At 40.4% G+C, this 57,671-nt stretch carries 49 protein-coding genes, 2 tRNA genes and 2 pseudogenes (2 of these 53 only partly in view); 23 read left to right on the top strand and 30 right to left on the bottom strand.

Annotated elements, in window-relative coordinates:
• Both Q7674_RS06400 and Q7674_RS06405 read right to left on the bottom strand, forming a co-directional pair.
• Nucleotides 1–303: the 5' portion of a hypothetical protein gene (locus tag Q7674_RS06400; RefSeq protein ID WP_237156751.1), read on the bottom strand. The gene continues 33 nt to the left of window position 1, outside the view; only the first 303 of its 336 coding nucleotides appear in the window; it begins with the start codon at nt 301–303; its stop codon lies beyond the left edge, outside the window.
• A 233-nt stretch (nt 304–536) separates the two neighbouring features.
• On the bottom strand, nt 537–743 hold the full coding sequence (locus Q7674_RS06405; RefSeq protein ID WP_008989755.1) for a DUF3283 family protein: 207 nt from the start codon (nt 741–743) through the stop codon (nt 537–539).
• Between the two features lie 299 nt (nt 744–1,042).
• Here Q7674_RS06405 and deoD point away from each other — a divergent pair, with 299 nt between their 5' ends.
• Nucleotides 1,043–1,753 carry a purine-nucleoside phosphorylase gene (gene deoD, locus Q7674_RS06410; protein WP_045064258.1) on the top strand — a complete coding sequence of 237 codons (711 nt, stop codon included), beginning with the start codon at nt 1,043–1,045 and terminating at the stop codon, nt 1,751–1,753.
• 303 nt (nt 1,754–2,056) lie between these two features.
• Complete coding sequence (locus Q7674_RS06415; RefSeq protein ID WP_305422117.1) at nt 2,057–3,547, top strand: lactate dehydrogenase; 1,491 nt, start codon at nt 2,057–2,059, stop codon at nt 3,545–3,547.
• Between the two features lie 80 nt (nt 3,548–3,627).
• Here the strand turns inward: Q7674_RS06415 and Q7674_RS06420 are convergent, their stop codons facing one another.
• On the bottom strand, nt 3,628–3,975 hold the full coding sequence (locus tag Q7674_RS06420; RefSeq protein WP_008989758.1) for a RidA family protein: 348 nt from the start codon (nt 3,973–3,975) through the stop codon (nt 3,628–3,630).
• A gap of 123 nt (nt 3,976–4,098) precedes the next feature.
• On the bottom strand, nt 4,099–5,379 hold the full coding sequence (locus tag Q7674_RS06425; RefSeq protein WP_045064261.1) for an NAD(P)/FAD-dependent oxidoreductase: 1,281 nt from the start codon (nt 5,377–5,379) through the stop codon (nt 4,099–4,101).
• A 185-nt stretch (nt 5,380–5,564) separates the two neighbouring features.
• Between Q7674_RS06425 and Q7674_RS06430 the strand changes: the two genes are divergently transcribed.
• Complete coding sequence (locus tag Q7674_RS06430) at nt 5,565–6,599, top strand: ABC transporter substrate-binding protein (RefSeq protein WP_045064263.1); 1,035 nt, start codon at nt 5,565–5,567, stop codon at nt 6,597–6,599.
• 51 nt (nt 6,600–6,650) lie between these two features.
• Here the strand turns inward: Q7674_RS06430 and Q7674_RS06435 are convergent, their stop codons facing one another.
• Both Q7674_RS06435 and Q7674_RS06440 read right to left on the bottom strand, forming a co-directional pair.
• Nucleotides 6,651–7,685: a formimidoylglutamase gene (locus Q7674_RS06435; protein ID WP_045064264.1), complete on the bottom strand. Its 1,035-nt coding sequence runs from the start codon at nt 7,683–7,685 to the stop codon at nt 6,651–6,653.
• Between the two features lie 34 nt (nt 7,686–7,719).
• On the bottom strand, nt 7,720–8,451 hold the full coding sequence (locus tag Q7674_RS06440) for an IclR family transcriptional regulator (protein WP_394340990.1): 732 nt from the start codon (nt 8,449–8,451) through the stop codon (nt 7,720–7,722).
• A gap of 413 nt (nt 8,452–8,864) precedes the next feature.
• Here Q7674_RS06440 and Q7674_RS06445 point away from each other — a divergent pair, with 413 nt between their 5' ends.
• On the top strand, nt 8,865–9,587 hold the full coding sequence (locus Q7674_RS06445) for a YebC/PmpR family DNA-binding transcriptional regulator (RefSeq protein WP_008988730.1): 723 nt from the start codon (nt 8,865–8,867) through the stop codon (nt 9,585–9,587).
• Between the two features lie 74 nt (nt 9,588–9,661).
• Here Q7674_RS06445 and Q7674_RS06450 read toward each other — a convergent pair whose 3' ends face one another.
• The 6 genes from Q7674_RS06450 to Q7674_RS06475 form a co-directional block, all read right to left on the bottom strand.
• Nucleotides 9,662–10,813 (bottom strand): ABC transporter permease, encoded by a 1,152-nt coding sequence (locus Q7674_RS06450; protein ID WP_305422121.1) that lies wholly within the window; start codon nt 10,811–10,813, stop codon nt 9,662–9,664.
• On the bottom strand, nt 10,814–11,983 hold the full coding sequence (locus Q7674_RS06455; RefSeq protein ID WP_045064269.1) for an ABC transporter permease: 1,170 nt from the start codon (nt 11,981–11,983) through the stop codon (nt 10,814–10,816).
• A 1-nt stretch (nt 11,984) separates the two neighbouring features.
• Complete coding sequence (locus Q7674_RS06460; RefSeq protein ID WP_045064271.1) at nt 11,985–12,962, bottom strand: HlyD family secretion protein; 978 nt, start codon at nt 12,960–12,962, stop codon at nt 11,985–11,987.
• A gap of 4 nt (nt 12,963–12,966) precedes the next feature.
• Entirely contained in the window at nt 12,967–14,403 is a 1,437-nt protein-coding gene (locus Q7674_RS06465) for a TolC family protein (protein ID WP_045064273.1), read from the bottom strand.
• A 270-nt stretch (nt 14,404–14,673) separates the two neighbouring features.
• Nucleotides 14,674–15,135 carry a TetR/AcrR family transcriptional regulator gene (locus Q7674_RS06470; RefSeq protein WP_008988725.1) on the bottom strand — a complete coding sequence of 154 codons (462 nt, stop codon included), beginning with the start codon at nt 15,133–15,135 and terminating at the stop codon, nt 14,674–14,676.
• A gap of 209 nt (nt 15,136–15,344) precedes the next feature.
• On the bottom strand, nt 15,345–16,046 hold the full coding sequence (locus tag Q7674_RS06475) for a L,D-transpeptidase family protein (RefSeq protein ID WP_045064274.1): 702 nt from the start codon (nt 16,044–16,046) through the stop codon (nt 15,345–15,347).
• A gap of 258 nt (nt 16,047–16,304) precedes the next feature.
• On the opposite strand from Q7674_RS06475, the gene Q7674_RS06480 reads away from it, so the two are divergent.
• From Q7674_RS06480 to Q7674_RS06490, 3 genes and pseudogenes are all read left to right on the top strand, one after another.
• On the top strand, nt 16,305–17,552 hold the full coding sequence (locus tag Q7674_RS06480) for a leucine-rich repeat-containing protein kinase family protein (protein WP_045064276.1): 1,248 nt from the start codon (nt 16,305–16,307) through the stop codon (nt 17,550–17,552).
• A 372-nt stretch (nt 17,553–17,924) separates the two neighbouring features.
• Nucleotides 17,925–19,545: pseudogene (locus Q7674_RS06485) on the top strand (AMP-binding protein).
• 383 nt (nt 19,546–19,928) lie between these two features.
• Complete coding sequence (locus Q7674_RS06490; protein ID WP_080562918.1) at nt 19,929–20,033, top strand: 30S ribosomal protein THX; 105 nt, start codon at nt 19,929–19,931, stop codon at nt 20,031–20,033.
• Nucleotides 20,034–20,357: 324 nt separating this feature from the next.
• Here the strand turns inward: Q7674_RS06490 and Q7674_RS06495 are convergent, their stop codons facing one another.
• Nucleotides 20,358–21,020 (bottom strand): pyridoxamine 5'-phosphate oxidase family protein, encoded by a 663-nt coding sequence (locus tag Q7674_RS06495; protein WP_045064279.1) that lies wholly within the window; start codon nt 21,018–21,020, stop codon nt 20,358–20,360.
• 90 nt (nt 21,021–21,110) lie between these two features.
• On the opposite strand from Q7674_RS06495, the gene pdxR reads away from it, so the two are divergent.
• Complete coding sequence (pdxR, locus tag Q7674_RS06500; protein WP_045064281.1) at nt 21,111–22,571, top strand: MocR-like pyridoxine biosynthesis transcription factor PdxR; 1,461 nt, start codon at nt 21,111–21,113, stop codon at nt 22,569–22,571.
• Nucleotides 22,568–22,891 (top strand): cupin domain-containing protein, encoded by a 324-nt coding sequence (locus Q7674_RS06505; RefSeq protein WP_045064282.1) that lies wholly within the window; start codon nt 22,568–22,570, stop codon nt 22,889–22,891. The genes pdxR and Q7674_RS06505 overlap by 4 nt, the downstream gene beginning before the upstream one ends.
• Before the next feature lie 3 nt (nt 22,892–22,894).
• Here the strand turns inward: Q7674_RS06505 and Q7674_RS06510 are convergent, their stop codons facing one another.
• The 9 genes from Q7674_RS06510 to Q7674_RS06550 form a co-directional block, all read right to left on the bottom strand.
• Nucleotides 22,895–23,464, bottom strand: coding sequence for a type II secretion system protein (locus tag Q7674_RS06510; RefSeq protein ID WP_045064284.1), 570 nt, complete (start codon nt 23,462–23,464; stop codon nt 22,895–22,897).
• A gap of 195 nt (nt 23,465–23,659) precedes the next feature.
• A tRNA-Asp gene (locus tag Q7674_RS06515) sits at nt 23,660–23,736 on the bottom strand.
• A gap of 40 nt (nt 23,737–23,776) precedes the next feature.
• Nucleotides 23,777–23,867 (bottom strand) — tRNA-Ser (locus tag Q7674_RS06520).
• Between the two features lie 137 nt (nt 23,868–24,004).
• On the bottom strand, nt 24,005–24,661 hold the full coding sequence (locus Q7674_RS06525) for a hypothetical protein (protein WP_045064285.1): 657 nt from the start codon (nt 24,659–24,661) through the stop codon (nt 24,005–24,007).
• Between the two features lie 18 nt (nt 24,662–24,679).
• The gene (locus tag Q7674_RS06530) at nt 24,680–25,858 is read right to left on the bottom strand and encodes a toxic anion resistance protein (protein ID WP_045064287.1); all 1,179 of its coding nucleotides are present in this window, start codon (nt 25,856–25,858) and stop codon (nt 24,680–24,682) included.
• 10 nt (nt 25,859–25,868) lie between these two features.
• Entirely contained in the window at nt 25,869–26,669 is an 801-nt protein-coding gene (locus Q7674_RS06535; protein WP_045064289.1) for a hypothetical protein, read from the bottom strand.
• Nucleotides 26,670–26,680: 11 nt separating this feature from the next.
• A complete protein-coding gene (locus Q7674_RS06540; RefSeq protein WP_045064291.1) occupies nt 26,681–28,207 on the bottom strand; it encodes a phosphate ABC transporter substrate-binding/OmpA family protein in 1,527 nt (508 codons plus the stop codon).
• 17 nt (nt 28,208–28,224) lie between these two features.
• Nucleotides 28,225–28,998: a vWA domain-containing protein gene (locus Q7674_RS06545; RefSeq protein ID WP_305422128.1), complete on the bottom strand. Its 774-nt coding sequence runs from the start codon at nt 28,996–28,998 to the stop codon at nt 28,225–28,227.
• A 9-nt stretch (nt 28,999–29,007) separates the two neighbouring features.
• The gene (locus tag Q7674_RS06550) at nt 29,008–30,723 is read right to left on the bottom strand and encodes an ABC transporter substrate-binding protein (RefSeq protein WP_107229623.1); all 1,716 of its coding nucleotides are present in this window, start codon (nt 30,721–30,723) and stop codon (nt 29,008–29,010) included.
• A 421-nt stretch (nt 30,724–31,144) separates the two neighbouring features.
• Between Q7674_RS06550 and Q7674_RS06555 the strand changes: the two genes are divergently transcribed.
• From Q7674_RS06555 to Q7674_RS06570, 4 genes are all read left to right on the top strand, one after another.
• A complete protein-coding gene (locus tag Q7674_RS06555) occupies nt 31,145–31,708 on the top strand; it encodes an outer membrane protein (RefSeq protein WP_237155823.1) in 564 nt (187 codons plus the stop codon).
• A 468-nt stretch (nt 31,709–32,176) separates the two neighbouring features.
• Entirely contained in the window at nt 32,177–33,127 is a 951-nt protein-coding gene (gene tal / locus Q7674_RS06560; RefSeq protein ID WP_008988710.1) for a transaldolase, read from the top strand.
• An 81-nt stretch (nt 33,128–33,208) separates the two neighbouring features.
• Nucleotides 33,209–35,203, top strand: coding sequence for a transketolase (gene tkt, locus Q7674_RS06565; protein WP_023935390.1), 1,995 nt, complete (start codon nt 33,209–33,211; stop codon nt 35,201–35,203).
• Between the two features lie 607 nt (nt 35,204–35,810).
• Entirely contained in the window at nt 35,811–36,125 is a 315-nt protein-coding gene (locus tag Q7674_RS06570) for a hypothetical protein (protein ID WP_023935392.1), read from the top strand.
• Between the two features lie 97 nt (nt 36,126–36,222).
• Here Q7674_RS06570 and ribD read toward each other — a convergent pair whose 3' ends face one another.
• On the bottom strand, nt 36,223–36,663 hold the full coding sequence (gene ribD, locus Q7674_RS06575; protein ID WP_045064297.1) for a bifunctional diaminohydroxyphosphoribosylaminopyrimidine deaminase/5-amino-6-(5-phosphoribosylamino)uracil reductase RibD: 441 nt from the start codon (nt 36,661–36,663) through the stop codon (nt 36,223–36,225).
• A gap of 192 nt (nt 36,664–36,855) precedes the next feature.
• On the opposite strand from ribD, the gene Q7674_RS06580 reads away from it, so the two are divergent.
• From Q7674_RS06580 to Q7674_RS06590, 3 genes are all read left to right on the top strand, one after another.
• Complete coding sequence (locus Q7674_RS06580; protein ID WP_045064299.1) at nt 36,856–37,161, top strand: hypothetical protein; 306 nt, start codon at nt 36,856–36,858, stop codon at nt 37,159–37,161.
• A 351-nt stretch (nt 37,162–37,512) separates the two neighbouring features.
• Nucleotides 37,513–38,838, top strand: a complete 1,326-nt coding sequence (locus tag Q7674_RS06585) for a peptidoglycan DD-metalloendopeptidase family protein (protein ID WP_045064300.1) — start codon at nt 37,513–37,515, stop codon at nt 38,836–38,838.
• A 300-nt stretch (nt 38,839–39,138) separates the two neighbouring features.
• Nucleotides 39,139–40,191 (top strand): succinylglutamate desuccinylase/aspartoacylase family protein, encoded by a 1,053-nt coding sequence (locus Q7674_RS06590; protein ID WP_008988704.1) that lies wholly within the window; start codon nt 39,139–39,141, stop codon nt 40,189–40,191.
• A 148-nt stretch (nt 40,192–40,339) separates the two neighbouring features.
• Here the strand turns inward: Q7674_RS06590 and mrcB are convergent, their stop codons facing one another.
• Entirely contained in the window at nt 40,340–42,688 is a 2,349-nt protein-coding gene (gene mrcB / locus Q7674_RS06595; protein ID WP_305422132.1) for a penicillin-binding protein 1B, read from the bottom strand.
• Between the two features lie 356 nt (nt 42,689–43,044).
• Here mrcB and Q7674_RS06600 point away from each other — a divergent pair, with 356 nt between their 5' ends.
• Nucleotides 43,045–43,491, top strand: coding sequence for a hypothetical protein (locus Q7674_RS06600; protein WP_045064302.1), 447 nt, complete (start codon nt 43,045–43,047; stop codon nt 43,489–43,491).
• 86 nt (nt 43,492–43,577) lie between these two features.
• On the opposite strand, the gene Q7674_RS06605 is transcribed toward Q7674_RS06600, so the two are convergent.
• Nucleotides 43,578–43,739 carry a hypothetical protein gene (locus Q7674_RS06605; RefSeq protein WP_023935405.1) on the bottom strand — a complete coding sequence of 54 codons (162 nt, stop codon included), beginning with the start codon at nt 43,737–43,739 and terminating at the stop codon, nt 43,578–43,580.
• Nucleotides 43,740–43,967: 228 nt separating this feature from the next.
• A complete protein-coding gene (hdfR, locus tag Q7674_RS06610; RefSeq protein WP_008988701.1) occupies nt 43,968–44,828 on the bottom strand; it encodes an HTH-type transcriptional regulator HdfR in 861 nt (286 codons plus the stop codon).
• Between the two features lie 219 nt (nt 44,829–45,047).
• On the opposite strand from hdfR, the gene Q7674_RS06615 reads away from it, so the two are divergent.
• From Q7674_RS06615 to Q7674_RS06630, 4 genes and pseudogenes are all read left to right on the top strand, one after another.
• On the top strand, nt 45,048–45,404 hold the full coding sequence (locus Q7674_RS06615) for a MaoP family protein (RefSeq protein WP_045064303.1): 357 nt from the start codon (nt 45,048–45,050) through the stop codon (nt 45,402–45,404).
• 120 nt (nt 45,405–45,524) lie between these two features.
• Nucleotides 45,525–46,550 (top strand): glutathione synthase, encoded by a 1,026-nt coding sequence (gene gshB / locus Q7674_RS06620; RefSeq protein ID WP_008988699.1) that lies wholly within the window; start codon nt 45,525–45,527, stop codon nt 46,548–46,550.
• Nucleotides 46,537–48,516, top strand: coding sequence for a flavohemoglobin expression-modulating QEGLA motif protein (locus Q7674_RS06625; RefSeq protein ID WP_305422135.1), 1,980 nt, complete (start codon nt 46,537–46,539; stop codon nt 48,514–48,516). The genes gshB and Q7674_RS06625 overlap by 14 nt, the downstream gene beginning before the upstream one ends.
• 107 nt (nt 48,517–48,623) lie before the next feature.
• A pseudogene (locus Q7674_RS06630) lies at nt 48,624–49,650 on the top strand (IS110 family RNA-guided transposase).
• A 248-nt stretch (nt 49,651–49,898) separates the two neighbouring features.
• On the opposite strand, the gene Q7674_RS06635 reads toward Q7674_RS06630, so the two are convergent.
• From Q7674_RS06635 to Q7674_RS06650, 4 genes are all read right to left on the bottom strand, one after another.
• On the bottom strand, nt 49,899–51,185 hold the full coding sequence (locus Q7674_RS06635) for an MFS transporter (RefSeq protein ID WP_305422137.1): 1,287 nt from the start codon (nt 51,183–51,185) through the stop codon (nt 49,899–49,901).
• Nucleotides 51,186–51,679: 494 nt separating this feature from the next.
• On the bottom strand, nt 51,680–53,068 hold the full coding sequence (locus Q7674_RS06640; protein WP_305422577.1) for an IS4 family transposase: 1,389 nt from the start codon (nt 53,066–53,068) through the stop codon (nt 51,680–51,682).
• Between the two features lie 138 nt (nt 53,069–53,206).
• Complete coding sequence (locus Q7674_RS06645) at nt 53,207–53,677, bottom strand: outer membrane lipoprotein (RefSeq protein WP_008988696.1); 471 nt, start codon at nt 53,675–53,677, stop codon at nt 53,207–53,209.
• Between the two features lie 193 nt (nt 53,678–53,870).
• Nucleotides 53,871–54,782 (bottom strand): DUF808 domain-containing protein, encoded by a 912-nt coding sequence (locus tag Q7674_RS06650; protein ID WP_045066084.1) that lies wholly within the window; start codon nt 54,780–54,782, stop codon nt 53,871–53,873.
• Between the two features lie 795 nt (nt 54,783–55,577).
• On the opposite strand from Q7674_RS06650, the gene speA reads away from it, so the two are divergent.
• On the top strand, nt 55,578–57,497 hold the full coding sequence (speA, locus tag Q7674_RS06655; protein WP_045066082.1) for a biosynthetic arginine decarboxylase: 1,920 nt from the start codon (nt 55,578–55,580) through the stop codon (nt 57,495–57,497).
• Between the two features lie 95 nt (nt 57,498–57,592).
• Nucleotides 57,593–57,671, top strand: partial view of an agmatinase gene (gene speB, locus Q7674_RS06660; protein ID WP_305422140.1) — the beginning only. It continues 854 nt past the right edge of the window; 79 of the gene's 933 nt are visible here — the first part of the coding sequence; the start codon lies at nt 57,593–57,595; its stop codon lies off the right edge, out of view.

Consider the following 57,671-nt stretch of genomic DNA (forward strand, 5'->3'; position numbering starts at 1 on the left):
TTCTAAATATGCATACCAACAACCCGTAGCGATTATAGCCGTCCATACAAGACGTGATAACCACTGAGAACGTTGAATATGACGAGAAGGATCTGGCTCACCACAATGAGGGCAAAAATGTGCACGGCGTGACACAACACCTTCACACGCAGGACAATCCGTTAAACGCTTTGAACGTGCAGTTGTGCCAGCTTTAGCTGATGATTTTGTAGTTTTTAGCGTGTGTGGACGCTGATCCGCACGCATGGGGATCATTACATCACTATTATCATCATCTAGTGCTGAAAATTCAGTTGTTTTCACTTTATTCACCATTCAGTCAATCTCTGCGCCCAATAATACTAAATTAAAGACTGAACAGCATACCTATTGGCATAATCTTTACTTAAGTTTCATTTAACACACGAAGATTTATCGTCACATAACGCGATTTATTGTAATTATATCAATCACTCACCAAAGTAAACTGTGACGTTCACTCTATAGATGTTGATATCCACAAGCATCGCTTTCAACCTCTAAAAAAATAAAAGTAATTAATTTACGCCCATTTGCATCTTATATTTTGATAATGATTTCTCACAAAAATCTCGTTCATCATCATCTTCAATATTATTTATAAGCTCAGCAAAAGCTTCATAACCTACTTTACCATTCTTCACTTTCCATACGGTATAAGCAGCTTGCTTATCTAATTCAATGCGTGTTCTTTCACCATCAGATAGTAATGTAAGGTTATGCATATAAGTTTCTCATAGTAATAATCTGCACTAATTTTACCCAAAAAAGTCTCTGTTCAGAATAACCTCATGCATCTTATCTATGCCTGTATTAGAGCATGACTTGAACTAGTTATTTATCCATCACAAAAACAACACAGCCATCTCCTTTTCAACAGATTTAGTTAACAGCATGGCTTTTTATCAAAAACAGCCTAAATTATGTGATATATATCACTAGTTAGCGCTTTGTGGTTTCATAAACTGAATCTATCAAAGCACAACAATAATGTTGATTAACTATTTTTATCTAGGAGCTCTTTATGGCTACTCCACATATTAACGCTGAGTTTGGTGATTTTGCAGAAACGGTACTTATGCCAGGCGATCCGCTACGTGCTCAGTTTATTGCGGAAACTTACCTAGATGATGTAAAGCGTGTGTGTGATGTTCGCAGCATGTATGGCTTTACAGGTACTTACAAAGGCAAACGTATTTCAGTGATGGGTCATGGTATGGGTATCCCATCATGTTCTATTTATGTGCACGAACTCATCAAAGATTTTGGCGTTAAAAACATTATCCGTATTGGTAGCTGTGGCGCTGTTCACGATGATGTAAAACTAATGGATGTGATCATCGGTATGGGCGCATCGACGGATTCAAAAGTAAACCGTATCCGTTTTGCTAACCACGATTTTGCAGCTATTGCAGATTACCATCTACTAGAAACCGCCGTTAACCAAGCTCGTGCACAACAAGTGCCAGTACGTGTCGGTAATGTTTTCTCTGCAGATTTATTCTACAGCCCAGAAAGCGATCTATTCGATAAGATGGAAAAGCTTGGCATTCTTGGTGTTGATATGGAAGCGGCGGGTATTTACGGCGTAGCAGCAGAGCTAGGCGCAAAAGCCCTAACCATTCTAACAGTTTCTGATCACATCAAACGTGGTGAAAAATTAAGCGCAGAAGATCGTCAAAAATCATTCAACGAAATGATGAACATCGCGCTAGAAACTGCCATCAGCCTTTAATTTTCCCATAAGCGGGAAACATGCCTCCCAGACGGTTTTCCGCTTATTTTTCCAAATTTAATAACGAAAACTAAAGGGATGTTAGTTTAATGAATACGTTTAATTAATATAAAACCAGCTCGATAATGTAAAATGTGGCGTCTTACACAATCATAGGTAACATATTCTTGAAACGTATTGTTCTCTGACAATGCTGAGTAAAATTTTACTCAGCCCCTTCTCACAAATCCTGTAACCGTTTAGTAATAATTCTAAAAATATCATTATACTGCATCCAAAGATCGCGCAAAGATAAGGTTAGATATGTCTACATTTCTTACAACGCAAAATCCCATCGAGCAGTTACCATTAGCTTTTAATGGCTACCAGTTTAATCACTGTAAGACACTGAGTTGTAAGAACTTTGGTTCACATAATCCCAACGACTACGTGCTCCAAAATAATAACCGTAATCGCCCGACTCTCGTATGTCGAGAATGTGGTGCTTTCCCACCATTATTAAATAACCAAGATGTGGTTGAAGAAACACTACGCTATCAAAGGCTTCAAAGTAGTGATTTACCTCGATGTACCAATAGTGAATGTGATAATAAACACTACCCTGCGCTAACACATCGTCACCTTTATCATGCGTTTGGGTTCAGTGGTGATAGACAACGTTACCGCTGTAAAGCCTGTGAGCAAACATTTGTTGATCGTTGGTCTGGTGCTAATAACAAACTTGCCATGCAACAAAAACTACTGGGGCTATTATTTACCGATTACCCTGTGCGTGATATTTGTCGACGCCTAGAGATCAATCCAAAAACCTTTTACGATCAACTCAATCATATTGCTGCTCGATGCCGTCGCCAGCTCGCCCTTTTTGATGAACGATTATTTAAACATCAACATCATGTTGAGCTTGCATCTAATATTAAGGACCTTCAACCTCAAAGCCACAATGGCGTAATGTGGGTTGCAAGTGCAGAGTCACAATCAGGCTATGTTGTCGCACAGCATATTAATTACCACGCCAATGATATTGCGTTATCTCATCTCTATCATGATGCCTATCAAGATTCAGCCCGTTTCATGTCGGCACCAAAGCACGATGAAACAGTATCTGATCCCTTTATTCCTAAAGGTATATTGGCAAAAGTTGATGCGACTTATCGTAAGATTTTCTCTCGCTCTAACATGGAGAATCCATTATCAGACGGCGCTAAAATTAATTATCCAACGAAGGGAACATTGATCTACCCACAGTACACGGTATACAGCCATTATCTCTACTTGAAAGAGATGTTCCAGAATAACGAGTACCTCGCTATCTTTATGCCACAAGAAACCTTGTTGCGCTCGGCATGCATCTCTGTGTTTATTGACCATATCAAGCAAAAACGTATTGATCCTCTCTACGTGATAGAAGACGAGCAATGGCAGCATGGTGACGATGCAAGTAAAGTCGATATTGTGTTATTAGGATGGTGGCAAGATCGTTGGGCATTCACTCATCTAGAAAATGCCAGTAAAGGAATCTGCCATTTAGGTGGTGAAACCAATGATGATAAGAAGTGGCTTAAACATGCCACCTATCGAGCAGTATCAAGTTACCAACATCGTTTTCAAGAGCAATTTAGCCAACTGATCAATGAGCCGCGACGAAAATTGCGACCAGCAGGACTGTTACCGCTATTAGATATTTATCGCGCTTGGCATAATTTGTGTCGCCAAGATAAGTTCTCATTAACACCAGCTCAACGATTAGGCTTGGCTTCATCCCCTATGACATTAGAACAACTGCTAAGTTAACAAAATAAAAAAGGCTTAATATCGCCACTCACTAGAGCTGATATTAAGCCTTTATATCAATAGTATTTTGCTATTAAAAATTACTTTTCAGCAGCAACCACTGAGATTTCTACTAATAGAGCATCGCGTGCCATACTTGCTTCAACACAAGCACGAGCAGGCGCATGACCTTGTGGTACCCAGTTATCCCATACCGCATTCATTTCAGCGAACATGCTCATATCTTTAATATAAATCGTTGCTGAAAGCATGTGTTCTTTATCACTCCCCGCTTGAAGTAATAACGCTTCTACTTTATCTAACATGGTTTGAGTTTGCTCTGTGATACCTTTCGTAGCATCTGCACAAACTTGACCACATAAGTAAATCGTACCGTTATGCTTAACAATGCGGCTCATGCGAGCACCTGTTTCTAAACGTTCAATCATGATATTTCCTGTTCGCTAATTAAGTTTGATAAGAATATAACTTTTTTAGCAAAAAACCAGTCAAAACACGGTAAAAAGTAAAATTTATTTGCAATAAATAATAATTTACACCGTAAATTTCAATTAGCGACCTAATGAATCTTCTAACCGTGCTTTCCAAATCGCCATTGCAAGCGCAGGTTTACGTAAAATTTCAGGGGTTGGGATCCAGCCTTGTTTAATCTTCGCAAAGACATCAAAACGCTCAGCGGTTCCTGCCATCGCTTCTGCTACGACTTTACCTGCAATGTTCGTTAAGCCCACACCATGACCGGTGTAGCCATGTGATACATAAATATCATCACCTAAGTGATCAATCTGTGGCATGTAAGAACGTGTTACTGCAAATAAGCCGCCCCAATGGTACTCCATTTTCACGTCAGCCAATTGCGGGAACACAGTGATCATACGCTGGTGTAAACGCTCGGCTGAATCACTGTATTCACCATTAAATGGATGGTTAACGCCACCAAACAAAATACGACCATCAGGTGTTGGACGATAATAATCCAAGCTATTGTTTAGATCAGACATTGCCATCATATTTGAGATTGGCTGACGATCACCTAATTGTTCGGTCACTGCAATATATGAAGCAACTGGCAATACAACACTTTGAGCCTTACGGTTCAGACCATCTAAATACGCATTACACGCTAATAGTACTTGTTTAGCTTTTACGCGACCTTTTGGCGTATGAATAATATGTGGGTTGCCTTTCTCAATCTTCGTTGCTGGCGTATTTTCAAATACCGATGCGCCTAGCGACATTGCAGCACTGGCTAAGCCTAAGGTGTAATTCAGGGGATGCATGTGTGCACTGTTTGAATCAAACAGACCACCAAGGTAGCGTTCAGTATTGGCTACTTGTTGAATTTGCTCTTTTTCCCACCAGCTTGCTGTTGGGTAATCGTAGCGCGTTTGCTTTAAGTCATACCAAGATTTTAATTCTTCTTCTTGGCTCTTTTTCAGTGCTAACTCGATATAACCTTGTTGGAAGTCGCAATCGATATTGAATTCTTGAATACGCTCACGAGCAATATCTACCGCTTCACAAGACAGATCCCACAGTTGTTTGCCCCATTCAGGGCCGTAAGTTTCATCAACTTCACGTAAGCCTAAACAGTAACCCACTAAACATTGACCACCGTTTCGGCCCGAGCCACCCCATGCTAAACGCTGAGATTCCAATACTACAACCGAAAAACCTTTCTGACGTAATTCGATGGCAGCATTCAAGCCCGTCATACCACCGCCAATAATACAAACATCTGCCTCGATATTTTGATCAAGTTCAGGTTGTTCTGGTAACGCATTAATTGTTGCTTGGTAATAACTATCAATATACTGACTACGCATTGACATCCCAATTGCCTATATATATGAACAGGTAAAAAATCGCGCGGATAATGTCACGACATTTCAATAACAACAAGTAATTTATTACCGTGATACTGCTCAAATAAAACACCAATTACTTTTGACATGGTTAAAGTTAACTCTATCATCCGCCCTTCACTGACTTACCTGGTCATTTAGGGAATTAAAAAATGAAAAAAGTATTTAAAGGGGTGACTACACTAACATTCGCACTTACAGCATTTAATGTTTCGGCAGAAAATGTTGTGCTTAATATTTACAACTGGGCTGAATATATGCCAACAGCTGTAATTCAAGCATTTGAGAAAGAATATAATGTCACCGTTAACTACTCGACTTTCGATAATAACGAAGCGATGTATACCAAATTAAAACTATTGGATAACAAAGGTTACGATGTAGTTTTTGCTTCGACGTATTTTATCGAGAAGATGGCACGTGAAGGCATGCTTGCCAAGATAGATAAAACAAAAATGCATCATTTAAAAGATGTCTATCCTGGTTTATTGGGTCAACAATTTGACCCTAAAAATGATTACTCACTGCCTTACGTTTGGGGCGTAACTGGCATTTCTTACAACTCTGATAGCATCAAAAATGATCAGGTAACTGGCTGGAACGATTTATGGAATAGTGATTTCCAACGTCAAGTCATGCTATTAGACGATGTTCGTGATGTATTTGGTATGGCATTAAAAGCGCAGGGCCATAGCATTAACAGCACCAACGAAGCTGAAATTAAACAAGCATACGAGAAACTACGCGACTTACGTCCTAACGTAGTTGTCTATAACTCAGACGCACCACATGTCCCTTATGTGACAGGTGAAGCAATGCTAGGTATGCAATGGAATGGTAATGCTTATTTAGCCAAGCAAGAAATGCCAGAGCTAAAATTTGTTTATCCTAAAGAAGGTTCAATTCTTTGGATGGATAACTTTATTGTGCCAGAAGGCAGTGCAAATAAAGATTTAGCCTTTAAGTTTATTGATTTCTTTATGCGTCCAGAAAACCAAGCAAAATTAGTTGAAGAGCTCGGTTTCCCAGCGCCAAATAAACAAGCTAAATCATTTTTACCTAAAGCATTACAAAACGATCCAATGATCTTCCCAACAGATGAGGAAGTAAATAAAGGTGAGTTTACTAATGATGTTGGTGATGCAGTCAATATTTACCAAAAATACTGGCAATTGCTGAAGAGCTAATAAAAGAAAGGGCAATAACAATGTTATTGCCCTTTTTGCTTATTAATATAATTACAATGTTCTAGACACTAACTGCACCAACTTCGCCGCTAATTTCGCAGTTTGATTGGCATAATCGTATTCAGGGTTTAACTCGGCAATATCAACTAACTTCACTTTGCCGCTTGCCATAATGTATTTAATTGCCCACTCGACCATGGGTAAACCTACCCCCTGCATTTGGGTCATATTAACGCCTGGCGCAATAGATGCTGAAAATACATCAAGCCCAATACTTAAATGAATAACATCTACACTATCAATATATTTATCGAGTTTAGCTTGTACCGCTTTTTTATTGCGTGATGTCATTTGACTATCAAGTAACCACTCACAGCCCAGATCTTCTGCTAATTTAAACATAGCTTGGGAATTTGCATGATCACAAATCCCTAAACCCAGGTAGTGAAATTCTCGCTGCTGCTCTTTGCTATAGCACAATGCGGTATGAAAAGCAGAGCCAGAACGTACCGCTAAGGTTGGTCGCAATTCAAAATGGGCATCAAAATTAATAATACCGACACGAGACTGGCATGGTTGCATCGAAGTATCTTCAAGCGACTCAGAACTATATTCGGTATTACTCGTATTCGTTTCCGGCACTAACCATTCGGTATGTGTGTGAGCGATTTCAGTAGCATGATCAGAAAGCGCTTGATAACTAGCAATCGAGATTTCATGTCCACCACCGAGAACAATAGGAAAATGCCCTGCTTTTAAAATTGCACTTAATGCTTGCGCCTGCTGCTGGCTTAATGATGAAAAATTCATATCATCATTAAGTGCCTCAATATCTCCAGCGTCATAAAGCGGCAGTTTTGAATGAGAATGTGTTTGCGGCAAAATACGTCGAATACTGGAAGGCCCCTCTTTTGCGCCCTGTCGTCCTCGATTCCAGCCAATACTGAGATCAGAAATAACACCAAGTAATACCACACCACGTTCTCGTTGTTGGGTGTAAGGGGAAATTAACGTATGCGTTCGATGTTGACCATGAGGTTTCGTCTCATTCGGTTTAAAGAGTTTTTTTAACTGATCTACAAACATACGTTTATCTTCCCTTGATCAAAAGCGTGATCAATTAATGTTGAGGCGGTAGTGCACGAGCTGCCTGTAATACGCACATAACAATTTTATTTTTACGGCTATTGATACGCTCTGCTGGTGCCATAACACTTACGGCACCTGCAACTTTATTACCCATAAAAACAGGTGCACTTACACCGGACACCCCTTGGTCAATTTCAGAAGTACTGATCGCAAATCCATCTTGTTTGATCAGATCCAGTTCTGTTAGCCATGCATCAACTTGCTCTTTCTCTGTGATCTCATAGTGATTCAAAATTCTCATCTGACGAGATAATGGTAAATAGGCAAGAATCACTTTTGCAGAAGCACCACGGATCAATGGCTGACTTTGTCCCTTTTCATAACTACAGCGAAGTGCGTATGGGCTATCAATACTATCGACACACAATGCATTAAAACCAACAGGCACCATATACGCTGACATTTCACCAGTTTGCTGCTGTAGCCGCTTTAAGATAGGTCGCACACCGTCAGGCAAGGGTGAATGCATATGGAAATTGCGTTGCAACTGCAATGCGGCAGGGCCTGCGCTGTATGTATTCTGACCGTGATTTTCTTCAATTAAGTTCCAATCTCGCAATAACGCTAAATAGCGATAAAGACTACTAATTGGCATGTTCATTTCAGAACTTAACTGCTGTGCTTGTAATGGAAATGGTGAAGCAGCGATATGAATTAATACTTGTAGCAGCTTTTCATTAGCACTAAGAGAGTTTGTCACGATGATGGCTTCTTATTTTTGTATGATGATTTGTTTTAACCAATAAAAGGTTAACTCGCAAATACAATTCTTACTATATGAGAAACACAAATTATTAAATAATCTTTATTCTCAAATTGTAAGAATATAAGTTGCAAAAACACCTGTAATACCGCTTTTTGTCAGAACTGAATCTTACTCAGTAGTAATCTAACGAGTGTCATTTACATAGACGTTTTCAATTTGTTAATGAATGGCCCTTTAAGATCACAGGATTAGATAGTTGTAAATAATTGGATAATTATCACTTCTTTATAGTGATAAAAAATAAGGTTTTACTAAGCTAAATAGCAGATCACGCTAGCAATAACAGGGGGGTTGCTGGTAAAATCCCTGCAAAATTGACCGTCACACATAGTAAAAGAGAGTGATTCCTCATGGGAAGAAAGTTCGAAGTACGCAAATTGTCTATGGCAAAAACCCAAGGCGCTAAGATCAAAGTTTACTCGAAGTACGGTAAAGAGATCTACGTTTGTGCTAAGAACGGTAGCCCTGATCCAGATGCTAACCTAGCCCTTCGCCGTCTTATTGAAAAAGCGAAGAAAGATCAGGTGCCTAGCCACGTTATCGAAAAAGCAATTGATAAAGCTAAAGGTGGCGGCGGTGAAGATTACGCAACAGCACGCTACGAAGGTTTTGGTCCTGGTAACTGCATGGTTATCGTTGACTGTCTAACTGACAACAACAACCGTACTTTCATGGACGTTCGCCAAGCATTCGTTAAGAACAATGCAAAAATTGGTAGCCCAGGTACTGTTGGTCACATGTTTGAGCACCAAGCTGTATTTGAGTTCAAAGGTACTGATGAAGAAGCAGTATTAGAGAACCTAATGATGGAAGATGCTGATGTTACTGACATCACTTGTGAAGATGGCGTGATCACTGTTTACGCTCCTCACACTGAATTCTTCAAAATCAAAAATGCACTTGCGGCAACAATGCCAGAAGTAACTCTTGATGTTGAAGAAATCTCTTTCGTTCCTCAAACAATGACTGAGCTTTCAGGCGATGACATCCCAGCATTCGAGAAATTCCTTGATGCACTGAACGATTGTGATGACGTACAAAACGTTTACCACAACGCTGAAATGGCTGACTAATTATTAGTTTGCTATTGATATAAAAAAGGTCACCTGATGGTGACCTTTTTTGTTTCTGTTGAATGATTATTGGCTTAGCGACTTACTTTTCGTGCTCGTGACATTAACCAAAACGCTAAAGTACCAAAACCTAATGCTTGTAACCATAATTGCTGCCACCAGCCAATCATCTGAGCAAATGTCGCTCCCATCTGATTTAAGCCAAGAAAACCATTGATTGCAGGCGTAGAAGGCGCTAATTGCGATAATTCACGCAGTAAAGTCGGTAATTCTGATGCTGGACAGATAAAACCCGCGGTAAATACTAGCGGTAACGAGCTAAGTAGTACCACTAATGTCACTAACTCACAACGTGGGATCAATTGTCCTAACACCATGCCTAGCATAATCACAGCTAGCAAGAATGCTATTGTCATCGATACTAAGTCAGGAATAGACGCTAAGCGGTTTACACCATAATAAGTAAAGGTAAAACCAAAGTAGTAACAAGCTAATACCAGATAAATCATCACGAAGATAAACGCACGTACCATCATGATCATCCATACTGGATATTCAGCCCAGTAACCCGTTTTACCCGCAGCACGAGCCTCGTTTTCAGATGCTCCCACCATGCCGACACCAATTAACAGTGTTTGATGCAAAATCAGTACAAATACCGCAGGTACGACGTAATTGATATAACCCATTGTCACGTTAAACACAGGACGCATATTGAGTTTCATCGCACTGTATTGCTCTGAGGCTTGAACGAAGTTATCCCCTTTCAAAACCAAACGGTTAATTTTAGCATGAACACCTAAATCGGTTCCTGCCGAGCTTAAACCCTCAACAATCGTACCGTACACCAAGAACAATGCCGCATTACCTGCATATGCCAGTGTTGGACTAGTGCCTAACATCACGTCTTTGTAGAAATCATGAGGGATCACTAAAATCCCTTCGACTTGTCGATCTAATAACGCCTGTTTAGCCGCATCAATACTGCCTAAATGCTGAGCAATATGAACCTGTGGTGTGGCATCTGCCATACGGATTAATTCGCGACTCATCTGCGTTTGATCAAGATCGACAACGGCCACTTTCTGATCACGAGGAAGCTCATTGGTATAAGGTAATGGGTATAAAAACGAGTAGAAAACCACACCGCCAAATACGGTAAACACCAAAGAAACATTAGTAAAAATGGCTTTTAGCTCATGCTTAAATAAATTTAACCATCCCATCTAGGCTTCCCCTTTTACAGCATTGCCACTTAATGCTTTACGACGATGGACTAACATCAACATCACTGCTAATACCATTGCAACCATAAACCACGACAAAACAAACAATTGATGAGATGCCTGATACCAACCCGTGCCGTAATCCACTTGCTGCAATTGCACTTCAATATAATGGCTGACTGGCAATAAGCTACGCCACATTTTAGCAATAACAGGCATATCTGTTGCTGGGAAGGTAATACCCATAAAAGCAAACGCAGGTGCGGTAAATGCGGCAACAAAACTCATTGCACGAGGCACTTCCATTGCTAGAAAATAAATGAATGCTCCCATACTTTGACATGCCAGCACCATTAGTAATTGTGCGACGATCAAAATATGCCAATCACCATGCATCGGCCAATCGAGTGCTACATACATCCACCATAAGAACAACAAACCCTGGATCAGAAATAGTCCAGTATAGGCAGCTAACTTACCCATTAATTTAGAAACAGGTGATGTTTGTAGCCATTGCCACAGCCCTTGCGTTCTTGCTTCATGAGCAATAGCTAGCACCGTGGTTGCCACAATCAAGATCTGCCAAATAGATGGAATAATGGCAGAAACTAAGAACTGACCATAATGACTATTACTGTTAAATAACGGCGTAATTTGCCCACGTATAGGTACGGCTTGTCCCATCGCCTGTAAAGGTACTGGAGCCCCTGTTGCCATATTTTTAACGGTTTCAACCCCTGCATTAAATGTACCTTCTGCAAGTAACATTGCGGAGTTGATCAATTTACCGATCAGAATAAATTGCCCGTTATAAAACGTGGTGATCTGTGGCGAATAACCTAACTTGGTGTCTTTTTCAAAGTTATCGGGGATCACCACCATGGCGTAGATCTCGTTCGCTCGCATCGCTTCACTAGCCTGATCTGGGCTAGTAAATTGGCGTGTCACCGCCATCGTCGGACTTGCATCCACATAGCGAGTGAAATGGCGTGACAACTGGCTATGATCGAGATCGACAACCCCGACAGGCAAATTATGAGCGATACCAGCCGAAAAAATAGCCCACATAGTGAGAAATAACACTGCAGGTAACCACAGTGTTAATGCTCGTAGCCAGCCATCTTTCCATATGTTTCGCCATTCTTGCTTCACATATTGAAAGCCATTCATATTACTGCTCTACAATTACGCTCATACCGACACGTAGACCATCAATTGGCTGTGTTGGACGTGCTTCAACTTCGAAAGTACGCATATCAAAACCTTTCGCAGTATCAGTCGCACGCCAAGTGGCAAAATCCCCCATTACAGCAACATGCGACACTTTGAAGGTATAGGTTTTATCACCTAATGCAGGAATCGTTGCCTTGAACTCTTTCCCTTCTTGGTAATCTCTTAGCTTATCTTCACGAACGTTAAACACTGCCCACGCATCGTGAATATCAATGATATTCACAACAGGGAAGCCTTGAGGTGCTAGCTCACCGTCGTGCAGTAAAACTTGAGAAACCTCACCTTGGTGCCAGCTAGAAATCTTAGTATCAGCAACATACGCTTCAACTTCTGCTACTGCACCAGCCGCCATTTTCACTTTCTCTTGTGCTGCACGTTTTGTCTCAACTCGTGCACCTTCTTTCGCCATTTCATACATTTGGTAAGCGGCACTTTCGGTATATTGTGCGGCTTGCCATTGTGTGAAAGCTTCATCGCGTTTTTGCTCTGCGATAACACCATCTTTATAAAGATTGTTCACACGAATATAGGTTTTATGCATCAACTTCGCAGCAGCTGTTGCCTTACGCCATTGATCTTCTGCAGCTGCAATTTGTTGACGACGCGCACCTTTTTCCGCTTCTTCAGCCAATGCGCCAGCGGCAGATTCACCAGCTTTTGCTTGCTCTAATTTGGCATCAATTTCCGGACTTAAAATGGTGAAAATAAGTTGTCCCGGTTTCACCTCATCACCTTTACGTACAAGCACTTGATCAATACGGCCTGGTACTTTCGATGAGATATTATATTGCTGCGCTTCAATCTGACCTTGCATACGTTCAGGTTGAGGCTGGTAAGCGTGCCAGAAGGTGTAACCCAACCAACCCACAACAGCGATCACTGGAACCGCCACTGCCATAGATTTCAACTTACTCATGTTTTTAAACCTCTATACCTTGATATTGCTGATAGTTGTTAAAAGTGTTCATCTCACCGCTTATTGCGAGTAAGCGAGTAAGACACATAACGTATTGATAAGCCGCTGCAAGACGCTGAGTTTTCACAGCCGATAGATAAAGCTCGGCATCTACCACATCCAGTGATGTCGATAATCCTTGGCTAAAGGCTTTTTCACGTAAACGAATATTTTCTTTTGCCAATGCTAGGCTTGACTTCAAACCGTTATATTCTTCTAACGCTTGATTTGCTTCACGGTAGGTTTTTTCTACTAGAACACTTAGATCTTGCTCAGCTTGAGCCCGTAAGTGATTCACTTGTGTCACCATCGAATGGGCAGCTTTGACTTTGCCTGAACGACCAGAGCTATCAATAAGAGGAACACTAACACCAATACCAACAGCCCAATCAGGTGCCATTTTTGCTGCTAAGCTATCGCTCTCATACAAATTGTAATCACCGTATAAGTAGACTTCTGGGTAGTATTTCCCTTTCTCAACATCGATTAAGCCATCAGCCTGCTTGCGTTTTGCATCTAAAATATGAAGGCCAGGATAACTTGCAAGTGTCTTATTGATAAAGGATGACATCGGAGGCAAGGAGCTATTAATAAATAACTTAGTGGTAGGTACTGTTGTAGAAGATTGCTGTAATAGTTTTGTTAGTGCAACTTGAGCGATTTCTAGATCTCGTACCGACTTTTGAGTATCGACTTTCGCTTTATCGTAAGCAGATTCAGCTTGCAAGCGCTCAACTTTGGCGATCTGACCTTGCTGCTGCAGCTTTACTGCGTCTTCATAATGACGTTTTAGCCCTGCTTCAACCTCTTTACGGGTTTCAACGACTTTCTCAGCCAGTACAACACCAAAGTAAAAGCGGGATAAATCTTCAAATTTCGCCTGCTGCATCATGGCTAACATGTATTTCGCTTCTTGGGTTTTCCCTTGAGCAATATCTTGTGCAGCACTTATGCGACCACCAGTAAAGATAGGCCAAATCGCACGAACAGAGCTAGTTAAGACATCACGATCTGCAATTGTAGAAGTAAATGCATTATTCAATTGACCAGCAAATGAGGCTATCTCTGGATTATTACTAATTATACGACCAATGACTTTTTGGAGTTCTGCATTTTGGGAAGCAGGCATGCTACCAAACAAATCTGATGGTGATAGTTTTACATCTTGATCAAGTCGCGTGTAATTCGCGCCAACCGTCACGGTTGGTAAATAGAGATCACTTGCGGCATCTTGCATGTGCTCCGCTTGCTCAACATTAGCGCGCTTGGCTGCCAAGCCATCATTCTTTGTAACGACGGTATGCCAAGCATCGCTGAATGCGATTGGCGATGCATAAATACTCGGCGTAATAGCAAGTAATGCGACAGCCAATGGCTTAACCATAAATGGTTTTATTCTCATAAGGTAACCCTTTGATACCCATCTTTCATGTACACGTTGAACATTTTAGAGCAACGACTCTAAAACAAAACAGTTTTTTATTAGATATCTTTTCAGTCTATAAATATAAAACGATAGATACATTAATGTTAAATATGATAGTACCTTAAAAACAGTTACATACCATTACAGTATTCTACGATTTATCAATAGATATAAAAAAACCCACTTTAAATGGTGGGTTTTATGCAATATGAAATCATTCGTAAAAATAAGATCTCAATAAAAGAATTATCGAGCAAGACGGATTAATGAACGACCTAATAGTCTTTCTAGTTCATCAATACTTTGCTGACCATAACGCTCTTCACATAGGGTAAATAAGCGCTCAATACCGCGATGGGCAAATTCGTGGGAAGTTTCAGCAGAAGAGATATGGTGGAAAAGTAAACGTAGAATCGCACGGAATTTTTCATCATCTAGTGCAACTGACCAGCTTGCAGAAAATGCCGCTAGATCCCCTGTTAAATCGAGTTTATCAACAAACAGTTGATAAATACGCCCGTCAAGCGCATGCGCAAAGTCTTGCTTCTTCGGAAAATGATGGCTAATGCCAGTACGAGAGATCCCTGTTTGATTACTTAATGTGGTGTACGACATTTTGTCATAACCTAGGGTAAGGATTTGATCAATCACGGCATCCATAATCGTTTGGATGGTTATCTCTGTGTCTTCTTTACTACGCTTTGGCATAATGAGTTGACTCTATTCTAATCATTCTATGCAACAGTACGATTTCAATAATTGCCGTCATTGAAATCAGTGGCTCGCATTAGTATTACAAAATGTTATTCCCTTAACTAGCGTAAACTGGGATTTTTAACTACATCGTGCTGTATATGGTTAAAAATCACCACATACCATGTAAATATTTACTTCTTACACCACGCTTTTAGCTAAAACTAGCGTCCAAATTTACGCGCTTCCTGCTCTATATTACGATATAAAATCTGGGTCCAGAACGGCTGATTTAATGCCGCTGTCAGCTTCCCTTTCTTTGGATCACGAGGGCTGATCACAACTTCAATATTATCAACCCCTGTTCTTTCTGCTAATACAAATAGCTCTTCAATACTATAGTCACCCATGGCTAAACACCCAGTAGAGGCTTGTTTACCATGAATAAAAATATTGCTGCCCGGTGATGTTCGCCCTTCTAATCGTGCATATTTGCGATCAAATGCATTGGGATAATCCAGCTTCATTGACAGATGAAAACGGCTATTGGGATTAAGCAACGATACACGATAAATACCTTCAGGAACTTGTTTATCCCCTTCACGAAGTTTAGGTCCTTTTTTACCGCTAATTTTCTCGATATCGTAACGCTTTACATAAGACCATTTACCCTTTTCTTCAGCCCATAGCTCTAACGACATTTCTTCTTTCATCGCAAAAAGAGCAATATTTTTAGGGGGATAAGTAAGACCAACACTCTCGAAGTAACGTTTTATACGAGGTTCAACAAAAGGAGAATAACGTTTCATTACATCATCTACTGTTCGACTTCCCGCAGGCGGATACGTCGCATATGAAGATGCTGCTTGAGCATCAGTTACAACAGTAAACATAACCAGTAATGGTAATAACGCTTTTTTAAACACAGAACCCTCGGAATTAGCTAACTCGCCTACAAAACAAACGAAAATAGGAGATGAGAAACATCAAAAATAAGGCGCTAGTTTACTGAGGTTTGACGGGGGTGCAACTGCTTCAATGGACATTTTTACAACAAAATATTGCATTGTATTTTCAACAAAAGATAAGTCGTTCATATCCCTATCGCAATTTCAAAAATTGGCATTTACGCTACACACGTTACAATAGCGCAATTCACTTCCCAATTCGTAGGCATCTCGATTTTGCACACATTAGAACAAGTACGCTCAGGTGAGCTGGCAGGCATTACCCGATTAAAGATCTCACAACAGTTAACCTCTTTCCCATCAGAAATTTTAACGCTCGCTGATAGCTTAGAGATCCTAGATCTAACAGATAACCGACTTAGTCAGTTACCCGACGATTTTGCCAAGCTAACCAAGTTACGCATCGTATTTATGTCTAATAACTGTTTTACTGAATTACCGAAAGTATTGGGTGCCTGTCCGAACTTAGAAATGATTGGATTTAAATCCAACCAAATCACAACCGTTGATGAAACTGCGCTACCGGAAAAGTTACGTTGGCTTATTTTAACCGATAATAAGATCACTCAATTACCTGATAGCTTAGGTCTACGTCCTCGCTTGCAGAAACTGGCTCTAGCCGGAAACCAGCTTACCGAGCTACCGGCAACCATGGCGCAATTACACAACCTTGAGTTGATCCGCTTATCGGCCAACCGACTGCAAGCATTCCCTATCCAGTTACTAGATTTACCTAAACTGGCATGGTTAGCGTTTTCTGGTAATGATTTTAACCGTCACCAACAGGTCGATAATGATTTACCTCAAGTATCACCAGCTGATTACCAGTTACAACATGTGTTAGGACAAGGGGCTTCAGGCGTTATTTCATTGGCGACATGGCGTAATAATGCTCACCAGTTAGCTGATGATATTGCCGTGAAAGTGTTTAAAGGTGAAGTGACTTCTGATGGTTACCCACAAGATGAATTAAATGCCTGTTTAAAAACAGGACGTCATCCAAACCTTGTTCAGTCTTTAGCCCACGTAACAGATCCTAAACACCTCGCTTTAGTGATGGCACTGATCCCTGCGCATTTTAAAAACCTAGGACTACCGCCAACGTTTGAAACCTGTACTCGAGATACTTTCCCTGACGGCTTCGAACTTACGATTAAACAAATCGATAGCATGGTAGCGCAAATGACGGATGTGATTACCCATATGCAAAACCAAGGCGTTTCTCACGGTGATATCTATGCCCATAACGTTTTATTTGATGACGAAGCAAATATTCTCGTGGGTGATTTTGGTGCAGCCTCTATTTACGATGATCAACCAAAAGAAATACAACAAAAAATGAAAACTATTGAGTCTCGCGCACTTGGTTATTTCATTGAAGACTTACTCAGTGTTTGCCAAACACAAGATCGCACCTCGCCAACCTTCCAAAAACTGCATAACCAAGCGCAGAATTTAATCTAAAGCATCCAAAAATAACAATAAAAGCAACAATCAGCGTTCATTATTACTAATAACTGGTTGTTGCTTTCTTCTAAATCATTCCCACACAAACATGATCTTTGTAACAAATATGATACAAAGTTTTTATTTTAACTCTGCCCGTTTTATTAAAGTTTTCATACAACCGTTTAAAATAATTGATTGATTTTAAGTCAGTTAATTTATTTTTATAAATACTATTCGTTGTGAAACCCGATTTATCTTACTGATTTTCCTTATGCTACACCTTGACTAGCACCTAAAATAAGCATTAAATTTAACAACATAATAACAAATGATGTTTTCCTCTGGACACATCCTTTACTTGTAGCAATCCATTTAAGGGAAATTAATATGGCTCAACTGCTACCCAATGACATGATCCTAAAATGGGCGGAAGAACGTCCAAACGACATTTACCTCCGTCAAATCATTAACCGTCAATTTGTCGATTACACTTATGCAGAAGTGGCAGACAAAGCGCTGCGCTTGGTCAGTGCCTTTCGAGACCTTGGTATTCAACCCGGTGAGCGTATTGCGCTAATTTCAAAAAACTGTGCTGAATGGTTCATTAGCGATCTCGCAATGATGCTTGGTAACTACATCAGCGTACCTATTTTCCCAACAGCAGGCGCTGATACCATTGAGCATTGTGTTACCCATAGTGATAGCAAGTTGATCATTATTGGTAAACTCGATAGCCCAGATGCTATTAATAGCGTAACCAATAAACTATCACATATCCCTACAATTTCATTGAGTTACCCAGGAACACCTCAAGGACAATACACCTTTTCACAGTTGATCAGCGAACATCAACCAAGTGAAGAGCGTCCAACCCACAATGATGATGAGTTGATGTCGATTGTTTATACATCAGGCACTTCAGGGTTACCGAAAGGTGCGATGTTAACCTACGGCTCATTTGCTTGGGCATCACATCAAATTACTCAACACATAGGCTTGGGCGAATCAGAACGTCTGTTCTCTTACCTGCCCCTAGCCCATATTACTGAGCGCGTATATATTTTTGGCTCTTCAATTATGTCAGGACTTCAGGTCGCGTTTCCTGAATCACTTGATACCTTTATTGATGACGTGAAAATGCACCGTCCGACAGTTTTTGTTTCTGTACCAAGGCTTTGGACATTGTTCCAACAACGTATTCAAGAAAAACTTCCACCAGCGAAGCTCAATTTATTACTAAAAATACCGCTTATTTCAGGCTTAATTAAACGTAAACTAGCCGATGGGTTAGGGCTTAATGAAGCACGTGTACTCGGTTGTGGTTCAGCCCCTGTATCTGCTGGCCTATTGCGCTGGTACGAAAGTATTGGACTCAATATTACTGAAGCATGGGGCATGACCGAGTCCTTTGCTTACAGCACCCTAAATTATCCTTATCGAAGCGATAAAGTGGGCTCAGTAGGTAATGCAGCACCAGGTATTGAACTGAAAATAGCTGCTGATGATGAAATACTGGTTCGCAGTAAAGGGCTATTTTCTGGTTACTACAACAACGAGGAAGCCACTAAGGAATGCTTCGACCAAGATGGTTGGCTACATACCTAGTGATATTGGCTTTTTAGATGAAGAAGGCTATCTCACTATTCAAGGCCGTAAAAAAGATACATTCAAAACTGCCAAAGGAAAGTTTGTTTCCCCTGTTCCTATTGAAAAGCGTCTATTTGAGTTGAGTAATGTTGAGATGATGTGTTTAGTTGGATCGGGCATGCCTGCACCAATTTTGCTGGCACTGCCTCACGACTTCCCGAACTTTGATCGTAAGCGTTATGAAAAACGGGTACACCGCGTGATTAATACCATAAACAATGAGCTTGAATCTCACGCTAAAATTAAAGGCGTGCTGATGATCAAAGAACCATGGTCGATTGAAAATGGCATCTTGACTCCAACACTTAAAATCAAGCGTCATGTACTTGAGAAAAAATACGCAGATATTGGTCACGACTGACCAAGTGATCAATTAGTCCAATGGGAAGAATAGTGAATCATATTCTTAAGTAAAAAATAATAAAGCCTGATAACGCCTTCCAGCATTTGTTATCAGGCTTTCATTTACATTTCTTACGACTTAAGAATCTAGCGAATATATATTGAAGATAGCTCATTCATATATATTTCAAAATAATGGTCGCATTTTGGAAAATATATTCCTATCTACTTAATTGACGAAATAATCTGTCGTTATATCTAAGTTATCTATCATAAATTGTACGTTTTTATTTACACCACTTGTTTTATACCACCAGCCTGAGAACCTTGAAGCATAATGAGAAATATTTATCATACAAATATCTTCTTTGTTCTAATGCTTTAATTATTAAGGATTTAAAAATGGCTAAAGGCGATATGAAAACATGTAAAGGTAAGCGTCGTGCACATTCACATGGCAATGCTCGTTTAACCACAGAAGGTAAACGTAAGCATCACCACGAATAATTTCGTACTATAATCGATCTTGCTAATACTCCTATTACTAAGTCCTGTTATATTTCAGGACTTAGTATTTATACCCAAGTGACTTCAATATGCCTGATTCAGAGCGAGGTAACTGAGTTTAATTCAAGGAAGACAACGAAGCGGAATAGCGAGCTCTTTCCAAGTTGTCTGACGCAAGAAGTCGGCTCAGTGACACGCTCCCAAAGGGCGAGCGTCCTTAGCTCTCAGACTTTGTTAACGATTCTCAATGTAGAACCACTATATCTTCGAATCGTTGCCGCGCCTGAGAACTAAGGTCGTCTCGCTGAACACTGCATCTTGAAGTTACTTGGGTATATACCAGCGTTCTCCATAGACTGATGAATAATCTGGCTGAGGAATACTTCTATCATCCTCAACATCGTCTATTAAGGGGCCAACAATCGTTCTGTAAGGCAATACTCCTGCCCATACTGGAACATCTTTGTCTTTTTCTTCATCACCAACGCCGTTATTGCTTATCTTCACCGATGCCTCAGTCAATGGCATCGTTAATAATTCTGTGGCAGTTAATTCCTTCTCATCACCTTGGCGAACCAATTCACTTCTTCCTGGCGCAATTTGCTCAATAAAATGATTCAATAATTGATTCTTTTGAGCATTACTTTCAATGGTCTCGAACTGACCAAATACCATTGCCGAACGGTAATGTGCACTATGATGAAAAGCTGAACGCGCCAATACCCAGCCATCAAATAAGGTAAAAGTTAAACAACACGATTGGCCTTGTTTTAACGCTCGCATCAAACGACTATTTTTAGCGCCATGCACATAAATATTGTTATCTACTCGCCATACCAGCATAGGAATAACAAAAGGCTGATCATCTTGGTTAATAGCAATATGAGCGATCAGGCTCTCATCAATAATTTGATATAGCTTTGCTGTTTCAAATACTGCTTTCTTTTGACTCTTCTTTATTTCGGTTCTTTTGGTGTTTGATAGCATCATGATGTCCTTCTCTGCTCACAACTTAAATGGCGTCGGATAGACATAACATCAAATTTTGGTACTGTGGATAAGAGCCAGTTTTGAATAATGGATGGATCCAGTTTGAAAATAGATATTGGGGATTTGGCGCTGTCTGCACAACAAAGCTCTCGCCAAACAGCGCTGTTTATTGCTATTAGAGATAAGATCACCCAAGGCTACTGGGAAACCAATAGCAAACTACCATCAACCCGACAGTTATCACAAGCATTGTCAGTTAGCCGCAATACTGTCATTGCCGCTTATGAGCAATTAGTCGCTGAAGGCTATATTCAAAGTAAAGCCAGCAGTGGATACTATATTTCAGCGCGCCTACCTGAACATTACCTCACAACAGCACATAACCAACACGCCTTAGCACCAACATCACTACAGCCGCAGGTAAATAATACCAATAATGCTTTTGCGCCCGGTGTTCCTGATCTCGCTCATTTTCCTTCAAAGAAATGGCAACGCTTATATCAACAACAATTTGATAGAAAATCATTTCTTGGGTGCAATGATTTACAAGGCGATATCAATTTTAGACAGGTATTAAGCCACTATTTAAAAACATCCCGTTCAGTGAACGTAAGTGCAGAGAGGATCATCGTTACATCAGGGGCTCAACAAGCCTTGATGATGACAATAATGGCGACAACACAACCTAACGACACGGTATTAGTGGAAAATCCGGGGTATACCCAAATGCGCAAAGCGCTTTCTCTTTGTAATGTAAATATTGCGCCTCTGCCTGTTATCCCTTTTACTGGCATAGAGATGGATCAACTGACTCAAACCAAGGCAAAAGCTATCTATATAACCCCAAGTAACCAATATCCATTAGGCACAACACTTAATATCTCGCAACGAATACAATTACTTGAATGGGCAAGCCTCCATAACGTCACAATCATTGAAGATGATTATGATAGCGAATTTCAATACGCTCACCGACCTTATCCCTCACTACAAGGGTTGGCTTATCAAACAGGCATAAAGGTCAACATCATCTATATTGGTACCTTTAGTAAAATCATGTGTAACAGCATTAGGCTTGGTTATATGGTGGTGCCAAAGCCCCTCGTCTCTCGCTATCTTGAAATAAAAGATGCCTTGAGTGGTGAAACCCAGATCCAACTTCAATTAGCCATGACTGAGTTTATTCAAGCTGGAGATTTACTGCGCCATATTCGAAAGATGCGACGGCTTTATCAAACCAAACACCAACATATGCTGCAAAGTATAGAAAAATACAGCTCCAAACATTGGCAAGTGATCAGTCAAGCTGCGGGGTTACATGTCACGGTGAAATGGCAAGTTCCTGTGTGTGAAAAGCGGTTTGCGAAATACGCATTACAACAAGGAATTATTAGCCGTCCACTTAACTATTACGAACAACCAGATACAAAACGAGATTGGCATGGGGTCGTGCTAGGTTTTGGTAACACTTACCTAGATGATATACCCGCGCTCATTTCTAAACTTTATACTATTTTCATCTCACTACTTAATGAGCAAATTCAATGAATATTTTCAGTCAGCTCCCCAATGAAATACAAGATGAAGAGTTTATCGACTTACTGAATACAGGCTCTGTCCGTATTGAACGCATAGTATCAAAGGGGCACATAACCCCAGCAGATAAATGGTACGATCAGAGTGAAGATGAGTGGGTAATTGTATTAGAGGGTAAAGCAGAGATCACCTTTGATAATGATGAAATAGTAACATTAGAAAAAGGCGATCATCTCCATATTCCTGCTCATAAAAAGCATCGTGTTAGCTGGACAGATCCTAAGCAATTAACCATTTGGCTAGCGGTATTCTTTGATGTTATAGAAAACTAACCATTAACAATCAGAGAGGTGTAATTCAAAGTGACTCGTTTGATGATTAAATGTTGTAGCTGGAATATATTCTAACGAGCACTGTTTTATTTCTCCTTTATCTGACCAAAATCGATCTGTTTTAGGAAAAATATAAAAGCCACCATCACCCGTTACAACCAAGTTGAAATCTGCTTTACCTTCATTACTTTTCGCATCATAAGATAGATCAATATCGGCAAGCGCTTGAATATCTTTTAATGGTTTATCTTTGCTATCACCAGCATATAGCGGAAGAAGAATTAACGGAAAGTTATCTATATCATTAATACGAATTTCTTGACCGTTTATTTTCAAAAAACGTACTGACGTACCGCCAAGTTGCTTAGTAATTATCTTGCTATTGGGCATATCAACTTTTGCAGAAAACATTGAAAAAGCAGACGTTAATGCACCTTTAGCTCCTTTTAAAGAAGCTATCCTTGCATCTTTTTGAATATTTAGGAATTTAGGAGCTGCAACCACAGCAAGAATACCTAATATAACAATAACAACGTTCAGTTCGATTAATGTAAAACCAGAATCACGCTTCATTTGAGCTCTCTAAATTTTCTAGGTATTTATATAAAACACAAAATAATTTCTGTTTTTCATACAGTATTATTTCAAAAGTGGTCTTATTAATGACAGCAGTCAGTTCGACAGAGTTTGTAGATGTAATATATCAATAAATGATTTAGATAGGCATATAATGAAAAAGCCCGATGCTTTCGCATCGGGCTAAATCAGTGGCGGAGCGGACGGGACTCGAACCCGCGACCCCCGGCGTGACAGGCAGGTATTCTAACCAACTGAACTACCGCTCCAATTCTTTGTGAAACCCGATTTCATCGAATCTCTAGAATATGGCGGAGAGATAGGGATTTGAACCCTAGATACGCTATTAACGTATGCCGGTTTTCAAGACCGGTGCTTTCAACCACTCAGCCATCTCTCCGTAAGTGCTGCGAATAATACAGAGTACCGAACTTTCTGTAAACCCTATTTTTTAATAAAAATTACCGTTCGTTCAAAAAACAACCTTTACTCGCTGTTTTTCATTATACTTTGTACACCACTCGTCTTAACTATTCGTTATCCTGCTAATTTATCAGCGTTTAATTGTGATGCTAACAATTCACGTCCTTGCGGTGTAATACGCAAACACTCCTCAAACTGCGGATAACGCTGACTTTCAATTTGGTAATATGCCGCTAGCAACTCAGGCTCTAAACCAACTCGCTCTCTTGCCTCTTTCAATGTCAGATCCATTAACTCTGAATAGTTAATTTTATCTAACGGTTGGCAATCTGAGACATAGCCTAAATGTGCCGCTTTCTTAAAAACGACTATATCTTCATCAGAAAATTTATAAGGCCCCGGGTACAGGTACTTCGCTGCAAAGGTGTACATTTTCTTTTCTGCAGTCGTCATCCTATTAGAAGACCCCATAGTAAAACCAATCACGAACGCTTCGTCTTTTGGCAACATACCTCGACCTAATAAAAGATGAATCACGTCATGATCTTCAAGACTTACCGCACCGTTAAATAAATTAATTCCCGGTATATCGAATTTTGGATTTTCAATTAACCTAACAATTAAAGGAATATCAGCACTACCAGCAGCAACTGGCGCTTGAGTTGCTAAACATTCACGTACCGTGGCATTTTCTTCTTCTAAAGGTACGTACCACTTTTTCCAATGTGTTCCTTTTACTGGCAGTAAGCTCTTTTGTTGTTGATTATCCATCGCTTCATCCTTTTAGCTTTATAATTCAATTAACTGAGACAGATTACTTTGAATTTCTTTACCTTTTTCAGCATCTTTAATGCGATTTTCCATCTGCTCGGTTAAATGATCCATTTCCAAAATAGATTCCGCCATTTGCGGCAGTGCTTTCACACGGTATTGGCTAATATCATTTAATGCGGCATTGATATTAGAAAACGCTTGTTTAAGCTTAGTAATATCTAACTGACTTTCAGAGGCTTGTTTTTGAATCGTCACCCCTTGATCTCGAAGTTGCTCACTGGTTTGTAAAATCAAATCATTGGTTGTTTCATTGACCGCTTGCGTTGCTTTTAAGAGCTTCTTTTGATGTTGCAGAGCAATAGACATCACTGATGCTGTTTCAAGCGCAGAAACCGTAACGTTAATAGCACGATCAACACCACGAATAAGTTCACGGTTATTTTGCATGATCACCTCTGTAGTGATCACTGCTTGCTGGTTCACAGCTAAAGTTTGCTGTAAGTCCATGACACGCTGACGCAATGGAAATAGTACTTGTTCTTGTAAAAACTTAACTTGGCTTTCAGCTAAGCTTTGCGTCTCAAGCGTTCCACTTACTTTGGTATCAAGTAGTTGACCAAAACGAACATAATCTTCTAATAAAAACGTCAGTTCACGATAACGAATTTGATCATCTTCTAGCGTGATATTGTCACGTTGTAATTGCGCTTGCCCGCCACGAAGTGATTGCACAATGTCTTTGATCACCCCTTCTGCTGTTTGGTAACGAGCAAACCATTTCGCAATAGGCGTACCGATAAAAGGAAGAAAGCTCAATAATCGACGGATAGTTCCCATCGTAAAATCGGTACGATTAGGGTTAACCGCATTCACTTGCTGTTGCAGATCCAACAAGCTTTTCGCCGTTCCGCCGCCATCTTGCGCATCATCGACTAAAGTATGTAACGGAGTTTTCAATAATTGGCTGCATTGCGCTAACTGACGACAACTATCTTCGCCCAACGATGAAATTAAATTAGCCATATCACGTTGTTCAGTAAGATCCCGCTCACCAATCGCCAATAGCGCAGTTAAGGTATCTTCAACTTTACGGGTTATTTTGTCACTTGATTCTGAACTAGAAACAGGGATATCTAATGTCTTTTTTACAGTATCAGGTGTCGCTAATATTAATGTCGTGTCTTGTTGTGCCATTTTTCTATCCTTAACGAGTACTGTATTTTTGTGCACGTTGAGCAAGTAGACGTAACTCTTCCATCGCAGTTTCAAGCTCCATGCCCTGCTGCGAAGAAATTAATGATAGTTGCGTCGTTACACGATCAAGCTCAGTCATCGCTTGCTCGTTTTCCGTCAATACGGTGGAAATATGTTGCTGAGATTGTTGGTAGATCTCGACACGCTTTTGCAGCGCATCCATTTGTTGTTCAATAAGAGGAGATGATTCTACCGACGTTACTCGCTCGGCTTTTAAGCTCTGTATTTGTTGATTAATGTGCGCATAATCAATACCAGATAACGCTTTAGCGCTGACTACTACGGCTCGAAGATTATCGAGAGCACCAACAAAGACCGCTTCAGCCATCGTTAAATAACGTGAATACGCCAACTCATCTTTATTTAATTTGCTATCAAGCACATGCTGAAAGGCGGCAAACTTTCGGCTTAACTGCTCAAGCTGTTTTAACGCATCGGCTTGCTTGATCTCATTTAATGCCTGTTGTAGATCAGCCAGTGCTTGTTCACGCTTTAGCAATAAAGAACGGTGATAATGTTCAACAATCTCTAACGCATGATGCTGATACTTAACTTGATATCCCCAACATATTTTCGCAAAACATACGGTGCCAGCAGTAAGGCTGATGCCCCAACTTAAAACACTGCCATCAAACAACACGCTATACACAGTTCCGACAACAGCAATCACACCGCTATACAATACGCTCGGTGCTTGAATGCTTTTAGAAATAACCTGTTTTCTTATTGCTTCAGGTGAAAGAAGATCCAAAATAACTCCTTTTAATAGGTCTCACTTAACAGTGCGATTTCCACTCGCATTAACCTATTGGCATAACGACGCTGACTTTCCCCGCTTAATCGCTCAAGCGGCTCCTTGCTACCTTTGCCTATTGCGTGGATACGGCTCGCTTCAAACCCCAACTCATTGACTAAATAATGTTTCACAGCTTTAGCTCGTTGCGCAGAAAGCTGCTCATTTAATGCTTTGTCACCACGTAAGCCAGTATGGCCTTCAACTAAAATCCTAAATTTAGGGTAATGCGTTAAGCTTTCAGCCGTTTGTTTAAGTTGTTTTTTTCCGTTTGCAGTCAGTTGATCACTACCACTTGAGAAAATGACAGGCCGTGTTTTTAAGGTGCCAATTTCAGACATGTGAGACCACTGAAGATCCGTTAATGCCTTGAACGATAGTGATGTTGATAATTGCGGGTTTTCTTGCAGACCTAAGTTATTCAGTGTCTTTGCTACTGTTTGTATTGGTAGCGAGTTAATCAATCGATAAGGATCGTTATCAGGTAACCATTGCTCCGCTTTGCCAGAAGTATCGTTAATCACACCAATCGTGCTTTCAATCGTATCTATCAACAATTGCTGCTGACTAAACCATCCCTGTGTATTACCTTTTAGCCCAACCCATTCCACACCATTAAGTAATTGCTTCACTTGTTGCTGTGGTAAATCCGTAACATTCTCTAGCTCGTTAACCAATTCAGATGGATGATCACGATAATATTTCAGCACTTTAAAATAGGTTGCTAAAAGCGAATCTAACTGCTCGGGTTTATTTTTAATGAAGGTTTTATTAGCAAGTAATACATCTACAATTAAGTTTTTAGTCTCTGCTGTGCTGATAACTGTCGTGAAATTACCTTTAGCAAGTGCGGTTGATACATCCGGTTCCCACAACACCGCAACATCTAATTTTCCCTTTAGCAGTTGCTCTAACGCGTTACTTGAACCTGATGTGGGGATACGATCAATATGGCTTGCTTTAAAAACATCTAAGTCAAAATGCGAAGAAATAGCTCGAAGCAAAAACTCACTAGGCGAGTCTTGGGTATAACCTAACGATAAATCTTTCGCTTTTTTTAAGTCATTTATTGATTTAACTGCATCACTGTTAGCAACAATGACATCACCACCTTTTGATTCATCGATTACTGCTACAATGCTGGCAGGATAACGAAAATCATGCCCTGCCGTGATATAAGCATCAACAGTAGCAACCGCTAAATCAAGCTCACCTGTTTCTAACCCTTTCATGCGCTTTAAATAGTCAGCACCATCATCAATACATGACAGACGGTAGCCTTCACGACGCATTAAACGACGCATCTCTTTAGAACAAAGTGGATAATAGCCAACCCAGTTATCAACCCCTATCGTAATATCCCCTTTTGTTCCTCGGGCATCAGAGGTATCGGCATATAAATGTTCATCAATATGCGGTTGCATAACTTTGTAGCCAATCAATGCCAATACACCAGCCACTAAGATAAAGAGAGCAATTTTGCTGTGCTTTTGCATCCTTTCCTCTTTATGACTTAATTAAAGCTAGAGACATCAAATTGCGCAGATTCAGCAAGCACACTCTGCAAACCTGCTAATAACTTCTCAGGGTTATTGGCAGATTGGTAATAAGTGATCCCTTCCGCGTTCAGTGCATGTCGATTGCCGATACAAAAGCCAATAGTATGAATGGTCACAGGCGAGTTTTGATAAATACGGCTAATGGCAACTTCCGGCTCTTCACCTACACTCGCATCACCGTCAGTCACGATGACGACATTATATTCACCATAACCTAATTGCTTTTCCGCCTGCTTTTCTAATGCGGTGTACCCAGATGTTAATGAGCTTTTTAGCGGTGTCGTCCCGCCTGCTTTCACGTCATAAATAGCTTGTTTTAATGTCGCACGATTATTGATACCTAATGGCACTCGTAGCGATGAATCAGCATTATCAAAGACATATAAACCAACATTCGCATCTTGTGGAATATCATTAATAAAGGTTTGCATCGCTTCTTTAGCGGCAACAATTTTTCTCTGACCATTACCACAATTGGTATTATCCATCGAACCACTACCATCAAAGATCAATAAATAGTTCGCCGCTAACCAGTTATCACTCGATGAGGTTTGAGTATTATTCAGCGTCGGCCAATTATTTTTTAATGCATCAAAACCATAACCAGTTGAGACAGCAAGCAAACTCGGTGCAGACACTAACTGTTGTGATGTCGGCTTATCTTTCATGCTCTTATTAATAAAGAACGCCGCTAATCCGACGCATATAAATAAAGTAAATTTATTCATGACCAGCCCCTATAATGGTTGGAATACATCAGATTCAGCTTCAAGCTGAATAATTCGAAACACAACACGCATATTTGAACGCCATTCAGCTTCAGTTGCTGGCGCACAAGGATCGCCACCGCACATGCCTGTTTTAGGATTACCAAAACCGTGTCCAACAAGAGCAAACTGACTTGAATCAAGTGCTACGCCTTGATCTGTTGCAAATATCAGGACACTTTCTTTTACGCTCTGCGCTCGTGACAGGCTGATATTGCGATTCGATTGCTTAATGCGGTTAAGCACCACACCAGTTTCGCCTTTTTTCTTTGAGCGTAAGTATTTAAGCGGATCACTATGTCCTTCCACAGTGATCACAGCGCCACCATAAGTTGAAGCAAGCTCAATCACTCGTAAGAACTCTGACTTATACAGTTGCGGATCAAATTTGTTTTGGTTCGGTTGGAAAGCAACTTCAAAAGAAAATAGCTCGCCATCTTCTAATGAATTCTGTTGCTGTTTTTTAGCAACGACCGAAGCAACACGTTCGCTGTTAAATCGTGATTTGTTACTGAATGCCACATCAGCCCCTAATTGAGAAAAATCCCAATTGGCTAATAATGGCAGTTGCGTAGCTGATGTAAGCCCAAGCGTTTTTAGTGTGCTTTGTATTTCTTGGCTTACTTTAGTGATATTTCGTGGGTAGGCTTTATCGGTAAAAAGTTGTTTATTTGCATTAATGCCTAAATGCTCAGCATCTGCGTAAAGACCTTTCACATCTTCATGAGCGTCTGGGGAATCTAATAGTAAATCTGCTGAATATGTCAGTAACGGTGTTACCTGCGCACTAGTGTTAGCGGTATTAGTGAATAATGTTTTTACTTCCGCTATTGCTGTATTTAACGCTTTTACAAAATTCATCACTTCAGCACGATGACTTTTAAAGTAATCAGCACGAACAGCATACACATCTGCAATAACTCTGTTCGCTGTCTTTGTTGACATCAATATTTTGGCGCCTTTCACCGAATCCTCAGCGCCCGTTCCCACCGTGCCGCCAGATGTTAACGCTAATGCATCCGGCAAAATAACAAATACCGCATCAACATCAACTTCGTATAAGGCACTAAATGGACTGTTGTCTGTACCTGTCAGATCTGGCAGCCATTTAATCGTGACATCTGAAGGTGTGAGTCCTGCATCTTTTAATACCGCTCCCATATAATCGACATGCGGTCCATAAGCTTGCAAGGCGATTGTTTTCCCTTTTAGATCGGCAACCGTACGAATATTTGGCTTCACTACTAACGCATCACCACCCGATGACCATGATAATTGATGAATTATCACAGGCTGTACAGCAGGTTTATTGGCAAGTAGATCCGACGCGGCATTAATCATGCCTAATGTGCCACGTAAGTAAGGAGTTTGACCTGATAAGTAATGAGAAAGCTGATCTGAGAATGTGTCATTACGCTTTAACGTATATTTCAAACCATAACTAGCAAAAAGAGAATCTGCTGAGGTTATCGCTTGGCTGCCATTAGCATAAATCGTATTAATATCAGCCCCCCATGTAATAACAGGTAGTGCATGGGGTTGATTTTTTACCGAAGATACAGGGGTAGTGATCAACTGTTCTAGAGGAATGGGGTCTATATATTTAGGTTTAGCAACAACATGTGTTGATGTAGCAAACACTATTAGCGCAGCAAAATAGCTAGCATATCTCTTCATCAATCCCATTTTTATCCCTCATAACAGCTAATCAAATGCACAACGTCCTTTTGAGTAGCAGATACGATACCGAATAAAAAATAACCTTCAGGTATGTAGCACGAGAATAATGTTAAATTGCGATTGATTTCATAGTAATTAAATGAATCTTTTTATCATTTTCATAAATATTCAAGAAAAGACGCCAATATAGCTATTAAAACCATAAAAACAGTCAGTTTATTCAAATTAAATGCCCTATTTCGCTAGAAATGTAAAAGCACAGTCCGAGTAATGTTAGCTTAACGTCAAACCAAACTGTTCAATAAAACACCTTACAAAACACTGACATTCACCACCTGAATACATCATATTCTCCTCATCGCAGTCAGTGATGCCCAAGAGTTAGAGTATTAACTCCTGGGTACAAATATGAATAATAAAGGAAATTATGATGAAAAAGATTCTATTACCATTAGCACTTGTTCTTACAACAGCATCTGGTGCAGCACTTGCCGATCAGACTGGTCCATACGTAGGTGCAAGCCTTGGTAATGCAACAACGGATCTTAAAGCAGATAATTGGGATTATAACTACGACGAAAATGTTGTTGCATACGGCCTATACGGTGGTTACAATTTCACTGAAAACCTTGGTCTTGAAGCAACACTAGGCCAAACTGGTGAAAAAGATAATATTAAGAAAGGTTACGCGACTCTGACTCCTCGCGTAATGATGCCACTTAACGATCAGTTCTCTCTATTTGCTAAAGCGGGTGTTGCTTACGTAGCGGCAGACGGTAACTGGCAAGATATTGAGAGAGCTCACATTGATGTTGATGGTTGGGGCTGGACAGCAGGCGCAGGTGTTAACTTCGCAGTTGCTGAACACGTAGACGTACGCGCAGGTATCGACTACCTATCTACAGATCTAAAGAACGCTGATAACGATAAAGATTTAAACCTAGATTCAGAAACAACAATGTACTACGTTGGTGTTAACTACAACTTCTAATCAATTAGTTGTAACTAAAGATAAGCCATTAGCGAGAGCTAGTGGCTTTTTATTATATTATATACCCTCTCTTTGTATCCCCTTTATCCAACACTTCGTGCATTTTGCTTTTCTTTTAACCAATCCTAATAGCAATAATGAACATTTGATCAAAAAAAGGATCATATGTTCACAAATAAAAACAACTCAGATAATAATAAAAAGCAATTAAACACTACTAAGTAACGATAATCACAGTTTTTATGAGATCTAAACGTGATTTATTCGCATTTTGAATTGACAAAAAACCTTAAAAAGACAATTATCGATTTATCAAATGCTCTCACACAAACCATCCGCTCATTAGGCGTGTAAAAGGTTCTGTATGAAGACGTTAAGAATAAGTAATAATTCTTTTGAGCATGACAGCATTTCACGTTATAAATAGTGGCTGGCATGGCATAAGCCCTATAAACAAGGTCAATAGATATGAGCACAAAATTAGAACAGCTACGCGCACTAACAACTGTTGTTGCAGATACTGGTGACATTAAAGACATCACAAAATACCAACCAGAAGATGCGACGACTAACCCTTCATTGATCTTAAAAGCAGCGCAAATCGCTGAATACGCACCTTTAATCGAAGCTTCAATTGCTTACGCAAAAGCACAAAGCAGTGATAAAGCACAACAAGTTCAAGACACTTGTGACATGCTTGCTGTAAACATCGGTAAAGAAATCCTAAACGTAGTACCTGGTCGTATTTCTACAGAAGTAGACGCACGTCTTTCTTACGACACTGAAGGTAGCGTGGCAAAAGCTCGTCAGCTAATCAAAATGTACAACGATGCAGGTATCAGCAACGATCGTATCCTGATCAAGCTAGCTTCTACTTGGGAAGGTATCCGTGCGGCAGAAATCCTAGAGAAAGAAGGCATCAACTGTAACCTAACGCTTCTATTCTCATTTGCTCAAGCACGTGCATGTGCTGAAGCAGGTGTTTACCTAATTTCTCCATTCGTTGGTCGTATTATGGACTGGTACAAGGCGAAAGAAGGCCGTGATTTTGCACCACAAGAAGATCCAGGTGTGATTTCTGTAACGAATATCTATAACTACTACAAAGAACACGGTTACAATACCGTGGTTATGGGCGCAAGTTTCCGTAACACTGGTGAAATTCTAGAATTAGCAGGTTGTGACCGCTTAACTATCAGCCCACAACTACTTCAAGAGCTAGAAGAAGCGCAAGGTGAAGTTGTTGAGAAACTAAAAGCAGCAACGGAACTGAAAGATCGTCCAGCAGCTATGACTCATGCTGAGTTCCTATGGGAGCACAACCAAGATGCAATGGCTGTTGAAAAACTAGCTGAAGGTATTCGTAATTTCGCGATTGATCAGGGCAAACTAGAAGCAATGATCGCTGAGCGTCTGTAATTACAGAAATAACTATTTCAGAAAGCGGCCTTAAATGCCGCTTTCTTAAGTTTAAAATTCAAATATTTTGGTGGAAACACTATGGAACATAAAATGTTAGCGAATGCTATTCGTGCGCTAAGCATGGATGGTGTACAACAAGCAAATTCTGGTCACCCTGGCGCACCTATGGGTATGGCTGATATCGCTGAAGTACTTTGGCGTGGTCACATGAACCACAACCCACAAAACCCACAGTGGGCTGATCGCGACCGTTTTGTACTATCAAACGGCCACGGTTCAATGCTTATCTATTCGCTACTTCACCTAACAGGTTACGATCTATCTATCGATGATCTGAAGAACTTCCGTCAACTTCACTCTAAAACACCAGGTCACCCAGAGTACGGTTACGCGCCAGGTGTTGAAACGACGACTGGTCCTCTAGGTCAAGGTATCACTAACGCGGTAGGTATGGCGATTGCTGAAAAAGCAATGGCTGCACAATTTAACCGTGAAGGTCATGACGTTGTTAACCACCACACTTACGCTTTCCTAGGCGACGGCTGTCTAATGGAAGGTATCTCTCACGAAGCATGTTCACTTGCAGGTACTTTAGGTCTTGGCAAACTGATCGCTTTCTGGGATGACAACGGTATTTCTATCGATGGTCACGTTGAAGGTTGGTTCACTGATAACACACCTGAGCGTTTTGAATCTTACGGCTGGCACGTAATTCCTGCTGTTGATGGTCACGATGCAGCAGCAATCAACGCAGCAATCGAAGCAGCAAAAGCTGAAACAGACAAGCCTACGCTAATTTGTTGTAAAACAATCATCGGTTTTGGTTCTCCTAACAAATCAGGTTCTCACGACTGTCACGGTGCTCCACTAGGCGCTGATGAAATTAAAGCAGCACGTGAATTCCTAGGTTGGACTTACGGCGCATTTGAAATCCCAGCAGAAATTTACGCTGAGTGGGATGCAAAAGAAGCAGGTAAAGTGAAAGAAGCAGCATGGGATGAGAAATTTGCAGCATACGCAGCAGCTCACCCTGAACTAGCAGCAGAATTCAAGCGTCGTATGAACGGCGAACTACCAGCGAACTGGGATCAAGTAACATCTGAAATCATTGCTGATCTTCAAGCTAACCCAGCAAACATCGCTTCTCGTAAAGCATCTCAAAACGCACTAGAAGCATTTGGTAAGCTACTACCTGAATTTATGGGTGGTTCTGCTGACCTTGCGCCTTCTAACCTAACCATGTGGTCTGGCTCTAAGTCAATCACACCAACAGATGCATCAGGCAACTACATTCACTACGGTGTACGTGAATTTGGTATGACTGCAATCATCAACGGTATCGCACTACACGGTGGTTTCGTTCCTTACGGTGCAACATTCCTAATGTTCATGGAATACGCACGTAACGCAATGCGCATGGCTGCGCTAATGAAAGTGCAGAACATCCAAGTTTACACGCACGACTCAATCGGTCTTGGTGAAGATGGTCCTACGCACCAACCTGTAGAGCAAATTGCTTCTCTACGTCTAACACCAAACATGAGCACATGGCGTCCATGTGACCAAGTTGAATCAGCAGTAGCTTGGAAATACGCTATCGAGCGTAAAGATGGTCCTACATCGCTAATCTTCTCTCGTCAGAACCTAACGCAACAAGATCGTGATGCAGCACAAGTAGCTAACATCGCGAAAGGTGGTTACGTTCTTAAAGATTGTGAAGGTAAGCCAGAGCTAATTCTTATTGCAACAGGTTCTGAAGTAGGTATCGCAGCAGAAGCTTACGCACAGCTAACAGCTGAAGGCCGTAAAGTTCGTCTAGTATCTATGCCAGCAACAGACCTATTCGACAAGCAAGACGCAGCTTACCGTGAAAGCGTACTACCTTCTGACGTAACCGCACGTGTTGCTGTTGAAGCTGGTATTGCTGATTACTGGTACAAGTATGTTGGTTTTGATGGTCGTATCATCGGTATGACATCATTTGGTGAATCAGCACCTGCTGAAGAACTATTCAAAATGTTTGGTTTTACAACTGAAAACGTTGTAAACACAGCAAAAGAATTACTAGCATAATATTGCCTTTAATAATAAAAAGCCGAGCTAAATAGCTCGGCTTTTTCTTTTCTATCAAAAAATTACCACTCGAAATGTTACATTTTTAATTATTGTTTACATACATTCACGTGAAGTAACTCTTCTCCATTTACTTCAAAACGCAGCTTTAAATGCCCTTCATCAGACAAATCTTTGATTAATTTAATCCCTTAACCAGCAAAACGCTGACTAATTAATTCGTGTATATCATTGATTAAATTAACTTTATCTTCACTAGATAAGACTGATTGTGATGATGATTTATAAGTATTAAAAAACATAAACTAAGCTCTAAATAAACTTTAATTCACCATAGATAAAAAAACTCATCTATTCCATCTTTAATTTTATAAATTATGTAAATATTGATTACTTGATTAAAACGGTTAGTTAAATATCAAAAATGGAATATTAATCTAAAGGAAAGCTTTAATTAATATACCTATTTTTTCATATCAGCAATTACCAAAAATAAAAAGTTTGATCATTAAAAATGTCTATTGTTGATAATAAAAATAAGCGTAAATTAAATCGCATAGACAGACACCAACTTATTTTTTAACGCTGTTTATCAAAGGATTTAGATATGCCACATTTCAATAGCCAAGAGCACAAAGGTTCACAAAAAGGTCACCAACACGGTGCTGAATTTGAACATGAAAAAATGGAACGTCGTTACGATGATGGCGCAGAGCATAAACATAATCGTGACCACCACGAATTCCGTGAACACGAGAAAAGTCATCCACATACACAACATGGCGGCGCTCCAGTAGGTCATAAACACCCAGAGCAAACTCACCATAATCGCCATGAACATGATGAGCATCGTCACCATAAAACTAAAGAGCATGATCATAAAGAATCATCTCGTGAACATCACAAAACTTCTTCTAAATAATAGTTTTGCTTTCTATCTTTTTGATTAGAGATAAGAATAAAAAGCCCAATTAATACGTCTTTACGGCTTATTAATTGGGCTTTTTTATTAAGTTGCATTAATTTCGGATTAAATACGGCTCTATAAAGTCCAGGACTTCGTTTTCACACAATCCTACTTCCACTTCAACACCAGCTTGCTCTAGCACCGCAATACCTTTTCCACTATTACGTGTATCAGGATCTAAAGTCGCAACTACAACTTTCTTGATCCCTCGTTCAACCAATGTGTGCGCACAAGAAGGTGTTCTTCCAACAAAAGAGCACGGCTCTAGCGTTACATACGCTGTAACGTCATCTAAGCTTGCACCATAATTCGCCAATGCCATTGCTTCTGCATGATGATGTCCTGGTCGTTGAGTAAAACCTTCACTAACTATCTGCCCATCTTTCACTAGCACACACCCTACAGGTGGATTTGGACGACAAGCTGGTAATGCCTGATGAGATAATAATAGCGCTCGCATCATAAATGCTTGCTCTTGATGATCGCCGCTCATAACTCTATACACCTATATGAAAAAACAATATCTAAATGAGTGAATAAAAATATCATGGCATGATTCAACACACTATTTAAAAATTCTATTCAAATTTTGTTTTTATTATGAATGAAATATGAATAGTGGAATCACTCTTTATTCAGTCAGAATAACGTTTACTGTCTGCGTCTTAATTCTGAGAGGAAGACAATGAAACGTGTAATCACAGGTCTAATTCTATCGTTAGCACTGCATTCACTATCCGCATTCGCTATAACGCCATCATCTCCCCACTCAACGAATATTATTGCTGAGAACACTATTGAATATCTTGACCATACTCATCGACTCAATCATGTACAGCAACAACAAAGTACAATGCTAACATCGATTAATAACAATAATTACCTCTTAACCAATGGGCATAAAGAAGGTCATATAGAACAAAAACGAGTAGAAGAAACCCGTATAAATCGGACGAACGCACGCTATAGAGCAGAAAAAAAGCATAAATAATGATTTCAGCCCAAGTATTGTTCTTTGATAACCTCAATACTTGGGCTATTAAATCACTAAGTCACTGAGATTAAATATAGAAAATGATTTAATTTCAACCTGAACGAACCGTCGAAACTTTTTATAAAAAATAATGTGTTTAATTTATATAGAAATATAAAACATCGTAAAATAAGTCATATTTTCAAGATATTATCTAATTTTATTAAAAATACAGTAAACAATTAGTGCTTGTAGTTTTAATTCATTTACGGTTCAGAAAAGCTATGTTTTCATACAAGCTCACAAAAATAAGCTAGTGCATTTAATAAGCACTCACTAAAAATAAAATCAGACGAGCATTCAAAGTTTATGTCTACGTTTAAAACGACAATTTTGAGCAAATTTATTAATTCTCGATATATTACTCTGGTAGGAATTTCGCTTCTTACCGTAGCAGCGGCGTTATCTATCAATACATCAACAACACAACATAAGCCAACTCAAGTACAACTACCCATTTCAAACACACCTGAAGTTGTTCTGAAAGCGCTATCACCAAAAGAAATGAAAAAGACGGTGGAACTACCACCAAGCTATGAATATAAGATCCAAAAAGGCGACACATTAAGTGAGATCTTCGCTCGTTTATCTATTCCTTATTCAACCATTCAAGACATCATGAAAGCGGACTTAAATACGCTTCAAATAGATAAACTAAAACCAGGTAACACATTACGTTTTTGGATTAATGAAAGCGATCATAAGCTCAACAAACTAGAACTTGAATTTAGTTTGGCTCAGCGCATTGATTATATTAGACAAAAAGACGGTAGCTTTGATGTAAAAGAAATCACCTTACCTGGTGTATGGCACGAATCCGTAGCAACAGGCAGTATTCATGGCAGTTTTACCGCATCTGCACGCAAAGCAGGATTAAGCCACAGCGAAATCCAAGAAATCATGTCGCTGCTGAAAGATAAAGTAAATTTCAATCGCGATCTTAAAGCTGGTGATTTTTTTGAAGTCGTAACTAAGCGTAAATATATTCAAAATCATCTGACGGGTGATAGTGAGCTACAAGCGATCCGTATTTATAACGGTAAGAGTTTAATATCGGCTTATCTACACTCAGATGGTAACTTCTACGACCAAAATGGTGAAAGCTTACAACGTGCCTTCCTTCGCTATCCATATCCAGCGTCGAAGCACTTCCGTATTAGCTCACCGTTTAATCCAAACCGTGTGCATCCAGTAACGGGACGTCGCCAACCTCACAATGGTGTCGACTTTGCAACACCATCAGGTACACCAGTATTAGCAACTGGTGATGGTGTCGTAACATTGGTTACCAATCACCCTTATGCGGGACGATATGTAGTGATCAAGCACAGTGCTAACTACAGCACTCGTTATCTTCACAATAGCCGTATCTTAGTAAAACAAGGGCAACATGTTAAACGAGGTCAAGAAATTGCATTATCAGGTCGAACAGGACGTGTAACAGGACCACATATCCATTACGAGTTCTTGATCCGTGGTAAAGCGGTAAACCCGATGACGGCGAAAATTCCACTAGCAGCTTCTGTTCCTCATAAAGAGAAGAAAGAATTTGAGTTGCAAGTCGCGCAATATAACAAGCTGATGAAACAAGCACTGGAAACCGACAAAAACCAAATTGCTATTGTAAAAAAATAGCACTTTAACCACTCCCCCTGTAAAGAAGCACTGTCAGTCTAATGGCAGTGCTTCTTTATTTTCCATAGAAGCGTTTAATCCTATTGTTACCGTTAAAATGCTTTCTGATAACAATCAAGAATACATTTGGAAACATATTGTTTGTTAGATGCTGTAAAAGTGTGATCAAATTATCTATTTATAAATTCGATTTACGCTTATTCTTTTTGCCATTGTATGCGCCATGATTGACCTGCTTGTGTTATCGGCATCCAACACCTTTTCTACCTTTATATAGACTACCGAATACAGGAAATATCTATGGCTAAGAAAACGCCTCCGTTTGAATTTGCAGGCCTTACTATTGAGGCTGGTAAACATGTTAATTGTGAATTAGAAATCGCGCGTCTTTATACGCATTCACCACTTTCAGTTTCCGTTGATGTGCTTCACGGTAAGCACCCAGGCCCAGTGCTATTAATTAACGCAGCTATTCATGGTGATGAATTAAACGGTATCGAAGTGGTTCGCCAAGTGATCGATAAAATCGATTTAAACAAACTACACGGTACTATTATTGCGGTACCTGTGGTTAATGTGTTTGGCTTTATTCATAAATCACGTTACCTACCCGATCGCCGTGACTTAAACCGTTGTTTCCCAGGTTCAGAGCGAGGCTCAATTGCTGGTCGTATGGCTTACCAATACTTTAACCAAGTGGTACGTCGTGCAACTCATGTTGTTGATTTACATACCGCAGCTATCTACCGTACTAACTTGCCACAGATCCGCGCGAACCTTGATAATCCATTAGCAAAAGAGATGGCAATGGCATTTGGATCACCTGTTGTGGTCGATGCAAGTTTGCGCGATGGCTCATTACGAGCAGCTGCTGAAGCATTTAACATACCCGTGATCACATTTGAAGCAGGTGAAGCGTTACGTCTTGACCCACATGCAGTAGGATCTGGCGTTCAGGGCGTACTTAAGGTGATGCGCCATTTAGATATGCTACGCACTAGCCGTAGTAAAAAAGTTATTGAACCAATGGTGCCAAAGGCAACCCGTTGGATCCGTGCCGACTATGATGGCTTGCTTCGATCCCATGTGGCCTTGGGTGAGAAGGTGTCGAAAGACCAGGTCATCGCCACAGTTAGCGATCCGGCTGGCAGTAGCGAAGTATCCGTTATTGCCCCACAAGGCGGGATCGTAATTGGTCAACAGACATTACCATTAGTTAATGAAGGTGATGCTATTTTCCATATCGCATTCTTTGAAGAGCCAGATGGCCTTGTCGAAGAGCAAGTGGAGAACTACTTAGGTGAAGCCATTGAAGAGCTTGATGATGACCTTAAATGGGGTATGACAAACTAAGCTTTGTCTAAGTAAGAAATAAAAAGGGAAAGCTGACATCAGCTTCCCCTTTTATTTGAACGTTAAAAAAGCATAAATAAAAAGGCTAAGTGCGAACACTTAGCCTTTCTTATTAAATATTAACTCGTTGTTCAACGAATATGCTTACTTACCAGTTAAACAACTTATTAAAGAAACCTTCAACTTTCTTCTGTACTTCTTGTGCTTGCTGTTTAACTTGCTGAACCTGACAGTTCTGCTTCAAGTCGCCATTTGGATCCCAAATCGGCATACGTGTAGTACCTGAACAATCTTCAGTATAGGTACCATTTGCTGCTACTGTATATTTCACCGCTTCAAGATCAGACGGTTGACGCAATACCAAAGGTTCAGGTTTTCGATGTTGAATGTAATCCGTATACAAACGAAGCGCACCTGTTGCACCTGTTAAGTGGGCAGACTTGTTATCGTCACGTCCCATCCAAACCGTGACAACTTCACGTCCATCAATACCTACATACCAGCTATCTTTACCATCGTTAGTTGTCCCTGTTTTACCCGCTAAGTGGCTATTAGGGAATAACTTATTCAATGAATGTGCCGTACCAAATTTCACCGTATCTTGCATTGCAAACATAGTTAACCACGCCGCTTGGCTTGGGACTACTGGTGCGGCTTTCGGCCAATTTTGATAAAGCACTTTACCATTTTCATCAACCACTGCATTTAATGCTGTTAATGGTGCTAGGTAACCGTTATTACCAATCGCTTGATACATTTGCGTCACTTCTAATGGTGATAACGCAATCGAACCTAGGAATAACGATGGTACTTGTGGGATCTCTTGATAAGGAATACCCAGTTTCGTTAGCGTCGTAGAAACCTTATCGACACCTAACGCCATACCAAGGTTTACGGTTGGTACGTTATACGATTTCGCCAGTGCCATAAATAAAGGCACTTCACCACGGTATTTACGATCGTAGTTACGTGGGCTCCATGTCGCACCATCTTGCATCTTAACCGACAGCGGCTGATCTTTAAGCGATGTAGCCAAGGTAAATTGCTCTGGCTCTTCCAACGCTGATAAGTAAATAGAAGGCTTCACTACAGAGCCGATTTGACGCTGCGCATTAATGGCACGGTTATAACCCGGGAAGTCAGGGTTACTACCACCAATCATGGCGCGAATTTCGCCCGTTGTGCGATCTGCAATAACCATCGCCGTTTGAAGATCTTTACCCGAACGTTTTTCAACAATCGGGATCATTTTCTTCACAGCTTCTTCAGCTAGCTTCTGAGATTGAGGATCCAATGAGGTAAATAGACGGAAACCTTTACCTTCTTCAAACGCATCACCCACCTTTTCTTCCAACTCACGTTTAATTTGATCAAAGTAAGCAGGCTGGCGTTTTGCTAATTGTCCCTTCGCTTGAATATCAAGAGGCAATTTAATCGATGAACGGTACTCTTTTTCAGTGATCAGCTTGTTATCAAACATGATCTTAAGTACCACATTACGGCGGTCTTTCGCACGCTCAGGATGACGCCAAGGATTGTAGTAAGACGGGCCTTTTACCATGCCAATCATTAATGCCATTTGATCTGGACGTAATTCAGATAACGGGCGATCAAAATAATAACGCGACGCTAACGCAAAGCCATGAATACCACGACCGTTATATTGCGCTAGATAAACTTGGTTCATGTAGGCATCAAGGACTTCATTTTTACCGTATTTGTAGTCAATGATGATCGCCATATAAGCTTCTTTAAACTTACGCCACAGGCTACGTTCGCTTGATAGGAACATATTTTTTGCCAGCTGCTGGGTTAAGGTACTACCACCTTGAACCGTACGACCAACTTTAATATTCGCCACAAATGCGCGGGCAATACCCACCAGAGAAATACCATCATGCTCGTAGAAATGGCGATCTTCTGTATCAACCAAACCTTCTACTAATAATTTAGGCATTTTATCTTTTGGTAAATAGATACGCTGCTGATCAGAGCCGCTTTCAAGCATACCTAACATTTTTGGATCAATGTGTAGGAAGCCCAACTCTTTATTGGTATCTAAATCCATCATCTTACTGATCCCTTCGCTATTGAAAGAAACAGAAACATGACGAGCACCTTCAGCGCCTTCTTTAAAGTTAAATGGACGACGAACGAACTCAACGCTCCAGCCATTTGCCTTATATTCACCACTTTGATCTGGATGAGCTGCTTTGTGGTAACCCAATACTTTTAGCTCATTAACTAAAGCGTTATAGCTAATAGGAGAGCCTGGCTGTAGTGCTAATTCACGGGCATAAACAACCGAAGGTAATTGCCAAAGTTGACCTGCAAACTTTTCGCTGATGGTTTTATTCAGGTTATTGCCTAAATAAGCCATGCCGACACCACCCACGATGGCGACTGTCAGCAAACTGCGTTTAATGAAATGACGCGTCGAAGATGGTTGCGTCTTAGTGTCCTGCTTTTTATCAGGTTGTTGATTATTTGACGTCATTAATTTATCCAATTCAACAGCACCACTGATTAAAAAGAAATTTATAATCAATGAGATAGAAAATAAAACTTGCTGCTAAATTATTGCCTTATATAGAAATCAATATAGTTGTGCTAAACATAATCTGATTACTCAATGATCATGTCATCCGTATGTCAGTTCTGTATTGTATGATTTTTCCCATCATCTCGCAGTGACTTTTCATTACACGCCAATCCTCACCTTTACTATATGCCCTCTAATATCACTTGCGATTTGCGCTTTTATTCGCAATTTTGTCTTAAATCATCCAAAATAGTGCCCCTTTAATTACGCCAACGATCAATACCGATCAGGCAAGGCGCTCAGAGATATCTATGCAACGCGATTATACTTTAAACAGCCTATTAACAATGCCTCGTCATGAACTTGAGGAATTTAGCTTACGCGTGATCGGCCGTATGGTGCCTGAAGATGTGATGCAAGAAATCTTTACCTTCGAGCAAGAAGAAGTAGATAGCGAAGAACGTCTTAAATCAGCACAGTTTGATGCCATGCTACGTATGACAGCTGTCGCTTTAGGTGAAGTAAAAGAAGCCTTTTCAGAATCAGAGAATGCAAAACAGAATACAGAACGTATGACACGCCTTATTCTTTGGCACTTTTATGCTATTTCATTCCAGTTAGAAGAAGCGGTAACACTTGAGCAGCATTGTGCGGAGGTTGAGAAAATTTTGGCTAATGCACCTGAAAATGCATTTGGTTGGATCAGCGTATTAACTGAATTACTGCATCGTTACGCAGCCCTAAGCGAAGAAAAGTAATAGCTACATTTTCTGCAGATAAATAAAAAGGCGTATCCATGGGATACGCCTTCTTTAAATCTTTTATTGCCGAGAACTAATCTGTATTAATAATCGAAATCGCTGTACTCCGGACTCTCAGAACGTGAACGTGAAACACGACGTTTCTTCTTGTTACGAGATTGGTTCAAATCATAAAAATCATCATTAAATTCTGAGTTGAATTTTGATTTGCTGCCCTTATGAAACTTTTGGTCTAACTTAGCCATTTGCGATTCCTGAACTACATCCAGATTGAGTAATTAATAAATAGAACACACGCAATATTAATGCTCTATTGTGACAAATATACGTCGCTTTTCTTTAAAATCAGTGACAACTACCTTGTTTGTCTTTGCTCTGATTTATTAGCTCAAACCGTATTTTTCTTAAGACTAATTCAGGATCTCGCCTTCTGTACAACAAGATTTTTTACTCATTAAAACAAAAAAAACTTATCAAATGTTTTCGATCACATTCTTAAATGGTACTTCCACCAAAGCCTTGATCAAGTCCTCTTTTTCGTTATCTTCTCGCCATACTAAATATAAACTTTGTTCCATAACAGGTGCATCTTCAACCAAGTGGATCAAGCCTGCTTGTTTAGCATTAGCTACAACAGGTGATGGTAAATAACCAACCCCATCATTTGCCAAAATATAATCAAGTGCCATCTTCACTGAGTGAGTATGCATGATAGGTGTACGTTGTAATTCGGCGATACGACTGTGCTCAACAGAAAAACGTGTACCCCAATCTAAAAAGACGAGTGGAATATCACGCGTATCATGTAAGTGGCAGCCTTCTTTATTAGTCACCAACTGCAACTGATAATCACGCACTTTACGTACATTCAAGTTTTCAATCTTTGGTGGCTCACTGGTAATAAACAGATCAATGCTCTTATCAAAGAGACGTTTTGCCATCCCTTCACGCTTCACTGACTCTAAACGTAATGCCAACCCAGGGATGCTAGTGTAGATCTGATTGATCCAATCAGAGATCCCATCAAACTCCCAAAATAAAGGAGATGCACCGATTGCTAATTGGGTGTTCAAACTATCTGTTAACGCAACATCCTGTTTAGCACGTCCCCAGGTTTGCAAAATCGCTTCTGCATAGGGCTGTAAACGCTCACCAGCTGCCGTTAAGTGTACATTACCACGCTGACGAGAAAACAACGGGTTACCAAGTTGAGACTCTAGTTGTCGAATGCGAAAACTAACGGCTGATTGAGTTAAATATAAGTTGTCAGCTGCTCGTCCAAAATGGCGAGTTTTTGTAACTTCTAAGAATGTTTTTAGTAATTCTGTATCCACTGCGAAATTCTCAAGAATTAGAAGGATAAATAGCGTGATTATCGCGCTATTTAAGCATTATATATCTAATTAGCAAGAGCTTAATCTCGTTGTTAACCAATATGATGATTTAGTGCAGATTTTGATTAAAAAAATTAATCGTAATAATAAAAATAGTTTGATTTACAAATTTTCAAAGCTGGATAAATATCACCGCAAATCACATCAAGGACTTTATGAATGAGAAGTGAAGGTAAATTTTACGACGATAAAAATTTCCCACGTGGCTTTAATCGCTCGGGGGTTTTCACAATTAGTGAGGCCAGCGTCTTAGAGAATTATGGACGTACAATGCGCGCTTTACATGAAGGTGCTGCGCAACCTATCGATGAGTCTGAAACTCAATTCCTTGCTGAAATATTAGGCCAGCAAGCAGCAGTGTCTGAATTTGGTAAGTGTTGGTTAAAATACCTAAATCACACCAATCATAAAGCACGCAGTTACACATTATGCGTATCTCAGCGCTCTAGTAATAGCGCATACGGCGACGATGATGATACCGATGGTGATAGTAGTGATAGCGATTTAGACTATTAATCACCCAGAGGAACTCCTTCCTCTGCTTTGATCGAGTAACAATGAAGCCATCCCACATTTGTGTGATGGCTTATTTCTTTTTAATAGCCTGTAAAAAGCAGGTACTTTATTGGTAAAGCTATGAAAATTTGTTTTGTTATGTACCCGTGGGACAAAGTTGAAGCAGAAAACGATTCAACATTACGTCTAATCCATGAAGCAGCTAGTCGTGGACACACGGTTGCAATTACAACACCGAGTAACTTAACTATGCGCGACAGCATGGCAATTGCTTTCTGTAACGTATTAAAGAAAGGTGATGTATCAAACAATATCCCTAGCTTTTACCGTAAAGCAGAATTTAATAAAGCTGAGTTACCACTTGCGGGCTTCGATGTTATTTTCATGCGTGCTAACCCACCGCTAGATACCATGGCATTGAACTTCTTGGATTCTGTTCGTGAGCACACGTTTATCATTAACGATATTGATGGCCTACGTGTAGCAAACAACAAGCTATACACTGCATCACTACCAGATCCAAACCATGAGTTTATTCCAGCAACGCACGTATCGAAGAACCGTGAGTACCTTGAGCGTGTATTAGATGAATCAACCCAAGAACGCATGATCCTAAAACCACTGAATGGTTACGGCGGTAAAGGCGTTATCTTGGTTGAGAAAAGTGCAAAATCAAGTGTGAAATCACTGCTTGATTTCTACATTGGTGACGATGAGAACTATGTGATCCTACAAGATTACATCGAAGGTGCAGAGCAAGGCGACGTACGTATTCTTGTGTTAAATGGTGAGCCAATTGGTGCGATGCGTCGCGTACCTGCTGAAGGTGACGTTCGCTCAAACATCCATGCAGGCGGCCGTGAAGTAAAACACACACTAACCAAGCAAGAGCTTGATCTATGTAAACACATTGGTCCTAAGCTAGTGCGCGACGGTCTGTACTTCGTAGGTCTTGATGTTATCAACGGTAAGCTCGTTGAAGTTAACGTATTAAGCCCAGGTGGCATTACACGTATTAACCGTCTAAACCGCGTAAAACTTCAACGTAACGTGCTTGATTTTGCTGAAAGCGTAGTAATGGCGAAAGAAATTGGTATTGCTCGTAAAAATGATTTTCGTAAGGTAATTGCTGATGCTGCATACTGAGTTAGAGGTTCTGGAGAAAATCCGCAGCCTGACTCCATTTGAAGCTGAGCTTGGTGACGGTAGCTTGAGTATTCGTGTAAGCGAGTACCAACCTTATATTGCTACCGCGATTCACCATGGTCATAACCTTCGTGGAGAATTAAAAGAAAAATGTGCGCTTACTGAAGAAGAGCGCTACTTTGAAGAAGATCCGTTTACTGGCGATTTTATTTCATCACTGCCAATCGTTCTTCAAGGTCAAGATTCTCGTTACGAATACGACTTAAACCGCGATCCAAGTAACTGTATTTATGAAGATGCTTGGGGTAAAAACGTGTGGCTTGAGCCATTAACACCAGAAGAGCGTGCGATCAGCCATGAAAAACATAGCTGTTACTACCGTATTCTTAAGTGTTTAGTGGAAACATTAGAAAAAGAATTTGGTCTTTGTTTGGTATATGACATTCACTCATATAACCACCAGCGCATTGATGCTGAAACACCAACGTTCAACGTTGGCACGAAGCAAATCAATTGTCGTCGTTGGCGTAAAGAAATCAACGTTTTACTTGAAAACCTAAACAGCGTAGAGCTACCAAACCTTGAAGTCACAGCATTAGAAAATGATGTTTTCAAAGGCATGGGTTACCAAGCAACTTTCATTAAAGAAAACTTCAGCAACACATTAATCTTACCGATTGAAGTGAAGAAGATTTTCATGAATGAGCAAGGTGGCGAAGCCTACCCGTTAGTAATTGAGAAACTGAAAGAGTCGATGAAAACCGTGATCACGGAACATGCGGCTTATACAGTAACCAAACGTACTAAAGCGAAAGGGCTAACAGGTAGCGACTTACTAGCATCTAATCTGTCAAAAGAAGTGCTGAAGCTTGATCGTCAGTTATATCGTATTGCTCGTGGTATCAATACCTTGAGCTACATTAACCCGACGAACTTAAAGCAAGAGAAGCGTCGTTTCTTAAGTAAACCACACAGCTATACGCCACAGTTTACTTACCGTCAGCTTGACTTGGATCCATACAAGTTCCGCGAGCAACTTTACCGTTTGCTAGTTGAAGGTATTCGCGATGCTGACGTGCAGAAAATGTACCGTAAGGTAATTGACCAGTTAGCAGTACGTATCGATCTACTTTGTTCGATTGGTACAGATGAGTTCCTATACAACTCGCTACGCTACTACGGTCAACCTGATGAGCGTGATATTGCTAATGCGAAATTTATTCTCCATGCTTGTGAGTATAAAGAGCAGCAACCTGCCACCATCAGTGCCAAAGAAGCGATTGAAGCGTTTAAAGAAGCCGCTCTTGACTACGACATTCCATGTAAGGTTGTCTCTTCTAAGCAGCTGATTGCCCGTGCAATGGTAAGCGGCAAGACAATTAAGGTGAACCCTAACAGTCGTTTTACTCAAGGCGATCTTGATGCCTTGATCCATCACGAACTGGGTGTGCACTTGGTAACGTCAGTAAATGCTGAACGTCAACCATTGAAGATCTTACAATTAGGTTTACCAGGTAACACCCACACACAAGAAGGCCTTGCGATTCTGTGTGAGCACTTATCAGGTAGCTTCCCACTACACCGACTTAAAACATTAGCGTTACGTGTAGTGGCAGTAGAGATGATGGTAAATGGCGACACCTTTAACGACTGTTTCAACAGCTTGAAACACGAGTACGGTGTAAGCGATGATGAAGCCTTCACAGTAACCGCACGTGTTTACCGTGGTGGTGGTTTCACGAAAGACTTCTTGTACCTACGTGGTTTGAAAGATGCGATCCATGCGTATAAAAATGAAGATCTAACATCGCTATTTATTGGTAAAACTGGATTTGAATTTAAGCCACTACTTGATGAGCTCATCGAGCGTGGGATCTTAAAACAACCAGATTACCTACCAAAAGCATTAACCATGGACGCAAACATCGATCCTGTAATGGAATTTATGTTGAATTCAATTCGTTAATAGCTATCTAGCAAACACAAAAAAGCGACCGTCTGGTCGCTTAATTATATGGTCCGCCTCATCCTAAGCCGTTAGGCTTAGGGTAGGCTTTCAAAGAGGTGAACCATATGTCTACTATCCACATCTTAGGTATCGATTTAGGTAAACACTGCTTTCATGCTGTCGCACACAATTACGCAGGTAAAGAGGTGCTACGTAAGAAATATAATCGAAGCCAACTTCTAAAGTTTCTCTCAAATTTAGAAACCACCACTATCGCATTTGAAGCATGTGGTGGTGCACATTGGTTAGCCCGTAAATGTGCTGATTTTGGGCATCAAGTTCAACTCATTCCTCCTCAGTATGTAAAACCTTATGTGAAAGGCAATAAAAATGACTTCATTGATGCTGCAGCTATCGCTGAAGCAGCAAGTCGACCTTCCATGCGCTTTGTTGCTGTTAAATCAGAAGAAGCACAAGTCATTGCTGTCATTCATCGTATCCGTGATGGTTTTATTAAGGAGCGAACAGCCTGTATGTCTCGTATCGGAGCGATATTGTTAGAGTTTGGACTGAGCTTGCCTACAGGACATGCGAAAATGAAGATGCTTTTTCAGTGGATAGCAGACCAAAAATATCAAACTCTTCCACAAAGTCTTATGTACGAATTAAGCTTAATTCACGCACATTATTTGTATCTTAATGAGCAGATAAAAATACAAGATACGAAGTTGAAACAGCTAGCTGAGCAACATGAATTGGCTAAGTTATTAAAAACTGTGCCTGGCATCGGTGATTTAACAGCAACCCTGTGTGTGGCAGATGTTAGTGCCGCCAGTAACTTTTCAAATGGAAGGAATATGGCTGCTTGGTTAGGGTTAGTGCCTCGACAATACTCTACGGGAGGTAAAACAAAGTTACTTGGGGTGAGTAAACGAGGAAATAAACATCTCCGGACATTATTCATTCATGGCGCAAGAGCTGTATTATCAAGGTTAGAGACAACGGGTAAAAGTCTTCGGACAATGGCTGGTAGATTTAAGAGCCAGTAAGCCATTCAATGTGGTTGTTGTCGCATTGGCTAACAAATTAGCAAGAATAGCTTGGGCGGTGTTATACCACCGCCAAGCGTTTAAGACTGCATCGCAGTCATAACCGAGTTTGCAACGACAATGCAAGTGATGACATTAACGGTAAATCGGCCAGATTAATAACCTGATAATAAAAACAGCAATAAATGCTTTTCGCTTTTTAAGGATAATCTGGCGCGGATATCATCGTGGAGCTAGGACATTAATATGCCTAATTTTGACTCCGAATACATTAGCGCAACTCCGTTATTACTAATATTGTAGTTGCAATAACGGGGCGGACCATACATTTTATTATCTTTACTTCGTGATTTACATTGGTAAACGTTTACTATCGACACGAATGATCACACAGGTTAGCACCACTAAAGTAACAGCAATCGCAGCTAATAAAGTAAATACACCACTCCAAGAATAAGCCGTTTCAATCATCGCAATCGGCGCACCAGCAAGTGCAGCACCAATGTAGGTAACACCACCTTTTAAACCTGTAGCCGCACCTGCACCGTCAGCGTGTGACGCTTCAATAATACCTAACGCAAACAGCATTTGTGGCGCATAAATACCAGCTCCGATAATGAAGAAGCATAGTGCCACCAGCATGTAGTCAATATGAATAGTAAATACCACACCGACCATCCCCGCAATTAACACAAAGCTATAAATTAGAATGGTTTTCCAACGATCGGCACCAAAGAATTTGTCAGAGATAATACCCGACGTTAAACCACCTAAAATACCACCTACTTCAAACCAAGCGACCAGTGAGTTAGATTTGACTAAATCCCAACCTAGCTCTTTAACGAAATAAACACTTACCCAGTCGTTAGTTACAGTACGGATCACATAAATACATAAGTCACCACCGATCGCTAACCAAATAATAGGGTTAGTTAGAATGTAGCGCTTAAACATCACCCACATGCTAAGACCTACTTCAGAACGCTTATTGATCTCAAGCTGCTTAGTATCATTACGCCATTCACCTACATTCGGTAAACCATAATTTTCTGGCTTACCACGCATCAAAATTGCGGCAATAACGGCTTGAACCGCAGTAATCGCTGCAGGTACATAAAATGCGTAACGCCAGTTACCAGTGTAAGCAATAACAGCAGAAGCAATGAGCGGCGCCATCGCACCACCGACATTATGAGAAGTATTCCAAAGCGAGTACCAACCACCGCGTTCAGATTTTGAATACCACTGGCTGATCGCTTTCGCAATAGGCGGGAAACCACAACCTTGAACAACCGCTGTTAAACAATACAACGCAAGCAGCATATTAACGCTGTTAGTCATACCTATACCTACGTTGATAATGGCAATCACAACAAGCACTGGTGCAAGGAATAAACGAGGATTAATTTTATCGGCAAGAAGGCCAGAGCTAAATTTGGATACGCCGTATAAAATGTAGTAAATCGAAGATGCTAAACCAAATTGAACCGTTGTCATACCCAGATCGGTCATCAATAACGGTGCTGCTGCTGCGAAAGCTTTACGAGAAATATACATCACTGTATATGTCAGAAAGGTGGTAATAATAATTTGCCAGCGTAGACGTTTATACGTTGCGTCTAGTTTATTGTTACTCATAGGTTAAATACTTACGGGTTGAAATTTTTAAAGTGCCAGCAAGCCTACTCCTGGAAATATTTACTTACAATTTAATTATTCGCCGCAGTTTTAACCATAAAAACAAATATTATGAACTCATATATTAACACTGGTATTACCAGATGAATAACCTAAATATATTGAACTTAATAGATTAAAATAAATAAAAACAACCAAAATAAAGATAGGATATTATAAAGTTACATATTAATAGAATAAGAAAAAATTAACTAAATAGCGTGCTTTTGTTAATTTGCCATGACATCAGATTCACCATGAAAATATATGCTGTAAAACACATTTTTAATTTAGATGTTATTGACAAGCACCCTATTTACAGAACAACAACATTTATAGAAATTAATAACAAATAATACTCACTAATAGCAATAATGAGTTACATGTTTGAATTATATTCTTAAGCTTTAATATGCAGTTAAAAATAAAAAAGGCAGCCAACGCCTGTCTCTTGATCACAAGTCATTGTGTTCAAGAGACTTAGCTAGTTCATATCCTTCAAGGATGGTTTGTAACCTAAACCATCCTTGCCATAATGTCTTTACAGAAGCGCGACCCGTCCGCTTGGTATCTTTCCAACCACCTAACCGTGCAATACTTTTGTAAGCCCACGATATATTTGGTGCTTCTTTGGGCAGCTTTTTCTTCTCTAATTTTAACCACATAAGCTTCCACGCTTTACCTTTTAACACCCGTTCACAACAGCTACTAGATAACTCTTTAGATTCGTTCATAAATCTTAACTGGAGTAAACGAGTAGCAATAAATGCCAAAATAACACTGAGCCTTTCTAAGTTATCTTTACTTTGCATTCTCAGTTGTTCAACTTGCGTGCCTTCACTTTTCCAAACCTTGTGAAAATCTTCTATCAGCCAACGACGCTCATAATAACTGAAGATTTTAAGTGCTTCCTCTTTGTTCGTTACAGGCTCTGATGTCAGTAAATGCCATGCGAGCTTGTCGTCACTCTCACCTTGCTCTATACATCCAACATAGTAGAGAGAGATATTATCGAACTCTTTTTTATTGGCGGGAGACTTAAGTGTCACGGGAGCATATTTGATGTCTAGATGAGCCGTGCGAGACTTACGACCGCCTTTTTGCGGTATTTTTAGCTCTTTGCTTCCTGCTGATAACAACTTGGAAGCGTAGTCATAAAGACGATTATCATGCTCCTCGATACAGCGACTTTGCATTGAGCGAACGATAAATCGTTGTTGTTGCTCGTGCTTGTAAGTGAGGTACTCGAATAAATCTGCTTCTCTATCACATACAGAAATAACCTCTGATATTTTCTCGCCTAGTCGCTCTGCAACATGGCGAGATGCTTGTTCCCATTTATAACTTTCTTTTTCTTTGTATGGTCGAGTTGCGTGTTGGTGTCTTTGACCACGTTTTTCAATATCTCGGGTCCAGCGTTGTTGTTCGATTAAACCAACTACAGTGTGAGTTTCGGGAGCAAAAAGCAACGTTGAATGAACGAACATTGCTCGGTGTCGATTACCTTGATTGGAATGCCCGAGTGTATCTTGTATGCTGTGATGTGAGTAACTTAGAGAAGTGGTATCTTCCAATGCAAGCAGTGTTTGTTGTTTAAAAGCTTCTTGTGCTGTGACATAGAATCCAGCTTCTGCAATATCTTCTGCTTTGATTTGTTCATTACGAATAAAGCGATAAGCCCCTTCCATATCGGCTGGGGATATGATGAGTTTTGAGATAGGGATACCAGGTTGTTCAGCCAGAGAGGTAGCTAGAGCAACGAGTCTTTGAGTGCGTCTTGGGTCATTAAGATCGGCTTGACCGAATTGTTTTTGAGCCCAAAGAGTTGGTTCTATATAGGTCATCATAATCATCCTTATCATTGCTTAGATGATCAGATCATGAAACATAAAATTAGTTCAAAAAAATCCCCAAGCATTGGCTTAGGGATTTGTGTATAAGAGACAGGCCAACGCTGCCTTTATTATTCACTATATTTAAACTTAATTAGCAGGTACAACTCGTGTCGTACTACCTTGCTGATAAATATCAACACGCTGACCAACGCGGAAGATCATATTTGGATCAACTTCCTGCACGACAGCAATGGTTCTACCACTATCAAGTTTAATCACAATATTCACACCATTACGCTGACTAATGGCATCACCCGCTTTATTACCTAAAGCAGCACCAGCTAAACCACCGCCAATTGCTGCAATGTCAGAACCACTACCGCCACCAATTTTTGAACCTAGAATGGCACCTACAGCACCACCAGCAATGGTACCAATGGTACTTTCACCGCCACCACTCATCGTAACAGCATCTAATTTGGTAATGGTTCCTGTTAATACATTTTGAACTGTACGCGCCTCACCGACATCATAAGCATTACCATATGGGTTTTGAGCACAACCAGACACACCCAGTGCCGCGACAAGACATAAAGATGCTACTGTAAACTTTTTCAATGGAACCTCCGTCAATAAAGCAATCTATTTGCTACAACGCTATAAGTTTGGACTTTAATTTAACATTTTGCTCACAAACCCTGTATCCACACTGAATAGATAAAGCAAAACAATGCATTACCTAATTTTGGCACAAAAAAAAGCCAGCACAAAATGCTGACTTCTTATTCATGGTGATTTTTTAATACTCAGGTTAGTGTGATTTACCACGGATTTTGTTAATCCCTGTTACCACAGCAACAACCACGGCACCTGCAATCACACCAACAATACCATTAAATAATGGCGGTAAGATCGATGCTGAACCAGGGAAGCTTACAGCATGTGTAATTTGCTCTACGATTTGGTGTGAATGTGGCAAGGTATGAACCACAATACCACCACCAACAAGGAACATTGCAATCGTTCCGACAACCGCTAAGAACTTCATTAGATAAGGTGCAAGATTTACCAGCATGGTACCAAAGCGGTGTTTCAAACTGGCTTTCTCATTGTGATTAACCAAATATAAGCCAGCATCATCCAACTTTACGATACCCGCAACTAGACCATATACGCCCGCCGTCATAACTGCAGCAATCACACTCACAACAACCGCTTGGGTAAAGAATGGGTGGTCTTGTACTACACCTAATGTAATTACAATGATTTCTGCTGATAGTACAAAATCGGTACGCACCGCCCCTTTTATTTTCTCTTTTTCGTATGTTGCTGGATCAATATTACTGTTTGCTAGCGCTTCTACTTTATCTTCTGCTTTCGCTTCAGTGTGGAAGAACTTCTCGATAATTTTCTCTACCCCTTCAAAACAAAGGAATAGACCACCAAGCAGTAACATCGGTTGGATCAACCAAGGTGCTACCACACTAATAAGCAATGCTGCAGGTACCAATATTAGCTTATTTTTAAATGAGCCTTTTGCCACTCCCCACACTACCGGAAGCTCACGCTCAGCTCGTACTCCCGTCACCTGTTGAGCATTTAATGCTAAATCATCGCCTAACACACCCGCTGTTTTACGTGCTGCGACTTTAGTCATAACAGCAACGTCATCTAATACAGTCGCGATATCATCTAACAAGGTTAATAAACTTGCACCTGCCACAGGTTACTCCTTCCAATAAGAGTGATTTACTCTTAAATACAAAAACTAAATATAAAAATTACATCAAAGCCGCCATAAATAATGACTATTTCATCAACGGACTTTGTTATTTATTGTAGTCATCAATAGACAATAATGAGGCTGCCTACTCACAACGAATGCTCTCAATGGCGGACACCACAAGAGGTATTTTGCTGCATTATACTGCCTAGATCACAAAAATAAAAATCACCGTTTTTTATCACTGTGTCACCTACCGACAATTTAAGCTGTTATAAACAAGAATGGCTAATTTTTCTTATGGTTACGACAAGTCTTTTTTGATTGCAGTAAACGCCATTCAATTGTCTAATCGCCAAGCACCCTCTTAAATGGTTTGAGGTGTAGACTGAGATGGTTTAACCATTTTTTACGTTATGTCATACCGTGCCTGTATTAGCACGACCTGTTCGGAAATGACAATGAAATTATTCGCAGCACTATACCTACAGGCTTTCTCTAGCCTGAATAAAGTATGCGACAACGCAGCCAACAAAATCAGACCACACCAATCTAGACGAACGACACGCATGTTCATTAGTAATAATGATGAAACTAACTCGGATAGTCCCAGTTATGCGTAATTAAACCTAGCTGTGCTTTTTCGCACCTCGCTATTTTTATTACCGTGCCTTTTATATCCTGGCATTAAAGCCAGTAGCCATAACCTTTTATTTTATTTGATATTTTCTGCAGTGTTGTAGGGTTTTCGCTTGCCTTGAATACACGCAGCAATACCTCACAAGGATTAAGACTATGAGTGAGTGGACAATCAATAACGCACGTGACGTTTACAACACCCCTTACTGGAGCCAAAACTACTTCGATATCGCACAGGATGGTTCGGTTGTTGCGCGCCCTAATGTGAATGCCCCAGAGAACACCATTGGTTTATCTCAACTTGCAGATGAACTGATTGCAGCAGGTGCTTCGTTGCCTGTACTGGTTCGTTTCCCTGAAGTGATGCATCACCGTGTAGATAGCTTATGTAGTGTGTTTAACCAAGCTATCGAAAACTATGGTTACCAAGGTGATTACTTGGCGGTTTACCCAATTAAAGTAAACCAACAAGAAGAAGTGGTGAGCGAGATCCTAAAAAGCCAATACGCTAAACAACAGCGTCAATTAGGCTTAGAAGCAGGCAGTAAACCTGAGCTAATGGCTGTGTTGGCAATGGCACAAGAAGCCAGTTCAGTGATTGTGTGTAATGGCTATAAAGATAAAGAATACATTCGCTTAGCATTAATTGGTGAAAAGCTAGGTCATGAAGTTTACATCGTGCTTGAGAAGCTGTCTGAGCTAAAAATTATTCTAGAGCAAGCACAAGAGTTAGGTGTAACGCCTCGCCTTGGTTTACGTGCTCGTCTTGCCTCTCAAGGTAAAGGTAAATGGCAAGCCAGTGGTGGCGAAAAGTCTAAGTTTGGATTATCGGCATCTCAGGTTTTAACTGTGGTAGATGAATTACGCCAGCGTAATATGCTAGGTTGCTTGCAATTACTGCACTTTCATCTGGGCTCACAAATTGCCAATATTCGTGACGTACGTAGCGGCGTAGGTGACGCAGGTCGCGTTTACGCAGAATTGAAAAAACTCGGAGCAGGTATTACAACTGTAGACGTTGGTGGTGGTTTAGCTGTCGACTATGAAGGTACACGTTGCCAAAGCAGTTGTTCGATGAACTACAGTATTAATGAATACGCCAACAACATTGTTTATGTGTTAGGTGATATTTGTACTGAATACGAAATGCCAATGCCGCGCATTATTTCAGAATCAGGTCGTAACTTAACTGCACACCACGCAGTACTTATCACTGATGTGGTTGGTATTGAAAGCTATAAACCAGAAAGCATTAGTGCACCTGCGGAAGATGCACCACAAGTGCTACAAAACATGTGGATGTCGTGGAAAGAGCTCTCTGAGCATTCCGATCAACGCTCGTTAGTTGAGATCTATCACGACAACCAAAGCGATTTAGCCGAAGTGCATGCTCTATTTGGAGTTGGCATGATCAGCTTTATCGACCGTGCGTGGGCAGAGCAAGTTAGCTTACGCCTATGCTACGAATTACAGAAAAAGCTCTCAGATAAAAACCGAGCTCACCGCCCGATTTTAGATGAGTTGCATGAGCGTTTAGCAGATAAGTTCTTCGTCAACTTTTCACTGTTCCAATCCTTGCCTGATGCATGGGGTATTGATCAAATCTTCCCTGTATTGCCTCTAAGCAACTTGGATAAAGCACCTGAACGTCGTGCGATTATTTTAGATATCACCTGTGATTCTGACGGTGCTATCGACCAGTATGTAGAAAGCCAAGGTATTGAAACAACGCTGCCCGTTCCAACATGGTCAGCAGAAGAGCCTTACCGCATTGGTTTCTTCATGGTCGGAGCATACCAAGAAATCTTAGGTGACATGCATAACCTATTTGGTGATACCGATACCGCTGTGGTACGTACCCGTGCCGAAGGCGGCTATGAAATTGAAAAAATTGATCGTGGTGACAGTGTCGGTGATGTGTTGCGTTACGTGCATTTGGACTCAAAAGCATTCTTACGCCAATACCAAGCAATGGCAGAGCAACACTTAGCAGATCACGAGCGTGATGCGATTTTACAAGAGTTGGCTGAAGGTCTAGAAGGTTACACTTACCTCGAAGATGTTCGTGCTATCTAATTAATTTATAGACTGAATAAGGTTCCTATCACGTCAACTCGGCGTGATAGGACGTCTTAACAGGGCTTTGCCCAAGATTGTTGTTGGAGATAACCATGGCAACATTAGCTAACTACCCAGATTACTCACTATACGCAAATGCGTTTGGTTTTTTACGTCAACCACTCAACTTCG

The organism is Photobacterium leiognathi (assembly GCF_030685535.1).
Lineage (GTDB): Bacteria > Pseudomonadota > Gammaproteobacteria > Enterobacterales > Vibrionaceae > Photobacterium > Photobacterium leiognathi.

What these genes read in the sequence shown, in the direction of transcription:
- Q7674_RS06405 (WP_008989755.1), bottom strand. Translation starts at nt 743, where the DNA reads ATGCATAACCTTACATTACTATCTGATGGTGAAAGAACACGCATTGAA.
- deoD (WP_045064258.1), top strand. Translation starts at nt 1,043, where the DNA reads ATGGCTACTCCACATATTAACGCTGAGTTTGGTGATTTTGCAGAAACG.
- Q7674_RS06415 (WP_305422117.1), top strand. Translation starts at nt 2,057, where the DNA reads ATGTCTACATTTCTTACAACGCAAAATCCCATCGAGCAGTTACCATTA.
- Q7674_RS06420 (WP_008989758.1), bottom strand. Translation starts at nt 3,975, where the DNA reads ATGATTGAACGTTTAGAAACAGGTGCTCGCATGAGCCGCATTGTTAAG.
- Q7674_RS06425 (WP_045064261.1), bottom strand. Translation starts at nt 5,379, where the DNA reads ATGTCAATGCGTAGTCAGTATATTGATAGTTATTACCAAGCAACAATT.
- Q7674_RS06430 (WP_045064263.1), top strand. Translation starts at nt 5,565, where the DNA reads ATGAAAAAAGTATTTAAAGGGGTGACTACACTAACATTCGCACTTACA.
- Q7674_RS06435 (WP_045064264.1), bottom strand. Translation starts at nt 7,685, where the DNA reads ATGTTTGTAGATCAGTTAAAAAAACTCTTTAAACCGAATGAGACGAAA.
- Q7674_RS06445 (WP_008988730.1), top strand. Translation starts at nt 8,865, where the DNA reads ATGGGAAGAAAGTTCGAAGTACGCAAATTGTCTATGGCAAAAACCCAA.
- Q7674_RS06450 (WP_305422121.1), bottom strand. Translation starts at nt 10,813, where the DNA reads ATGGGATGGTTAAATTTATTTAAGCATGAGCTAAAAGCCATTTTTACT.
- Q7674_RS06455 (WP_045064269.1), bottom strand. Translation starts at nt 11,983, where the DNA reads ATGAATGGCTTTCAATATGTGAAGCAAGAATGGCGAAACATATGGAAA.
- Q7674_RS06460 (WP_045064271.1), bottom strand. Translation starts at nt 12,962, where the DNA reads ATGAGTAAGTTGAAATCTATGGCAGTGGCGGTTCCAGTGATCGCTGTT.
- Q7674_RS06465 (WP_045064273.1), bottom strand. Translation starts at nt 14,403, where the DNA reads ATGAGAATAAAACCATTTATGGTTAAGCCATTGGCTGTCGCATTACTT.
- Q7674_RS06470 (WP_008988725.1), bottom strand. Translation starts at nt 15,135, where the DNA reads ATGCCAAAGCGTAGTAAAGAAGACACAGAGATAACCATCCAAACGATT.
- Q7674_RS06490 (WP_080562918.1), top strand. Translation starts at nt 19,929, where the DNA reads ATGGCTAAAGGCGATATGAAAACATGTAAAGGTAAGCGTCGTGCACAT.
- Q7674_RS06495 (WP_045064279.1), bottom strand. Translation starts at nt 21,020, where the DNA reads ATGCTATCAAACACCAAAAGAACCGAAATAAAGAAGAGTCAAAAGAAA.
- pdxR (WP_045064281.1), top strand. Translation starts at nt 21,111, where the DNA reads ATGGATGGATCCAGTTTGAAAATAGATATTGGGGATTTGGCGCTGTCT.
- Q7674_RS06505 (WP_045064282.1), top strand. Translation starts at nt 22,568, where the DNA reads ATGAATATTTTCAGTCAGCTCCCCAATGAAATACAAGATGAAGAGTTT.
- Q7674_RS06510 (WP_045064284.1), bottom strand. Translation starts at nt 23,464, where the DNA reads ATGAAGCGTGATTCTGGTTTTACATTAATCGAACTGAACGTTGTTATT.
- Q7674_RS06525 (WP_045064285.1), bottom strand. Translation starts at nt 24,661, where the DNA reads ATGGATAATCAACAACAAAAGAGCTTACTGCCAGTAAAAGGAACACAT.
- Q7674_RS06530 (WP_045064287.1), bottom strand. Translation starts at nt 25,858, where the DNA reads ATGGCACAACAAGACACGACATTAATATTAGCGACACCTGATACTGTA.
- Q7674_RS06540 (WP_045064291.1), bottom strand. Translation starts at nt 28,207, where the DNA reads ATGCAAAAGCACAGCAAAATTGCTCTCTTTATCTTAGTGGCTGGTGTA.
- Q7674_RS06545 (WP_305422128.1), bottom strand. Translation starts at nt 28,998, where the DNA reads ATGAATAAATTTACTTTATTTATATGCGTCGGATTAGCGGCGTTCTTT.
- Q7674_RS06550 (WP_107229623.1), bottom strand. Translation starts at nt 30,723, where the DNA reads ATGGGATTGATGAAGAGATATGCTAGCTATTTTGCTGCGCTAATAGTG.
- Q7674_RS06555 (WP_237155823.1), top strand. Translation starts at nt 31,145, where the DNA reads ATGATGAAAAAGATTCTATTACCATTAGCACTTGTTCTTACAACAGCA.
- tal (WP_008988710.1), top strand. Translation starts at nt 32,177, where the DNA reads ATGAGCACAAAATTAGAACAGCTACGCGCACTAACAACTGTTGTTGCA.
- tkt (WP_023935390.1), top strand. Translation starts at nt 33,209, where the DNA reads ATGGAACATAAAATGTTAGCGAATGCTATTCGTGCGCTAAGCATGGAT.
- Q7674_RS06570 (WP_023935392.1), top strand. Translation starts at nt 35,811, where the DNA reads ATGCCACATTTCAATAGCCAAGAGCACAAAGGTTCACAAAAAGGTCAC.
- ribD (WP_045064297.1), bottom strand. Translation starts at nt 36,663, where the DNA reads ATGAGCGGCGATCATCAAGAGCAAGCATTTATGATGCGAGCGCTATTA.
- Q7674_RS06580 (WP_045064299.1), top strand. Translation starts at nt 36,856, where the DNA reads ATGAAACGTGTAATCACAGGTCTAATTCTATCGTTAGCACTGCATTCA.
- Q7674_RS06585 (WP_045064300.1), top strand. Translation starts at nt 37,513, where the DNA reads ATGTCTACGTTTAAAACGACAATTTTGAGCAAATTTATTAATTCTCGA.
- Q7674_RS06590 (WP_008988704.1), top strand. Translation starts at nt 39,139, where the DNA reads ATGGCTAAGAAAACGCCTCCGTTTGAATTTGCAGGCCTTACTATTGAG.
- mrcB (WP_305422132.1), bottom strand. Translation starts at nt 42,688, where the DNA reads ATGACGTCAAATAATCAACAACCTGATAAAAAGCAGGACACTAAGACG.
- Q7674_RS06600 (WP_045064302.1), top strand. Translation starts at nt 43,045, where the DNA reads ATGCAACGCGATTATACTTTAAACAGCCTATTAACAATGCCTCGTCAT.
- Q7674_RS06605 (WP_023935405.1), bottom strand. Translation starts at nt 43,739, where the DNA reads ATGGCTAAGTTAGACCAAAAGTTTCATAAGGGCAGCAAATCAAAATTC.
- Q7674_RS06615 (WP_045064303.1), top strand. Translation starts at nt 45,048, where the DNA reads ATGAGAAGTGAAGGTAAATTTTACGACGATAAAAATTTCCCACGTGGC.
- gshB (WP_008988699.1), top strand. Translation starts at nt 45,525, where the DNA reads ATGAAAATTTGTTTTGTTATGTACCCGTGGGACAAAGTTGAAGCAGAA.
- Q7674_RS06625 (WP_305422135.1), top strand. Translation starts at nt 46,537, where the DNA reads ATGCTGCATACTGAGTTAGAGGTTCTGGAGAAAATCCGCAGCCTGACT.
- Q7674_RS06635 (WP_305422137.1), bottom strand. Translation starts at nt 51,185, where the DNA reads ATGAGTAACAATAAACTAGACGCAACGTATAAACGTCTACGCTGGCAA.
- Q7674_RS06640 (WP_305422577.1), bottom strand. Translation starts at nt 53,068, where the DNA reads ATGACCTATATAGAACCAACTCTTTGGGCTCAAAAACAATTCGGTCAA.
- speA (WP_045066082.1), top strand. Translation starts at nt 55,578, where the DNA reads ATGAGTGAGTGGACAATCAATAACGCACGTGACGTTTACAACACCCCT.